We start from the raw sequence: 46,491 nt of genomic DNA on the forward strand, positions 1-46,491 counted from the left end.
TCATATCACTGAGCTGGGATTTTGGCTGGACTTACGGCAGGCTGACTAGGGGGAGGGGTGGCGCTGAGGGGGCGCGTGCGGGTCGGCTTCACTCCCGCCGGATTGGTCTAGTCCACGGTCTAGACCACTGTTTCGGCCTCACGGCGGGTCGGGGTGCGCTACCCTCGGAGGGTGAGCAACGGTCTCCAGTGTATCAGTCTTCGGACGTCAGGTGATCCCGCCGGAAGTGGGGTCCTGACCCGTGCTTTTCGGGCGTTCACCGGAATTCGCGGCCGGGGACTGATATCCTGCCGGATAGTCGCTTCTGTCGCGCGCTATATCCGGTCGCCTCGATTCTCGGGCCGTCCGTCGAATGTATCAGTAGGGCACTGTCAGCATTTCCCGCGTGGTCCCTGGTGTGGGTCCGGGAATGGGTGAGGGGAGACACGTCTTCGTGAATGTCGTAAAGCCTGGCTTGAAGGCCGCTCAGGCAGCCGCCGGCATCTCGCTGCGCGGGCACCAGGAGGAGGCGCTGGAGGCCATCGTGCGGGGCCTGACGCCCCGTCCGGGGCACCCGGCTCCGAACGGGCTGCGGGTGACGGTGCAGATGGCCACCGGCTCCGGCAAGAGCTACGTCGGTGCTGCGGCCGGCCAGAAGCTCGTCCCGCGCGGGACGGTGCTGGTGGTCGTGCCCACGCTGGACCTGCTGGTGCAGATGGTCGGCGCCTGGCGGGCGGCCGGGCGCTCCGGGGACATGCACGCCATCTGCTCGCTGGTCGACTCGGAGCTGCCGTTCGGGGTGATGGCGAGCACCAGTCCGCTGATGATCGGCATGTGGCTGGCGAACGCCGCGAAGCACCGCCGGCCGACCACCCTGTTCGCCACCTACACGTCCGTGGGCGCGGTCGCCGACGCCTACGAGTACTGGGCCGAGCGCCAAGGCGAGCTGCTGCCCCCGCTGGGCCTGATGGTCTGTGACGAGGCACACCGGTCCTCCGGCAGTGTCGAGAAGACCTGGACGGTGGTGCACGACCAGGCCGCCATCCCCGCGGACCGCCGGCTCTACATGACGGCGACTCCGCGGATCTGGGCGCCGCCCAAGCGCCCCGTGAAGGGCCGCGAGGGCGCCTTGCAGCCGCTTCCGGAGGAGCTGGCGGTGTCGATGGACGACCAGCGGATCTACGGCCCGCACGTCTACTCCCTGGGCCTCGCGGAGGCCATCGACAGGAAGTTGCTCGCCCCGTTCGAGATCGTGGTCCTGGAGCTGCGGGATCCGCTCGGCGACCGGGCCGCGGCCGAGGCACAGGGCGTGCCGTGGGGGCCCGGTGTCGGCGAGGCGGAGGACGGCAGCGAGGACGAGGTGCCGGCCGCGCGGATCGCCGCGATCCAGGCCGGGCTGCTCAAGACCGTGGTGGAGCGCGACCTCCGGCGGTGCATCACGTTCCACAGCCGCACGATCGAGGTGCGGTATTTCTCGGAGACGCTGAATCAGACGGTCGAGAAGCTGCACTTCGAGAACCCGCAGAAATACCCGCCCGAGGTCTGGGCGCAGTGGCTTTCCGGTGAGCACGAGGTCGACTACCGGAAGGAGCTGATCGGCGACTTCGGAAAGGGCGAGGAGGACGACGGGCTCAGGTACCGGATTTTCAGCAACTGCAAAGTATTGGGCGAGGGCGTCGATATGCCGAATGCAGATTCGGTGCTTCTCCAGGGCCGGGGCAGCATGGTGGATATCGTCCAGGCCATCGGCCGGGCCCTGCGCATGCAGCCGGGCGAAGGAAAGACGGCCAGCCTGATCGTACCGGTCTTCCTCAAGCCCGGAGAGGAGCCCGGGGACATTCTGGAGTCGGATTCCTACGGTCCCCTGGTCAAGATTCTGACCGCGCTGCGCAGCCACGACGCCAAGGTGGTCGAGGCCCTCGCGGTGCCGCAGAAGTCCGGCAAGCGGACCAAGGGGCGCAGCGCCGAGGCTGCTTCCGGCCCTGGTGAGAGCATGGTTGGTGCGGGTGGCGGGTCGGGGGCGTTCACGCTGCCGGTGCGGTTCCAGACGCCGGTGGACGAGAACGTGCTCGCCCTGTTCATCGCCTCCAGGGTCCTGGTCGGCGAGACGCAGTTGTGGCGTGAGGGGATCGGTCACGCGCGGAAATGGTTCGAGGAGACCGGCGGTCTGGACGTTCCCTATTCCGCGCTCGTCGGGGAGAACGGGAATTACCCCCTCGGAAAGTGGCTGTCGGACCGGCGCAGCGAGAATGCGAACGGTGAACTGGCGTCATACCGAGTGGAGATGCTGGACGCGCTCGGCATGATCTGGTCCGTGAGCGATGCTCGGTTCGAGGCCGGGTTGGACTGGGCGCGGGTCTGGGCGAAGGGCCACGGCGGGAGCCTGGCGGCGCCGGCGCGGGCCTCGGTCGGCGGGTACGCCATCGGCACCTGGTTGTCGGAGCTGCGGGCCGCGGCGCAGGTGCCGGCGGGCGAGCAGGGGGCGCTGGTGCCGGAGCGGCGGCGGGCGCTGGAGGAGATCGACCCGTGGTGGTGCCCCACCTGGCCCATCACCTGGCAGCGCGCCTACGCGACCGCCCGGCTGTGGTGGCTGGACACCGACGGCCTGGTCGACTGGACCCGGCTGCCTGCGGACACGGTGTTCGAGGGCGAGCAGCTCGGCCGCTGGGTGCAGGCGCAGCGGGCCGGCTGGCCGGACCTGGAGGAGGACCAGCGGGACCTGCTGACGGCGATCGGCATCGAGGCCGACCAGGAGCTGGTGGCCGCGAAGGCCGCCGCCGAGGCGAAGCCGAAGGTGTCCCGCGGCGACAGGTTCGCCCAGGGCGTCGCCGCGCTCGCCCAGTTCGTCGAGCGGGAGCGGCATCCCCGGGTGCCCCGCCCGCACAAGGAGCCGGTGGAGGCCGTGGAGGCCGGCCCCGGTGGCGAGGAGCAGGTGGTGGTGTCGCACTTCGCGCTGGGCACCTGGCTCAACAACCAGAAGGCACGCCGGGCGAAGCTGACCGCGGGCCAGCTCGCGCAGCTCGCCGAGCACGGCGTGGAGTGGGCGTAGCGGGCCGTCCCGGCCGGGCTTGCGTCGTTGGTCGGCGGTAGGCTGCCGGGGCCCTGAGAAAGCACTGGAGGCCGTCACCTGCGGGTGACGGCCTTCGGGCTTCTCTACCCTGTCGCGCGCTCCGTGGCGGTGAATTCTGCTGCTTCGGGCACGCGGTGCGGCGCCGTCCTGGAGACTGCCCGGTATGGACGACAGGACCGTGGGCCAGGATCCGAATACCGTGGAGAAGAGCCTGGAGGGCACGTTGCCGTGGCTGGTGCCGTCCGGCCTGGCCGCCGAGGCACTCGCGCAGCTGGACCGGCCGCTGCTGGCCTGGATCCAGGACCCGGAGTACAACGAGTTCGACTCCGCAGACTTCTACGCCGAGCACCGCGAGGCCGGCGACAAGCTGTCGAAGCTGGAGAAGCGGATCGCCAAGCTGCCAGTGCGCCAGTCCTGGCGGATGGAACGGGTCTGGACCCCGGACGAGGAGAGCAGCGAGGCGTACGAGGCGGCGTACGAGAAGGCGTCGGTGACGATCGGCGACCGCCGGCTGCACCCCAGGGACCTGGACGCCTACGCCACGATCGCCTACGAGGTGGCCGGCCTCCACCAGGAGGAGGACGAGGACGGCTTCGACGACGAGGACGACCAGGGCGAGGTACCCGGCGAGCTGGACGCCGCGCTGGAGTGGGCCCGCGCCGGGGTGTGCGTCCTCCAGCAGTCGCTGCCCTGGCCGTTCACCGATGTCCTGCTCTACAGCGAGCTCGACAACCGGCCCGCCCACCGCATCCTCTACTGCTACGCCGACCTGCTGCGCCGAAGCGACCCGAAGGCGGCGGCGACGTGGTTCACCGCGCTGGTCTACCTCAACCCGAACGACAACCTGGGCGCCCGCTTCATCGCCCCGGACGGCCCCCAGGACCCCGGCTTCTGAGCAGTGCGGAGGCCGTCACCCTGCGCGTGGGGTGACGGCCTCCGGCGTGTTCGGGGCTCGGATCGGGGCGGCCGGTGTGTACGGCCGGCCGCCCCGGGCGGCGGTGCTGGCCGGCGTCCGGGCGCCGCGGGGGTGTACGTGCCGGGCGGTGAGAGCAGAGCATCGCCGCGCGCCCTGGTCGGAACGCTCGGTGCGCTCAACGAGTGGGCGCGGGTTGGGGTACGTGGTCCCCGGATTCCCATCCGCAGCGTCGGCACCACGGCAGGCCGGGGATTCCCGGGTCGTACTGGCCGCAGGGCACTTCCTGCTTGGACAGCGGGGTCGGGGTATGGAAGTCCCACAGCGGCAATGCCGCGGGGTCCAGTCCTCGGGCCACCAGCCGGTGGTAGAGCGCTGCGTGGGCGTTGTACTCGGCGACGTCGGTCCCGAGCTGTCTGCCGGCCTCGATCACGTCGGCGGCGTACAACGTCCTCAGCCCGGCCGTTCCGCTCTTCTCCAGGGCGTGGACAATCGCACGGTCGGCAGCGACCAGGGCCGCCTGAAAGGCGCGCCAGCGCTCGAGTTCCTGCGGCGTCGGGCGGAAGGTCATCCGCAGCCGGCGGCGAATGGCCCTGGCCCTGTCGGCCGCCTTCTTCATCATGGCTCGCACACTACCGACCACAGTGGACGACGGTGGCGGGAACGGCCTGAGCGGTCAGCTCTTCTCGGGCTCGCCGAGGGTCCAGCCGCTGACCGCCGCGACCGGGCCGCGCCAGGTCGGCAAGGTGTGGCTGGCCCGGCCGTCGCGGTAGGTGACGTCGCGCAGGTGGAGGAAGCGGGAGTCCGGCTGCAACCGCCGGCCCTTGTCGCCGTTCTCCTCGATCCGGTCGCGGGCCGTCCCGACGGCCCGGCGCAGGTCGTAGTCGTCCAGCTCGCGGGTGAACTTCTCCTCCCAGACCGCGGCCGGGACGATCGTGCCGGTGACGAGCCCGCCGGGCACGATCAGGGTGACCACCACCTCGGAGTCGATGTGCTCGCTCGCGGCGCCCAGGCGCAGCAGCTCCAGGTAGGGGTCGTGGTGGGAGTCCTGGCCGAGCAGGACTTTCAGGACCTGCTGCGCCGCTTCCTTCGCCCCCACCGGGTCCTCCTCGTGCTGCTGGGCCTGCGGGGAACGTACCCGTAGATGGTGAGCGTGAGTCACCACAGAGTGTGCCACTGTGGCACGGTTTCGATGGCCGCCTGGTCGGGATTCCTGGCGATCCTGCGAGCCGGGTTCGGTGCCGATCCGATCATCTGGAATGCTTGGCTCACATTTGCTCCGAGTACCAGCAGAGACTGGGAAGTCGCGGAGGTCTATATGACCGTGCTTGCAGAGGCAGGCACCGCCGTCGCGCAGTCGCGTGGCGCGCGTGTGTTTGCCGTCATCGCCCGTAAGGGTGGGGTGGGTAAGACCACTATCACCGTGAATCTGGCCGCCGTCGCCGGCCAGAACAACCCGGCAGGTGACCCCGAGGCCCCGGCGCCCGTCGTCGCCGCCGGGATCGACCCACAGGGGTCGCTGGAGGAGTGGGCCGAGCGGGTTCCGGAGAAGGGGCTGAGCTTCGACTACGTCACCACCCGCGGCAAGGCCGGGGTGTTGGCGGAGCTCAAGAAGGATCCCGGGCTCTCGCGGATCTACGTCGACTCGCCTGGCTTCATGGACACCGACGCCGACAACGACATGGCGGTCGACCCGCTGGGCAAGGGGAACGCGGCCAACGCGCTGCGGGACCTGCTCGACATCACGGACGTGGCGATCGTCCCGATCACCACCGACTGGATGAGCCACTCACCGGCCGAGTTCACCATCGAGCGTGTGCTTAAGCCGAGGCAGATCCCCTTCATCGTGGTCATCAACATGTGGGAGTCGCGCGACGGCAAGGCCGACCTGGAGGACGCAATCAAGTGGGCGGACGAGCGTGGCTACCGGCGTGCTCCCGAGCCGATAAGGAAGCTCACGCTGCACTCCCGGGCGGCCAAGCGCGGTGAGGTCGTCACCAACTACGCGCCGTCCGGCACCTCGCTGCGGGCCAGGGAAGACTTCTACAAGCTGAGCCTCGCAGTGGAGCAGGTGATCTGATGGGTAGGCAGCGAAACGTCACGCCGGAGGGGCCGCGCAAGCCCAAGGGCATCGTGGACCTGGTGCAGGAGATCGTGCTGCCTGGCCGGCCTCTGTCGGACACCGACGTGCTGATGGTGGACGAGCAGCGGAATCTGCTCGCGTGTGAGGCCGCGATCGAGGCAGTGAAGCTCGCGTTCTGGGCGGCCGGGAAGGCGCTCCAGGCGGTCCGGGACGGCCGGCTCTATCGCGCCGACTACAGCAGCTTCGATGCCTACTGCCTCGAGCGGTGGGATATCCAGCGCGACTACGCGGACAAGCTGATCCGGTCCTGGTCGCTCGCCGAGCAGCTGCACAAGCTGGCGGAGCGCAAGCTCAACGAGGCGCAGGTCCGCCCACTGGTGGGGTTGGCGAAGGCGAAGGGCTCGGATGCCGCCGAGACGGTCTTCGTGGCGGTACAGAACGGGCCGGTGCCGGTCACCGGTGCGGTGATCGCTGGAGCGGTGAAGGCTCTGCCGAACGGTGAGTTCGTCGCCGAGGAAGCGGTCGGACACGTCCAGAAGTACCTGGAGACCGTGGCAGCCGGCCAGAAGAGCCAGAACGGCAAGAAGCGGCCGCCCTCCGCCGAGAACACCTTCGAGGCCAGGGTCGAGCACGCGGTTCCGATCGACTGGCTGCGGAAGCTCGCGAAGACCGATCCGGGCAAGGTCGTGGAGTTCTTGGACGCTGTGCAGCAGCAGCTGGACAAGGCGCGGGGAGAGCTCGTGCCCGGTCCGGTCGCCGACCAGTAGCGTTCGAATAGATTCGAACAAAGTCCAGACAATTGTCTGGGCTTCAAATGCCGAAGGCCCGCACCCCGTCGTCTCGGGGTGCGGGCCTTCGGCATTGCCGGACCGATCAGGCAGCAGTGAGGAGCGCCGCTCCGGCGAGAGCAGCCAGGGCGAGGATCGTGATGTCCGCCGACCAGCGGAGCAGCAGCATCTTGCGGTGGCAGAGCACGGAGAGAACGCCGAGGCGGTCGAGGCGCCGGTCGGGGGCGAGTTCGGCGCGCAGCTGGCTGGGGGTGCGGGTGGCCCAGTGGGCGTAGGAACTGCGGTCGTCAGGGGCGATGCGGGGACGGACGACGAGCACGGCGAGGACGGTGGCGGCGAGCAGGACGGCTGCCACGGGGGCGATGACGAGCAGGCTGGCTCCCTTCGCCTGGGCGAGGATCGCGACGGCGGCCGCGAGGACCCCATCGAGGCCGAGGAGTAAGCCGGCCTTCTGGTCGGTCCTGGCTACCTCTCCAATCACGTGGGTCAGCGCCTCGGCGAGGTTCTGCTCGGCGCGGTCGGTGCCCTCGGCCGCCGGGGCGGGGTCCTGGGTGGTGGTCACGATTCTCCTCGGGGTGGTCACTGGTAGGTCCACGGCTGGCTGGTGTCGATGAGGTCGATGTCGAGGGTGACGGCCAGGCCGTGGTGGTCGCTGGCGTCGGCCGGGGTGTCGAGCAGGGTGTAGGAGACGATGGCCGGGGCGAGCGGGACGGAGACCCAGAGCTGGTCAATGCGGTCGTCGTTGCCGGTGCGCCGCAGCAGGGCCTCGTCGCCGGTCTGCTCGTGCAGGTGCCAGGCGGTGTCGATGAGGCCGTTGGCGGCGAGCTTCCAGGCGACTCGGCGGTCCGGCACTGGGGCGGCCTGCTGGCGGAGTGCCGGGTCGGTGAGCAGGGTGCGGGCGCCGCGGTTGTAGGGGCGCATGCGGTCCCAGGCCGGGTCGGGGCCGGCGGCAGGCGGGTAGTTGATGTCGCCGCCGAGGATGCAGTACGGGCCGTACCGGTAGCTTCGGGACGCGGCGAAGTCGGCCTCCGCGACCGCGCGGTCCGCACTGTAGGGCGTCAGGTGGACGCTGGTGACGGCGAGCGGCGCGGGCAGCCCCATGATGGCGAACGCGGCGGTGCCGAACCCGTGGTGCGTTTCGTCGGCGGCGTAGTCGGTGTTCCAGTTCGTTCGGCGGCCCAGGGTCTCGCGGCGGTATAGCAGGGCGGTGCCACGGCCGCTGCGCGCGGGAGCAAGGAGTCCGTCGAGACCGAGGTCCTGTTCCGCGCGGATGAGCTGGCGGTGGCCGGCGTCGGCCCACCCCTCGGCTTCCTGGAGCAGGACCAGGTCCGGGTCGACGGCGGCGAGGCGCTTGGCGAGGAGCGGCCATCGGTCTTCGCGGCTGCCGTCCGCGTCGAACAGGCCGCCTCGCTTCAGGTTCTGGACGGCGATGGTCAGGATCACGGTTTCCCTTTCGTCGTGCGGTGCGGTGGCCAGGTAGAGGGCACCCGCCCGGCGTTGGCCGGGCGGGTGTACGGCCAACGCCGGGCGGATCAGCGAGAGGCGAGGACGGGCAGGACGGCGACCTGGTGGCGGTGGAGCAGGGCGTGCTGGCCGGGGTCGAGTCGCCAGAGGCCGAGGCGGCCGGCGGCGGGGATGGGGTCGGCGAGGGCCTGGACATCGGTGAGGGTCCAGTGCCAGAGGCCAGGCAGGCCCCAGGGGCGGCAACAGCCGGTGTCGCGGTGGCAGTCGGTGATGCGGGCGGTGGCGACGAGGGCGCCGGTCGTCAGCGCGGGGGCGCCGGGGCGGGCGAGGGCGGCCCGGACAAGCGGGTCGGCCTGGCCGTCGCGGGCGAGGGCGCGGGCGGCGTGCAGGACGACCGGGCCGCGGTGGCGGGTCGGCCAGGACCGGTTCTCCACCTGCTTGTCTCCGGCGAGGATCGCGGCCAGCCAGGGCTGGCGGATCGTCAGTGCGGGGACGTCGGCGGCGGGCTGCGCCGCCGGGTCGGTGCCCTCGCCGATGCGGCGCAGCGCTTCGGGAAGGGCGGCGCCCCAGTCGCCGGTGAAGGCGAGCGCGCGGTCGTCGATGTAGAGGGCCGCGCCCAACTTCTTGTTGGTGACGAGGAGCCGGCCGCCGTCGCTGGTCCAGTAGGCGCGGTCGGGGTCCTGGTCGACGACCGCGGGGATGCCATGGCGGTTGAACCAGGCCGCCACGGCGGGGTGGTAACGACGGTGGCGGGCGGTGACGCAGAAAACGGACCGGCACGCCATCAGCCGCCGGACGGCTTCGAGGGCACCGGGGATCGGGTCGCCGTAGATGCGCCCGTCCTGCCAGCCGTTTTGGTGCGCGACGACCGTGAGGTCGAAGTCCACGCCCACGGCGTGGCTGGCAGGGGAGTCGGGGCTGAGCGGGACGACGGTCAACAAGGTCTCCTAGGTGTAGGGGCGGATGGTGATCGGGATGCGCCGGTCGCTGGGGTCGGGGCGGTGGGCGGTTCGACGGTGGGCACGCAGTCCGAGCGGGCCGCCCTGGATCGGGGAGCGGCAGTCAGGGCAGGAGCTCCACCAGGCGGTGCCGGGCGGCAGGTCGGCCGGGGTGAGCGGGTGCGGGCCGGGTGCGGCGCGGGTCATCGGGACCTCCGGGATGCGGGGGCCCGGCCTACCGGGTGTCGGCGGGCCGGGCCCGGGGCGGCGGGTCGGTCAGGCGGTGGGCGGGGTGCGGCGGGCGATCTCGCGCATGCCGTCGATGCGGTGGGCCTGCCGGGAGAGGCGGGCGGCGAGGGAGGCCAGGCGGTCAGCGTCCTCGGTGCGCGCCCCGCGGTTCAGGGCGTCGACGTAGTGCCGGGCGGCGTCGGCGAGCTGCTGCGCGTCCAGGTCGTGGCCCTGGAGCTCTCGGTCGATCGCCGGGTCCGGGTCGTGGGTCACGAGCTGCTCCGGTCGGTGGGCGGTTCGGGGGACCAGGCGCCGGTGGGGTCGTCGCCCCAGTCGTCCGGGTCCGGGGTGGTCGGCTCCGGTCGGCCGGGCCGCCCGGTGAGCAGGTCGCGCAGGGCGGCGAGCAGGCCGCGGCGCGGGTAGGAGGGCGGGACGGTCACGGCGGGTCAGCTCGCGTCGGGCAGCGGCGGCAGGAAGGGGCACTTGGCCGCGTGGTCGGCGACCTCCTGGCGGACCGCGTAGACGTACATGGCCTCGGCCTGGCCGCGGTTCTCGCGGCAGCCGGTGCAGTGCCACCAGGCCGGCGCCTCGTGGTGGGCGTCAGTGCCGAGGGGCCAGGGCTGGGCACCGATCAGCTCGACCGCGGCGCCACCCTTGGTGAGCTGGCGCATCCAGATGTGGCCGGGTCCGCCGCCGGTCGGGGCGTCGCCGATGTGGACCTGGCCGTGGTCGAGGCGGATGCGGCCGTGGTCGGCGGCCTGCTCCAGGAGCGCCATCAAGCGGTCGTGGCCGCCGAGCATCTCGCCGCCGGGGATGACGCGCGACCAGATGTACAGCTCGCCGACGGTGGTGCGGCGCTGGCCGAGGGCCTCGAGGTGGTCGAGGGCGGCGAGGACGACGGTGTAGGCGTCGTCGCGGCGCAGCCGGCCGTCGAGGGGGTCGGGGGCGAGGTCGGCGAGGAGCTTCTCCAGGGCGGCGTTGACGGCGGGGAGGCGGGGGTTGTCGACGGACACGGGTGGTGCCTTTCGGTGGGTGCGGGGTCTGCGGGGTCGGGGTGACCGGGCAGCCGCGCCGGTCCCGGCGGGGTCGGCCGCTGGGTGCGGTCGGGGTCCGGGGCCGGCGGCGGCGGTCCGCTCGGCGGGTCAGGCCGGGACGGCGGCGCGGGCGAGGGCCAGGAGCTGTTCGAGCTCGGCCAGGGCGAGGCCGTCTGCGCACTCGAGGCAGCAGCCGAGCGAGGTCGGGATGCAGTGCTCGGCGACGGCGCGGCACAGCGGGCAGGTGCGGCGGGCGAGCATCATGCGCTGGTGGGCCTGCCAACGGGCCGGGGTCATCGGGCGGACCGGCAGGGAGAGGGAGCGGCGGTACAGGTATCCGTAGCGAAGGCCGCCGCGGCAGACGACCTGAGCGGCCGGCTCCTGTCCGCCGGGCCGAAGGCCGACGGCGCGCAGCTGGCGGCGGGTCATCAGGTCGGGGGAGGGGGACCAGCGCCAGGGGTAGGTGGGCAGGCCGCCGTGGTGCTCGCCGGTCGGGTCGAGGTCGATCGCGCGCACGGGCTCCTCCGGGGGTCAGCGGATGCGGGCCGGTTCGAGGTAGGCCGGGCCGGTGGCCCGGACGTGGTCGACGTGGACGAAGCCCTCGGCGAGCAGCTGCTCGGCGGTGGGCACCAGGCGCTCCTGGTCGACCAGAACGTGGTCCGGGACGACGCGCTCGCGGCCGGCGTTCTGGGCGCGGCGGCGTTCCAGGGAGACGTCGAACAGGACGGCCGAGCAGGGGCGCTGCCAGTAGCGGGCTCGGGCGAGAAGGCCGGCCCTGACGTGGGGCAGGAGGGCGGTCGAGTCGATCACGGTCGTGAGGGAGCGGGAGAGCCGGGCGTCCAGCAGCAGCGTCTGGACCTGGTCGGCGACCGGGGTCGCGGACTGGTCGGCCATGTCGTCGGTCGCCATCGCCCGGTAGTCGTCCAGGCTCAGGCGCCAGGTGGTCGGCCAGCGGCGGAGGGCGAACGTGGTCTTCCCAGCCCCGGAACCGCCGACCAGGACGACGACGGAGCCGGGGGTGAAGGTGAGGTTCACGGGCGGTGCCTTTCGGTTCGGGGGTAGCGGGGCAGGGCTGGCTGCTGCGCTGAAGCGGTTCGGCGCAGCAGCCGGGCGGGGTGTCAGCTGCGGCCGGGCGGGAGTGCCTTGGCGGTCGGCTCGGTGGCGGCCTGGCGGTGCTGGAGGGCGAGCCAGGCCCCGGCCGCGGTCATCAGCCGGCCGTCGCCGAGGGCGTCCAGCGGGGCGGTGTCGATGTCGTGCATCAGCTCGGCCGGGTCGAGCGGGCGCATGAAGACGACCGGCGCGTAGCGGATCACCTCGTCGGTGGCCAGGACCTGCACGGTGGCCTTGTCCTTGAGGTAGTGGCTGTCGCACAGGACCTTGCAGACCTGGGTGTGGTCGGGGTGGCCGGCGAGGTAGCGGTCGGCGTCGCGGAAGAGCACGTAGGTGCCGGGGAGCGGCTTGTCCGGGGCCTGGGTGGTCTGGGGCTGGGTGGTGGGCTGCATCGCGGTGTCCCCTTCGTCGGGTCGGTGCCGGCCGGGCGGCCGGTCCCGTCCCCGGATGCGCGCCGCCCGCCGGGCTGGGTGCCGGGCGGGCGGTGCGGTCCGGGGGCGAGACCGGCGGCCGGGTCAGCTGATGAGCGCGAGGACCAGGACGAAGAGGAGCACGGGCACGGCCATGGCGACGGAGCGCGGGATGTCGATGCAGCCCTTGAGCCGTTCGATCTCGTCGCTGATCGCCTCGCACTCGGCGAGGGTCCGGGCATGGGCGCGGGAGCCGGCGGGGACGTTGGCGAGGGTCTGGCTGCGCTCGTGGAGGAGCTCGCGGTGGGCAGCGATGCGGGCGTCACGGTCTATGGCGAACAGGGCGGTGTCCCCTTCCGGGATCGGTTCGGTGAGCGGGTTGGTGGTGCGGGAGGATGGGGGCGGGCCGGTGGCGAGACCGACCCGCCGGCGCTCTCGGGCGCCTTGGCCTCCGGGGTGCTTCGTTCATCCCGGAGGCCGCTCGCGTTGAGCGCTCGGTTACGCAGCGCGAGCGGCGGGCTTGAGCGTGGGCTCGTCGGCCTCGACCGCGTCGCGCACCCGCTGGCAGGTGCTGCGCGTCTGCTCGGGCGTGCCGGTGAGCAGTCCGCGCTCGGTGAGCGCGGCGTGGATCTCGGCTGCGCGCGGGCGGCGGCCGAGAGCGTCGAACAGCGCGCGGGTGGTCGCCTTGCGGGCGTACATGAGCGCGGCGTCGCTCATCGGCGTTCCCTGGTGAGCGTCGCCGCCCTGCGGGGCGCCGGGCGGGAGCGCGCGCTGAGCGCCACTGGTCCCGCCACCTGCGACGATCTCGCGCTCACGTGAGCGCTCGCCGTGGGTGCCCGGCGTGAGAGTGGCCGTGCCGTGAGCGGAGGGCAGCGGCTGGCCGCCGTGCGGCGGGCGCGGGGCAGGGACCTCGTGAGCGCCGACCGGGACGGCGGTGGGCGCGGCCGGAGCCGGAGCGGGCGCGCCCTGCTCGGCGTGAGCGTCCTTGCCGTGGTCGATGAGCTCGTGGACGCGCCAGATCGCGATGGGGACGACCATGGCGAGCGGGATCGCCAGGCCCCACTGGATCTTCCACTCTCCGTGAGCGTCCTGGGCGACGCCGAGCAGGTGGAGGTCGGTGAGGATCGCAGCGATCTGGCACAGCATCATCACGCCGAGCGCGATGCGGGTCTCCTTGTGCATCTTGCTGCGGGTCGCGGCGATCACCCAGCCGTCCAGGCAGACGGCGAGGAACCACGCCAGGCTGGTGTCCATGCCGGCCACCACCGCGAGCTGGTGCTCGCGCGTGCTGGTGAAGATGATGCCCGCCCACAGGACGGCGCGGGTGAGCAGCCAGGGAATGCGGCCGAGGTACCAGCGGTGGGCCCGCCGGTACCAGCGGTGGTGGCGGGCGGCCATGGCCTCCTCCAGGCGCTGCTGCTCCTCGGTCAGTTCCGTGACCCGGGCTTCGGCCTCGGCGACCTGCGCCAGGGCTTCGGCGACGACCTTGTCCGCGTCGCGCCGGGCGGTGTTGCGGATCCGCTCGGCGTCGGCGTCGGCCTTGCCGCGCTTCGAGCTGGCCTGGCGCAGCTCCTCGCCGGTGGCCGCCTTGGCCTCGTCGATGGCGGCCTGGGCGTCCTCGCGCAGGCGCTGGACGGCGGCCTGGCCGCGCTCGCGCAGGTCGGCGGCCTGGCGGGCGCCCTCCTCGCGGAGCTCCTGCGCGTCGGCCTCGGCCTCCTCCCGCAGCCGGCGGGCCTCGGCGTCGGCGTCCTCGCGAACCGTGTCGGCGTCCGTGCGGGCGGCCTCGGTGACGCGCGCGGCCGTCGCTTCGGCCTCCTGGCGGGTCTCCTCGGCCTGCTCCTCGGCCGCCGCGATGATCTGGCGGGCGGTCTCGGCGGCCCGGGTGCGGATCGCCTCCGCCTCGGTGGCGGCCTCGGTCAGGGTCCGGTCGGCCGCCGCGGCCGCATCCCGCTGCACCGTGGCCGCCAGCTCCCGCGCGCCGGTCAGGTCCTGCTCGGCCTGGGCCCGGTCGGCGGCGGCCTTCTCCCGGGTGCGCTCCAGCTGGTGGCGGGCGTCGTCGACCTGGTCCTGGACGTCGGCGAGGTCGCCGGCGGCCCGGCGCAGCGTCGCCTCCGCCTCGCGGTCGGCCTCGCCGAGCACCTTCGCGGCCTGCTCCTCGGCGGTGGCGGTGATGCCGGCCGCCACGGCCTGGGCCCGCTCCTCGGCGTCGGCGACGATCCGCTCCGCCTCCTGCTCGGCCTGGGCGCGGACGTCGGCGGCGCGCTGCTCGGCGTCGGCCAGCAGCGCCGCTGCCCGCTCGGTGGCCTCCTCCAGCAGCCGGTCGGCCGCCGCGTGGGCGTCGGCGTCGGCCTCCTCGCGCTGCTCCCGGGCGTACTGGAGGATCAGGTCGGCCTGGTCGTTGGCCATGTCGAGGATCTGCCGGACCGTCTGATCGGCACGCTGCGTGACCGCCTCGGCTTCGGCGGCGGCGTCCGCGCGCAGCTGCTCGGCCTCCTCGGCCCACTGCCCGGCGGTGGCCAGCTCGCGGCCGGCCTGCTCGGCAGCGCGCTCCAGGACGGCGAGCGCCTGGTCCTCCGCCAGGGCCAGGACGTCGGCAGCGCGGTCGGCGGCATCCGCCAGGACCGGGTCGGCGGCCGGCCGGACGGTGAAGGTCGCGGGAGGCTCGGCTGGGGGGTTCGGCTGGACGTCGGCCAGGGTGGCCGGGCGGGCCGCAGGGGATTTGGCGGCGGTCTTCTTGGCGGCGCGGGTGCGGCGCGAGGTGGTGGTGCGGGCCGGGGTCATGGCGGGAGACTCCTGTCTCTCGTGGTGACGTTGCGTGGCGGCCTGGGTGGCCGGGAAGGGGTCGCGGCACGCGGAGGCGGCCGGGGTATGGAAACGGCCCCGATGGGGGGTGTCGGGGCCGTTTCCGGGGGGTGCGCGGATCTGATCCGTCTGATCTGTTTTCGCAGGTCACGATCCGTTTCCTGATCTGTCGCCGATCCGTCGCTGATCTGTCCCGGAGACGGATCGGGACGGATCGGCGACAGATCACGGACAGATCAGGTGACGGATCGCGGGACGCCGCCGACGGTGACGCTGGGTGTCACTCCGGCTGGCCGCCGAAGGCGGCTTCGACGTCGCGCAGCCAGTACCCGGAGGGCGGGTTGTCCTTGTTGAGATCGGTCCGGCGGTCCGTCTTGAGGGACGGGAAGCCGGCCTTCTTGAGCTCCCGGCCGATCGCCTTGACGGCCTCGCGGCGGCGGTCGGCCGCCTCCTGGCCGTCCCACTTGCGCCACTCGGGCCCGGTGGTGGCGAGGTGCTCCAGCACCTGGTCGGTCAGGAGGAACTCCGGGTCGCCGTGGTTCTCGAACGCGGCCCGGATCCCCATCAGAACCGACGGGATGTCCTCGTCGTCGCCTCCGTCGGCGGGCTCCGGGGTGATGGTGACGGTGCCCGCGGCGAGCCGCTCCTGTGTACGGAGCGTGGCGGTGGCGGCATTGAGGAAGGTCGACTTCCGCAGGATCGGATCGCGCAGGCCGGGGGCCACGATGTAGAAGGCCCCGGCGTCGGCCAAGTCCCAGTCACCGGGGCTGGGCACCAGGCGGTGCGGCATCCAGCCCTCGGAGATCGCGGTGTCCGAACCGACGACCAGCGGGACGTCCGCCTTGCGGCACGGCAGCATGATCCGGATTCCGAAGACATCGGCGATGGCGTCGCCGACGACGTCGCTGGTCGCGTCCTGGGAGAGCAGGACCACCGTGACGCGGGCCTTGCGGCCGATCCGGCCCAGCTTGATGACCTTGGCCTTCTGCGTCTTGGTCAGCTGCGGGTGCTCGTCCACGATGGCGAACACCGCCGGAGAGTCATCCGTCACCTGCCAGTTGTCGACGTCGTCGCCCATCTGCTCGGTGCGGATCTCCGCCTCGCGGATCGCCCAGTCCAGGACGTCGTCGATCCGCTGCTCGTCGTAAGCGGTCATCGCCGCCAGGCGGCGCAGCGGGCCCAGTCCCCGGCCGGTGGGGTCGATGTCGAGGACGATCGCGTCGGTGCAGCTGGTGATGTAGTCGGCGAGCGAGCGCACGATCGCGGACTTACCCCCGCCGGGCACGGCGATGACCATGATGTTCTGCCCGGCGATGGTGACCTGGGTGGGGCTTCCGTCCATGGACGGGCCGAGCGAGAGCGGCTTGAGGATGCTGTTCGAGCGCGGGGCGTAGACCGGGTGCGGCGGCATCGGGTCGAACGGGTCACCGAGCAGGATCCGCAGCACCACCGATCCGGCGGCGGCCATCTGCGGCTGCGCCATCACGCCGCCGCTGCGCACGCCGAGGGCGACGTCCAGCTGCGGCAGGCGCAGGACGAGATCGGCGGGCTTGCCCTTGATGAGGTGGGCGGTCGCCTTCCAGCCCCACTTCTCGCGGGAGACATCGGTGACCGATCCGATCGCCAAGCCCTCCCCGATCAGGGCCCGCAGGACGGCGGTGCCGGCCTCCTCCTCGGTGGCGGCCTGGCTGATCCGCAGGGGCTGCGCCCCGGGCTCGGACTGCCCGACCTGCTCGGTGCCGGCCTTCTCGGCCTTCTCCGTCTTCTCCATCTTGTCCTTCTCCTTCTTGTCCTTGGTGGGCTTGCCGCTCTCGATCTCGTACGCGAGAGCGGGGACGTCCGGGAGCTCGCGGCGCCAGTTCGGGAAGCGCCCCTTGGCCCAGGCGGTGAGAGTGAGAGCGATGGCGGTGCACGCGGGCAGGACCAGGGCGCCGACGGCGATCTCGAACCCGCCGACGGCCAAGACCATGGCCGCGAGTCCGACCCGGCGGCGGTTGGCCGTACGGCGGCGGTGGCGCTCCAGCTCCCCGTCGCTGGGCGTGGTGTGGCCGGTGTAGGTCTGGCCCTGGATCTCGCGGGCCCGCTCTCGCCAGGCCGCGGCCTCCTCCCGCAGGGCCGCGGCGGCCGCGGCGGCCTGCTTGTGGTCGGCCGGGGTGGCCTCGTCGCCCTGGCCGCTGGCGGCGGCCCGGCGGGCTTCCTTCTCCAGCTCGGCGGCCTTCTCCTCGAGGCGCTCCACCTCGGAGCTCTGCCGGGCGATCCACGTGCCATAGCGGCGGTTCAGCAGGTCGACCCGCAGATGGTCGGCGGTCTCCTCGGAGGCGTTCAGCCAGGCGGCGCGCTCGGCCTTGAGCACGGTGACGCCGGTGCGCAGCGCGGTGTACTCGCGGCGGGCGAGGCCCAGGGTGCCGGTGGCGAGGCGGCCCCCGAGGCCGGGGCCGGTGCGGTCTGCGGTGGCTTCGGTGGTGCTGTCGGCCGGGCCGCTGGCGGTGTTCGGGGTGGGCTGGTCGTCGGTGAGGAACTCGCCCTCGGTTTCGACGTCGATGATGATGCGTTCGGGCGGGTAGGTGGTCACGGGTGCCTCCAGGCGGCGGTTCGGGTGGGGGCTTGGGGTCGGGCGGTGACGGCCGCCCGCGCACCGCGGCCGCGCCGGGGGCGCGGTGCGGGGCGTGGGCGACCGATGGCGTCCGGCTCCGGGGTCAGGCGATGGCGCCGACCAGGGCGGCGCCCCAGGAGTTGACGGTCGGGATGACGAGCGCGGCGAACCAGCCGCCGAGAGTCGCGGACAGGCCGAGAAGGACGCCGGCGATGATGCCCTGGCGCATGTGCGGCTTGGCCTTCTTCGGGATCTTCTTCCAGGCGCCGAGGATCGCCACGGTGACGAGCAGCAGCACGAGGTTGCCCATGCCGGTCAGCTCGGCGATGTTGCTGCGGGCGTTGAGGGTGGTCTCGCCTCCGGTGGCGCCCCACATCGCCAAGCTGCCGGCGCCGTTGCCGAACATGGTGATCGCGCCGGTGGTGAAGCCGATCAGGCCGGACGTGGTGGCGGTGGCCAGCCCGCCGTAGACGACGCCGGCGGCCAGCGGCACGAGCTCCTTGGAGTCCTGCAGGATGGCCTCGCGGTTCTTGATGTGGGCGACCGCGAACCTGGACGTGTGCCAGAGCGGGATCGCCAGGCCGACGAACAGGCCGCCGATGGTCAGCGAGCCGGCGGGGATGTTCATGGGGTGACCTCCGGTCAGGGTTACTTGAAGGGCAGGGCGGTGAGGATCGAGTCGCCGAGGTGATTCACGGCGGGGATGAGCGTGAGAGCGGCCAGGCCCGAGACGCCGCCGATCACTCCGGCGGCGGAGCCGACCAGGGCGCCGGCGCCGAGCTGGCGGCGCAGCTGGTTGTCGCAGCAGCGCCAGGCGAGCAGGACGACGACCAGGAGCAGGGTGGTGGCGACGCCTCCGCCGGCGGTCATGCCGGACGGAGCGGCGGCGGGCAGCAGCCAGCTGCTGCCCTTGCCGGAGAGCTTGTTGCCGAGCGGGTTGGTGACGCTGGTGACCAGGCGCCGGGCGGCCCAGCCGAGCAGGCCGCCCGCGCACAGGGCGCCGAGCAGGCCGATCAGCAGGCCGCCCGCGATGGCGGCCGCCGAGGGCGCCGGGTGGCCGTGTCGCCACCAGCGGACCAGCGTGAACACCAGGACCGCGAAGGCGAGGGCCAGGCCGCCGAGGGAGAGCTGAGCGGGCGTCACCGTCACACCCCCGTGACGATGTAGCCGTACATGTGCAGTCCGGCCGCCGTGACCGCGCTGGAGGCGATCAGGTTGCAGGTCAGCACCCGGACCAGCCAGGACCGGCCGCGGTGCTTGAGCTCCAGGAGCCCGGTGGCGACCAGGGCGGCCATCACCACGCCGTACTCGTCGCCGAAGACGTGCAGCACCTTGCCGGTGGCCGGCACCAGCATCAGACCGGCGACCAGCGCCGAGGCGTTCCACGCCGGGCGCAGTCGGGCGACGCTGAACCGCGCCGGGACGGCGGCTGCGGAAGCGGCCGGGTAGTAGTGGTGGTTCGTGACGTAGGTGATCGGCGCAGGCGCCGGAGGCGCCGGGGGCGCCATCGTCGCCACGCCCCCGCCACCACCGCCGCCGCCCGGCCTGCGCCACCACTCGTGCGGCTCGGGCAGGTCCGGCCCACCGGAAGTCGGCGGGGGCGGCGGGGGAGCAGCCGGCGGTTGAGCCGGAGGCGGCGGGGTCTCGCGGCGCGGCGGCGGCACGAAGTCCGGCGCAGCCGCGGACGGCGGGTTGGGCGGCTTCGGCGGCGGGGTGGCACCGTCGGTGCGCTCGCCGGACAGCTGGACGGTGGTCGGCTCGATCGGGTCGCTCACCGGGACCCCCGGCCGATCAGCAGGCGCACGCCCACGATCAGGAGCACGGCGTCGCCGATGAAGAACAGGACGGACAGGAACGTCAGGACGTCGTCCAGGTCGAGGTCGAACATGGTGGGTCACCTTCTTCCGAAGCGGATGGAACGGCCCGAGTGCGGGCGACGGGTGGAGCTGGCGGTGCGGCGGGCGGTTAGTCCCGGACGGCGGCGGGGCCGGAGAGGGCCCGCGGGGTCTCGCTCCAGCGGCGGCCGTTGCGGAACGGCGACCACTTCTTGACCTGCTCGCGCTCGTGGCGGCTCCAGGCGTCCAGCGGGTCGTCGCCGAAGGCGGCGAGCTCGGCCTCGCTGTACTCCTCCAGGGCGAGCTCGCGGATCCGCTCCCGGCGGGCGGCCCGCTCGGTGGCCCGGGTCCGGGCGTCGGCAGCGGCCTCGAGGGCGGCGTCGGCAGCGGCCTCGTTGGCGATCTCCGCCTCCAGCTCCGCCCAGTCGTCGCCGACCTCGGCCGGCAAGACCAGCTCGATCGAGGCGTCGGTGGCCACGATCGCGTCGGCACCCTGGGCCAGCAGGCGGCGGTAGGTCGCGCTGCTGTCCAGGGCGGTGGCCAGCCACAGCTGCGGGTCGGTGCCGGTCAGGGCCGCGACCTGGGCGGCGAATTCCTGGTCCTCGCCCAGGGGCGTCTCAGCGGTGGCGGCCGCCGGGGCGGCCCATCCCTGCGGGGCCGCCTGGCGGGTGAGGCGAACGATGTGCTGGGCGTGAGCGGCGGCGCCAGCGGTCGGGCGGGTGCGGGTCGCGGTGAGCACGGGTGCCTCCTGGATCGGGATGGGGCGGAACGGGGTTGGTGGTGGGCCCGGTGGGGCCCGCCGCGCCACTCCCGGCGCCGTTCCGGCATGGGCATGCCAGGACGGTGCCGGTGGCAGGCGGCGGGAAGCCGTACTGCAGAGAGGGGAGGGGGAGGGCGAGCCGGCTACTTGCCGGAACCGCCGCCGGGCTTCGGGGCGGGCTTCGACGGCGCGGGGACCGGCGTGCCGCCCCCGGCGTAGCTGCGGCAGGAGTGGGCGATCGTCACTCCGCGCCCCCGTCGTCGTGCAGGTCGCAGGAGCGCCCGAAGTTCCGAACCGCGCCGTACGTGGTGCGGGGAGCGACGACCTGGCGGCCGTTGGCGCGGGCCTCGTCGTAATCCGGGCCGCTCCAGGGACGGCCATCGGCGGCGACGTGGTCGGGCGTGTCCGTACGGGTGGAGGGTCGAGACTCGGACCGGCGGAAGAGGGCCATCAGGACGCACCTCCCGCAGCGCCCTGGCCGGCGGTCGGCTGCGGGGCCGGCTGGGGGCTGGGGATCTGGGCGTCGGCCGGGGGCTGGCCGGTCATGCCGTGGGCGATGGTGTGCGCGGTGATCTGGCCGTTGAGGTTCGCAACGGCGGAGTGCAGCTGCTCGCCGGTCACTTTCCACCGCCCTTGCGGCCGAGCAGGCCGGCGAGCAGGCGGCCGGCGGCCTTGGCGGCGTCGGCAATCTGCTTGGAGTCGATGGGCGGGATGGGGGCCGGCGCGGCGGCGGACGTGATGTCGATCATCGTCAGCACCCCGCCATCTGCGGCCGCAGGCCCTCGATGAACTCGGTGACGGCGTTCTGGACGAACCAGCTGATGTGGGTCCAGGTCGTGGCGGCCCACTCGACGTGCTCCGCGGCCTGCTCCCAGACCTTGGCGACGACGGCGTTCACGGCGCCCACGCTGGCGGCCGGGTTGGCGGACGTCAGGTCTCGGATCACGAGCGCGATGACCTGGTCCTCGTACTGGTCCTGGAGGACGACGCCGTACTCGTCCGTGTTCGGCGAGTCGGCGACGACCGCGGGGCGGCCCTCGAGGTGGTGGCTGGCAACCTGATCGACGATGTCGGCGGCGGTCAGCCGCTGGGGGTGGAGCTTGAGGACATGCGAGATGCTGTTCACGGATCACTCCCGTAACGAGTTGGTCCGAGCGGCTCTGGGGCGTCTGGACCACGCACCAGAGCCGCGCCAACTAGATAGCTACGTGCTAACCAGTTAGCTCCCGGCGATGTAGAGAGCATTGCATGCGACGGCCCGTCAGCGCAACACCTAACTAGTTATGTCTTGCGTTCCTAGTTGGGAGCTGAAAGAGTGCTCCCATGAGCAAGTACGAGCGGAAGAGTCCGCGCATCGTCGCGGAGCTGCTGGATGAGATCTCGTCAGGCAAGAGAAGGCCAGGCGAGCAGTTCCTGACGATCGCGCAGCTAGCGGAGAAGTACGACGTCAGCCCGAACACCGCATCCGGTGTCATCAAGCAGCTCAAGACCCTCGGCGCTCTGTCCGGCAAGACCGGTGGCAAGACATGGGTCCGAGTTCCTCCGGTCCCCGCAAAGCGGGACACCCGGCGGTACTTGGAGGAGAAGGCCCGCGCAGCTCTGGTCGACGCTGGCGAGCGTGGCGCCTTCGGTGTGAGCGAGTACGACACCGGCGTCACCATCGGATCGCTGCACCACAACGGTGTCCGCGTGGACGTCGTGGAGCCATCCGAGGATGTCGCCGTCGTCCTACGCCTCGGCCCTGGAGAAAGGGTCCGCCGGGTGATCTACGAGCGCCGCCACCAGGAGCACGCTGGCCTGAGCCGCTCGACGAGCTACGTCCCGTACGAGCTCATCAAGGACAACCCCGACTTGCTCAACTCCGAGCTGCTCGCCAACTGGCCAGGCGGCATGATGCACGAGCTCCGGACGGTAGGAATCGAGGCTGGAGAGATCGTCGACCACGTGTCGGTCACCGTCCCCACCGCCGAAGAGAGCCACGACTACGACATCCCGCCGGGGGTGCCGTTGATCCACATCCGCAAGGTGACCTTCGACATCACTGGCCGACCGGTCGAAGTGGCCGACATCCCGCTGCCGGGCGACCGTGTGGAGCTGATCTTCCGCACTCCCTTGCCCAGGTGGTCGGAGTGACGGTCATCAGCGTCATCACGCCTGTCTACAACGGCGGTCACCACTTCCTGGACGAGGCGTACGAGTCGCTGCTCGACCAGGACATGCCTGCTGGCTGGACGTGGCAGTGGGTCGTACAGGAAGACGGAGAGACCGGCGTTCCGGCCACCGCTCTGCCTGCCGACGACCCGCGAATCTCGTACGGCACGGGCCGTCGCGGCGGCGCGGCAATGGCGCGCACCATGGCGCTGGCTAGAGTGACAGGCTCGCTGGTGCGCGCACTCGATGCCGACGACATGCTGCCCGTGGGTGCGCTGCGCCGAGGCATCGAGGCTCTGACCGAACACCCTGAGGTCGGCTGGGCCGTCTCGTCGGCGCTTGATCTGCTGCCAGACGGCTCCCTGCGTGGCTCGACCATCGACCCGCCGGCCGGACTCTTGGCTCCTGGGCTGCTCGCCGGCAGCTACCAAGCCGGCCAGTTCGCTGTGATGGGTACGACGCTGACCGTACACACCGATCTGCTGCACGCCGTCGGTGGCTGGCCCGCCGTCCCCGCCTCCGAGGACGTGGCCCTGCTCGTCCTGCTGGAGGCCGTCGCCCCCGGCTGGATGATCGCCGAGCCCGGCGAGATCTACCGCAAGCACGACGGCCAGGTGACCGCCCAGGCCGCGCACTGGGAAGACGCCGAGCGCGACGCGCTCGCGGCCGTCCTGCTCACCCGACTCGACGTCTTGCGCCGCACTGGCTGGCGCTGGACTCCCACCACCCAACCGAAGGCATGCCTGTGACCGAGCGTCTGATCTCCATCGTCACCCCCGTCTACGGACCGAGCGCCCGATTCCTGCCGGAGGCGTACAAGTCGCTGCTCGACCAGGAGCTGCCGGATGGCTGGACCTGGGAGTGGCTCGTCCAGGAAGACGGCGACGATGTCGGAGCAGCTGGCTATCTCCCGGCCGACGACCCGCGCATCCGGATCTCGGCCTCGCGGAGGGGTGGTCCGCAGGTTGCTCGCACCATGGCCTTCGGCCGCTCGCGCGGCTCCTTGATCAAGGTGGCCGACGCGGACGACCTGCTCCCGACCGGCACCCTGCACCGCGACATCACGGTCCTGACGAATCACTCGGAAGTCGGCTGGACCACTTCCCGGGTGCTCGACCTGTTGGAGGACGGCAGCACCCGCGGCTTCGACATGGACCCGCCCGAGGGCGTCATCGCCAGTGGCGCCGTCCTGGAGCACTGGAAGCAGCACCGCCGCGCCCAGGTCCACCCCGCAAGCCTCTGCGCTCGCCGGGAGCTGGTCGCGCTGCTCGGCGGCTGGCTCGCCCTCCCAGCCTCCGGTGACACCGGCCTCCTGCTCGGTCTGGATGCTGTAAGCGACGGGTGGTTCATCCCGGAGGTCGGCATGATGTACCGCCTGCACGAGCACCAGATCACCCGTCACCCTCACCACTCGACCGGTGAGGAGTGGGAGGCCCGGATGAACGTGATGCGAGAGCGCGCCGAAGCGCTTCACGCCTGGATCAAGCGCAGCTGAGAACATCCTCTGCTGCCGGACACGCCCGGCGGTACTTGACAGAGGGAACCTCAGCTCCGCAGGACTAGGCTCTGCCCGGTGCCCGCGCTGCGGGTGCCACCAAGGTCCAGAAACAGCAAAAGCAGCCCAAGATTGGCGTCTTCGGGGCTGCTCCGCTGTGCATTCAGTCGTCCCCGACGGTACCAGGGGTACCCCGGCTTCGGCGAGAGACACCCGTCTCTCGCCCGCTCGGGCTACCCCTGGAGTCCGGCCGGTGGCGGCGCCCCTTAGAGAGGTAGCGCCCCCCGTTGCTCCACCCCGTCACCCTGCGGCGGAACCGTGTCTCCCCGGCCCGCCCCTCCCGTTCCCCCCAGTCGCTCGGCCGTCCTGCTACCCGCAGGCTCCCGCCCGCAGCGGGCGAACTCTGTCCACAGGCTCGCACTGTCATGACTGGTTGCATGTTCACCCAGCCCACCCGGTCGAGTGATGCACGCCACTCGATCCCGCGTCACACCGAGTCCGATTCTTCGGCCTCTATGCGCGTGACCCGAAATCTCTCTCGCCCCTGCCCGGCCGCCCAGGCCAGGTTCACCATCAACACCGGATCGGAGGTGCCCCAGTGAAGATGTCCGACTCCGAGTTCACCGGCTCCTCGATCGTGCGGGCCTGGGAGCCGCCCGAGGAAGTTGTCGTCCCCTACGCCCTGGCGTACTCGCCCGGCCTCCAGCCCGAGGACTACGGCGTGCTGATCCGGCTGTTGCTGCGGGACCCGGGCCAGCCGTCCGGCATGCCCGCGCTGGCCGCGGAGTTCCAGGCGACCGGCTGGAAGATGGGCGAGAGCCGTCTGCGCGGAGTGATGAGTCGCCTCCAGAAGGCCGGCCACGTCAGCCACGTGCGGGACGGCTACGACGAGGTGGCCCGGCGCCCGAAGTGGAAGTTCATGGTCTACCGGAACCCGGCGAACAACTCCGCCTACGTCACCAGGGGCGCCCAGAGCGCCGAGGCATCATCCCAGGTCAATCCGATGATGCGGAATCCAACGCATGAGTCTGGGCGGCCCGGCACTCACCCTGCGATTTCCAACGTCTGTGCAGGTCAGGCCGACACTGCGATTTCCAACGCATCGGAGACTCACCCGTTGGATTCCAACGCGTTGGAATCCAACGTCTGTGCAGGTCAGGCCGACACTGCGATTTCCAACGTGGTTCCACACCTCCAGGAGGAGGTAACTACCTCCTCCCCCAACCCCCTCACGGACACCTCCGGTCTCAGGCCGGCTTCGCCGGGGGAGGAGGAGGTGGTGGTCTTCGACCCCGAGGAAACCGCGGCCGCCGTCCGGCTGCTCCAGCTGCTCCCGTCTCCGTGGTCGGTGGGCAGGGCGAAGGCGAAGACCCTCGCCCCGGCGCTCCTGGAGGCGATGGCCGATCAGGGCTGGCCGAGGGTGACCGAGCTGGACGACCGCACGCGGCGGCTGCTGATGGAACAGCTGACCAAGAACCCGGGCGGCATCAAGAACCACGGCTCGATCCTGGAGCGGGACCGGATCCCGAACCTGCCGCTGGCGGAGATCGTGCTGGGCACGTCGGGCATCCCGTCGCAGAGCGGTGGGGAGTCCCGGCCGCCGCGGCTGCCGAAGGCGGACCCGGACTTCAAGCCTGTCCCGGCTCCGGCCGAGGTGGCCAACCTGCTGGCCTCGCTTCGCAAGCCGAACATCTGACCCTGCCCGACCCTCGACAGCACGACGCGGCCGCCGGAAGAACCTCGCCAGGCCCCGGCGGCCGCGTCCGAACCCCAGGAGTGAACCGTGGAATCCACCGCGAGCGTACCCACCCAGCACACCCCGGACGAGATCGACTGGGCCGACACCGAACCGCCGGCCGAGGAGACGTCGCCGAAGGCCCGGCGTCGCAAGGCGAAGCCTGAGCAGACCGAGACCGGCTTCGAGCGGGTACCGCCGGGCGGCCGGGAGAAAGACCTGGTCGCGGAGCAGTCCGTCCTCGGCGGCATGCTGCTGGCGGCGTCGGCCATCATCGACGTCTCCAACGTGCTCAGCCCGGACGACTACTACCGCCCGGCGCACCAGACGATCCACCGCGCGATCCTCGACCTGCACAAGCGCAAGGAGCCCGCCGACCCGATCACCGTCGCCCGTGAGCTCGGCAAGCTCGGCGAGTTGGAGCGCGTGGGCGGCGCCTCGTACCTGCACACCCTGGTCAACTCGGTGCCCACCGCAGCGAACGCCGAGTACTACGCCGAGGGCGTGCGCGAGCAGGCCGTGCTGCGCCGCCTGGTGGAGGCCGGCACCCGCATCGTCGGCATGGGCTACGCCGGTGAGGGCGAGATCGACGAGATCGCCGCCGCCGCCGCGGCCGAGATCGCCGCCGTGGTGGAGACCCGCGGCCGTGAGGACGACTTCGTGCTGCCGCGCGACACCGTCGGCACCACCCTCGACAACATCGAGGCCGCCGGCACCCGCGAGGGCATCACCGGCGTGCCGACCGGCTTCGCCGACCTGGACGCGCTCACCCAGGGCTGGCAGCCCGGCCAGGTGATCATCGTCGCGGGACGGCCGGGCCACGGGAAGTCGACGGTGGCCATGGACTTCGCGCGGGCCTGCACCATGCCGCGCAACGCCGCTGACCAGCTGATCGAGGGCGCCGGGCTGCCAGCCGCGTTCATCACGCTGGAGATGTCGGTCGACGAACTGAACATGCGGGCCCTGTCGGCGGAGGGCAAGGTCGGACTGCACCACCTGCGGGCCGGAACCCTGGACGACGCCGCCTGGCAGCGCCTGGCCGTCGCGGCCCCGCGCTACAGCGAGGCCCCGCTCTACATCAACGAGTCCGCGCAGTCGCTGCCCGAGATCCAGGCCAAGTGCCGCCGGCTCAAGCACCGCGTGCCGGCGCTGTCGCTGATCATCATCGACTACGTCCAGCTCATCACCGCCGGCACCAAGCGGCGCGGCGACGACAATCGCCAGCAGGAGGTCTCCGACATCAGCCGCTCGATCAAGCTGCTGGCCAAGGAGCTCGGCATCCCGATCATCATCCTGGCCCAGCTCAACCGCGGCCCCGAGATGCGCACCGACAAGACCCCGATGGTCGCCGACCTGCGCGAATCCGGTTCGCTGGAACAGGACGCCGACATCATCATCCTGCTGCACCGCCCCGACGCCTACGAGAAGGAGCACCCCCGCGCGGGCGAGGTCGACCTGATCGTCGGCAAGCACCGCAACGGCCCGACCGCGACGATCACGCTGGCCGCGCAGCTCCACTACAGCCGCTTCGTCGACATGACCCGCGACGTGGCCTGATCACCAGATGGCCCCGGGAAGGGGCCTGACGGCCCCTCTGGCGGCCCGAACCCCCTCCCCGGCTCCGCCGCTCCGTCCGGGGCCAAGATCGGCCGCCAGAAGACGATCTAGAGCCTCGCCCGGGACGGCTGTTCGAAAACGGCCGCCCCGGGCCCCGCGCGTGCCCGCGCGCGAAGCCACCCGTCAGGGGCCTACGGCCGTCCGGGAGAAGCGCAGCGACCGGGTTCTGGACAGGGTTCTGGATATAGAGCAGCACCCACGCTGCCAGGGTGGCAGCACCGGTGCTGCCACCCCCCTCCGTTCGGCGGGGGTGTTCGAAGGGGTCCGCGGCGGCTGCCTCGCCCGGTCCGCGGCGAGGCCGGCCGGGCTCGCGCGTCGCGCGCGAAGCCACCTGTGGTGGCCTTCGGCGTCCGGGAGGGCGCGTCTACTTCTCTGGCTACTGCTCTTAAAGAGGTCCGCGTGGTGCGGCCACCCCCGTCCGCGTGGTGCGGCCACCCCTGCCGCCGGGACGAGCCGGCCGCGGCGCTGGCGGCCTCGCGCGCGAAGACCACCTGTAGGTGGCCTTCGGCGTCCGGGAGGGGCTCGGCGCGTTCTCTCTCTACTTCTCTTAAGGGTGTCCGGCTCATGGGGAGACCCCCGTCCGCGTGGTGGGGAGACCCCCGTCCGGCTGGTGGGCAGACCCCCGGTCAATCCGAGCGGTTCGGAACCATCCTTGCGGGTTAGCAAAACATTAGATCCAGACTTAGAAACTGCACTACGATGGACGGCAGGAGGTACGTCATGACCGAGGGGATCGACCCGATCGACGCGCTGCTCGCGGAGATCGACGAAGAGGAGCTCCCGCCGCCGGCCGAGCGCAAGCGGCTGCGCCTGGCGGCGAAGCTGACCCGGGGCCGGGTGGCCGAGCGGGTCGGGGTGAGGGAGGAGACGATCTGGGCCTGGGAGACCGGGCGCAGCGACCCGCGGCCGCCGCAGCGCGGTGACTACGCCCGGCTGCTGCGCGGCCTGGCCGCCCGCTTCCCCGCGCCCCAGCCGCCGGTGGCGGCCGTGGTGCCGGAGGCGTTCGCCGCCGCCCCGGTGGCCGAACAGCCGGCCCCGTCCGCGCAGCCGGTGATGCTGGACCAGAACCCGGACGGCTCGCTGCTGATGGCCGCGCCCGCGCCGTGTGTCCAGTGCGGGCAGCCGGCGGTCTACCGCGCCCAGGGCCACCCGATGCACCTGGGCGGATTCTGCCGCCCGGTCGCCGCCCCGGCCGTCCAGCAGCAGCCCGCCCCCGTCGCCCCGGCCGCCGCAGTGGCGCCGGAGCCGGCTGCCTCGGTCGCTCCGGTCGCTGCGCCCCGCCAGGCCGCTCCCGGGGCCGCCCCTGCGGCTGCGCCGCGCCGTCCCGGGTCGTCCCGTCCGGCGGCGTCGTCGCGGGCGCGCAAGGCCCCGGCGAAGAAGCCGGCCGCGGCCGAGGGCCCGGCCGACTGGGAGCAGGCCGCATCGGCCCGCTTCCCGGCCGGTCCCCTCGCGGTGCTGGACGTCGCCCCGTCCGGCCGGGCCCTGGTGGCCTACCTCGCCGACGGCACGGTGGCGCCGACCGCGCCGTCCGGCCGTACGCTCGCCGACGTCGTGGAGTGGGCACTGGAGGTGAAGCTCGGCTCGCCCCGGCTCCACCGGCACGGCAAGGACGGCGACGCCCTGGTCGTCCTCACCGATGCCGCGCTCGCCGAGCTGGGCCTGCCGCCGATGGGCCGCGACGAGAAGAAGGAGTTCGTCCAGCGCCTGGGCCAGCTGCCGAAGACCCACAAGGCCGTGAAGCAGGTCGAGAAGGCCGGCTGGCTGCTCACCCAGCGGGGACTTGGCCCGTGGGCGCGGGTCTACCGCACGCCCGAGGACGGCAAGCGGCAGTGCGTGCAGCTGTGCATCCCGGGCTGGGGCGCGCTTGCCACCGGGGGCTGGTCCATCCCGGACGGCCTCGCCGCCTCGGACCTGGCCCGCCTGCTCGGCACCTACGCGAAGCGCGTCCTGACCCCGCGCGGCTCCACCGCCGTCTCCGGCCTCGAGCTCGTCACCGCGCTGCGCCCGCCGACCCGCGCGGTGCGCACCGAGGCCGGCTGGACGTCCGGGGCGGTGGAGGGCTCCCGCCCGAAGGACGCCTTCGACCCGGCGCCGCCGGAGGTCCTGGACGTGCACCCGCTCGCGCAGGGCCGGGAGCCGGGCGGCGAGCTGGTGACCGAAGCCTGGGACTGGCACCGCGAGCTCACCGACACCGAGAAGCGCTCCGCCTGGGCGGTGGGTCTGGACGTCAACATGGCCTTCCTCGCCGCCGCCGGCCGCCTCACCCTGCCGCTGGGCCCGCCCGTGCACGTGGTCAACCCGGTCTTCGACCCGAAGATCCCCGGCTCGTGGCTGGTCGACCTGTCCGGCCTCGACACGAACCCGCTGCTCCCCAGCCCGTTCACTGCGGACGGCTCCCGCCCGACCGGGCCGGCCTGGTACTCCACGGTGAAGGTCGCCTACGCCATGGAGCTCGGCGCCCGGGTACAGCCCACCGAGGCGTACCTGCGCTACGAGCACGGTCCCTACCTCGACCCCTGGCACAAGCACCTGCGCGCCGCGTACCTGGAGACGATGGCCGCCCTCGGTGTCCCGCTCACCCTCGCCGATACCGACCCGGTCGCCTTCCTCGACGCCATGTCCGCCCTCAAGGTCACCGGCGACCCGGCGGAGCTGGCGGTGCTCACCGCGATCAAGCAGACCGCCAAGGGCACCATCGGCAAGATGCGCGAGCGCCCCCGCGGCCACGGCTACAAGCCCGGCGAGCGCTGGGCCGCCCTGGAGCGGTCGACCTGGGACCCGCTGATGCGCGCCCTGGTCATCGACACCGCCACCGTCAACCTCCACCGCAAGCTCCGCAAGATGGCCGGCGACACCGGCCTGCACGCCTTCGCGGTGCTCTCCGACTGCGCGGTGTTCGCCGCCCCCGGCCCCGGCGCCCTGGACATCCTCACCAAGCCGGACGGCACCCTCACCACCTCGCTGCGCCTGGGCGTCAGCCCCGGGATGGTGAAGTTCGAGGGCTCCCGGCCGATGTCGGAGGTCGCCGAGCTGATCGCCGACGACACGAACCCGGCCCGGCACATCAAGACCGGCGGCGTCGTCTCCGCCGACGAGTAGTCACCCCGTGGCCCGCCGAACCCGTTCGGCGGGCCGCCTACCGATGACCACCAGCAGTGGCCGCCGCTCTCGGCGGCCGGGAAGGAGAGCAGTGTGAGCCGGGAGATCGACGAGGGCCTGGAGCGGGCCGAGCGCACCAAGCCGATCCCGCAGTCCGTTCCCGCCCGGATGCGCTTCCTGCTCAAGGGCGCCAAGGGCTCCACCAAGAAGCTCGCCCAGGACCTCGGCGTCTCCCAGCGCACCGTGCAGCGCTGGCTCAAGGGCCAGGGCACCCCGAAGCCGGCCGCCGCGAAGGCCATTGAGCAGAAGGTCCGCGCCGGCTGGCAGCCGCGGGTGAAGCAGCGGGTGCGCCGCGACGCCGAGAAGAACGGCTTCATGCTCCACATCCAGGCGACCTTCGGCTACAGCGCGGCCGGCGGCTCCACCGACGACCCGCGCCAGCGCACGATCACCCAGAAGATGCCCGGCTCGGTGGCCCAGCAGCTCTACGCGGCCCGTGACGCCGGAGCCAGCCAGGACGAGCAGGAGCGGATCCTCGCCGAGGGCCTGCGCGAGCACTACTTCAAGGACACCGGGCGCCGCGCCCGCGGCCTCGACGTCGAGCTGAACGACATCGCGTGGATGGACGTCGAGCTCTGACACCCCTCTCACAGCGGCCTCGTGTCGCCAGAAAATACCGTCCCGGCCGCCAAGCGCGGCCGGGACTTTCTATTTTCACCACCCCGATGTGAATTCACCGGCGAAATATAGAAGGGGCAGCCCTGTCGGCCCGGCCGGCCCTCGCCCCGGTGCCCGGGGTGAAGGCCGCTCGTTGACCCGGGCGGACCGCCCGCGCGGCCGGCCGGACTCTGTCCACAGGCGAGCCGCCCGACGATCCACCAGCGGGGCCAAAACCGGCTCCGCGACCACCACGACGGAGGGGAAGACCACCATGCCGAAGATCCTGGAGGAACGCGGCAGCCACCTGCCGCACCGCGACTACATCGCCCAGGTCGTCACCGAACTGGAGGCCATCGGCCGCGGTCCCAACGGCTGGTGGCTGGAGGAGCAGGCCCCCGCCGGCGCTCCCACGCTGCAAGCCGTCCTGGCCTGGGGCGCGGGCAACCACAACCCCTTCGGCGACCCCGACGCCTCCGACGCCGACTGCCTGCTCACCGTGAACTGGGACAGCACCGCCGGCTGGTCATACATCTGGGACCGCGAATCCGACCCCGACCGCTACCCGCCGATGGAACTGGACATCCCCGTAACGTCCGACCCGGCCGGCCTCGCCCGCGCCCTCGAGCACGTGATGAACGACGAAACCCGCGGACGGATGCCCCACCCGGCCCGCTGGAAGGACGCCGAGCGCCTGCACGAAGCCGTCCGGGCGTGGCGAGACGACCGCTGAACATCAGCGGTGCGGGCACCGGCCTCCGACGCCCGCACCGCCACCACAGATGGCATGTTCGCGGCCGAAAGATTGCAGGTCAAAGCCCTGGCCACCATCGGCAGAGCGGGTCTAGCATTCCCGCCACGGCGGCCCCACCACAGCACCACCGGGCCGCCGAGCAGAGCAGCCGCGCCGTGACCCCGGCGCAGCTGGCCTCCCACCGGCCGGGCCCCGCGGAACACCCCCTGCTTCCCGGGACCCGGCCGTACTGCGCTCCGTCCCTGGACGCTCGGACACAGGGCTGGGCCTACGGGGCGGTGTGCCTGCGGCGGCGGGCTCGGGCGGCCTGCTGCATTTCGGCCTCGGCCAGGTGCCGGCGGCCAGCGGCGAGGTCTTGGCGGACCTGCTCTTCGACGGCGGTGAACACCTTGTAGTAGGTACGGTCGTACGCCTCGATCAGCTGGTAGGTCCACATCCCCGGGACGACGTCCCGTCCGAGGAGCTCCTGCTCGACCAGGCCGGCCTGCTTCTCGTGCCCGGCCTGGCGCAGCATCCGCACCGCCTCGGCGAGCATCCGGTCGGCGCCGCCGGTCATGTGGTGCACCGCGTACAGGTGGCCGCGGGCCCGCTCGGTGTACTCCAGCGCCTTCGTCAGCATCCCCAGCGCCTCGACGGTCGCGTCGTCCACCCCGGAAGGCCGGCGGTGCGCCTCGTCCGGCTCCTCGGCCCCGACGTCATCTGCCACCGATACCTCCCGACGTGCTCGCCCGACCCCCCTTCACCGTCGTCCGGCCTGGGAGCAGGCGCATGCGCAGGAGGGCCGACCGGCGGTCAGGCCGCCGGTTCCTGCGCGGTGTCCGGGCGGGCGGCCTGCTTGAGCTTCATCACGGCCTTGTGCCGGTTCTCGGCGCCGGCCCAGTACGAGTGGGAGTACAGCTCGGCGCCGACCGCAGCGAAGGCGCTGCGCTTGTCCTCGGTCGGGTCGGCAGCCCAGTCGGCCTCGGCGGTGTACCAGCGGCGCTGGAGTTCGAGCAGGTCAGCGGGGAAATCGGTGTCGGACACCGGCCCATCGTAGGTCGCACACCCGTGCGGCTGACGGCACGGCACCCCTGGGTCGGGACGAAGCGGCGATACGGTGCCGCTAGAACGGCCCCACGGCCCGGCCCGGGGCGGCTACCGTCGACACCACAGGGCCCGGCCCGGCGCCGGGAGATGCCGACAGGGAGAGGGGTTGGTGGGTATGAGCGCCCAGCCCGCCGAACGAGGGGGCGGCCGTCTCGGACTGCCGCCGATGGATACCGTGCAGGAACTGCGCGCCGCGCTGCGCGCCGGCCACGGCTTCCCCGGCGACGCCGAGCGCCTGGACGCCGAGCTCGCCGAGCAACTGCTGCGTCGGGTGCCGGTGGACCGGCTCGATCAGGTCGACCAGGTCCCCGCCGTCGTGGACCTGGTCGCGGTCGCCGAGATCGTCGCCGCCTACCGCGGCCGCGTGCTGCTCGCCGCCGACCCGGAGACGTCCGACGCCGTCGACCAGGCCGTCGCCGACCTGCTGGCGCGGCAGGGCGCCGAGTGACCGACCAGCACCAGCAGCCGGACCACCCGGCGGTCGCCGTGGTCACCGACCGCGCCGCCCAGCGCGCCAAGGAGCTCGGCGCCACCGAGGCCCTGGAAGCACTGCGCGCCGAACTCGAACAACACCCGCGGCTCGGCCGCCCGATCCGCACGGTCACCGAGGGCGGCCAGCAGGTCGAGCTGTACTCCACCCGGATCGAGGGCGACCCCGCCGAAGGTCGGCCCGCGCTCAACGTCGTGCACGCCTACGCTCCCGCCCCGCCCTGGCCGCCGACTGTACGGATCGCCGCCGTCGTCCCCGAAGACCCACCGCACCCCGCGCCGTAGAGCCGGGCCGGCGGGCCGCGCCCGCTACGCTGCTGCCGGTGCCCGCCGGACCCGAGACGCACAATCCGGGCCATCACCGGCGGGCGCCGTCGGCCTAGGACAAGGCTGAGACACACCCTGTCCCAGCACGCCCGGTATGCCCGATTCGCTAGGACGGTCCCACCCTAAAACCCCAGGTCACGCTGTTCTGCGTCCGGATCTGGGACAAAGTGGGGACAGCCGACCGCAACCGGCCGCCGGCCTTCGTCAGGGCTCCCGGAACCGGACCAGCGGCGGTTGCTCCACGGCGTCCGGGTCGGCCCGCGGGTCGTAGACGGCGAGCCCGGCCGCCCGCACCCGCTCGGCGATCCGCAGCCACTCCCGGTGGTCCGCCTCGGAGGTGAGCACCGAATGGTCGACGTTCGGGTCCTCCAGCGCCAGGCCCCGGACGTGCTGGAGCTGCTCCAGCGCTTTCTCCGCCGCCCGGTCGATCTCCGGCGGCGTCATCCCGTCCGCGTCCCGGCACACCAGCGCCCGGTGGAAGAGGTCCGTGTCCGGGTGGAGCACCAGGCGCTCGCCGGGCGGGCGCAGCCAGCGGGCCGGGATGGTGTGGGCGACCGTGCCGGGGAACGCGATGGCCTGCCCGTCCTCGTCGGTCACGATGCCGGTGATCTCGTACTCCTGGCCTTCGGCGAGGTCGAGGGCCTCGGCCTGTTCGGCGGTCAGACGCAGCGTGACGCGCCCGGCCGGGACGTCCCGGCTGACCACCACCATGTTGGGTTCCTCGCCGAATCCGGTCACCGTTACCGTGATGCGCCGGCCGCGGACCAGGTGCAGCTGCATGTTCGCCCGCCACTGCTCGGGCGTGTCTCCCGGACGGCGCAGCTCCTCCGGGAGCCGCTGAGGGATGCTCGCGATGTAGGTCTCGCCGACCACGACGTCCCCGGTGCGCATCGCTGTCTCCTCGCCCGTGCCCTGTCTCCATCGTGCCCGGACCGGGGCCGTGCACCGCACCCGCAAAGCCGGTGAGTTTCGACCCGGCCCTGGTGAGTTCCGCCCCGCAGAAACTCCCCGCCGCAGGTCACAGCAGTGGCCCGCCGCCCCGGGCAGGGAGCGACGGGCCACCGGTCGCACGGCTACGCCTGGAACTCGGCACTCTTCACGCCGTAGAACGTGGCGTTCGCCGGCCGGTTCTTCTCCAGCTCGTCGGCCAGCTGCGTCCACCCGTCACTGCGCCGCACCACGCCGAGGAACTTCCCCAGCGCCCCCTTGTCGTCCCACAGCTCCTGCGCCACGCTGATGATCAGCGACTTGAGCCGCTCGTTCTCGCTCACTGCGTTCCCTCCCGGTCGTTGGACAGGCACAGCCCTACCCGCTGGTGATCGCCAATGAACACGGAGTCAGCGCGGGCTGCGGCCGGCCGACTCCAGACCGAGCACGCGGGCGGCCTCCATCACGGCGGCCAGCACCGGCAGCTCGCTCTCGAAGTCGCCCAGCACCGACGAGGGCATCGCCGCGGCCACCGAGCACACGGTGACCAGCGCGATCCGCTCGCCCATCACCAAGACGGGCAGACCGTCAGCGACCACGCTGCCGGCGACGACGTCGGCGCCGAGGTCGTACGCCAGCTCCTCGTTGAGCTGCCCCTCGCCACCCGGGACGACCTCCCGCCCGGAGGCCCGCTCCACAGCGTCGGCCGCGCGCCCCAGCACCGCGCGGTGCCCGGCCACCGGCTGCCGGGCCGCGAGCTCCCGCACCCACTCGGCCGCCCGGCGCCCCGCCTCCGACGCTTCGGCGAGCACCTCGTTCACCGCCTGCTGCTCCCGCTGCTCCTGGTCCTCGTCCTCGGCGGCGGGCTCGGCGGCCACCGGCAGGACGGTGAGTTTCGCCCCGCAAGGGCGGTGAGTTCCGCCCCGCCAACCTTTCCACCACAGGTCAGCCCGTACGCGGCTGCGCCCCGCGCCACCGCACCATGCGCATGGCGCCGGCCGCCATCCGCACGACGCTGCGCCGCACCCCGCAAAGGGCCGGTGAGTTCTCCTGCGCACTGGTTAGTTCCGCCCCACAAGGCGGTGAGTTTCGCCCCGCCCAAACTCCCCAGCGCAGGTCAGAGCATGTGCGAGGCCGCCCGCACTCCGGCCCGCTCCTGCGCATCGCCCGGCCGGAGGCTGGACCCGGCACCCGCGCCAGGCGACCGCCCGCACCGCATGCGCAGCCGTCCCGCACCCGCGTTGCACATGCGCGACGGTGCCCACCCGCACCGCAAGCAGTCCTTGCGGGACGCGCAGACCCAAGGCGAGCCCGGCCTTGCGGGGCGGCCCGCGGCGAAGACCGGCGCCGTGCTGCACCGGCCGGTTCCGCGCCGCACGGTGCAGCGCCCGCTGCCGGGCTCCAGCCACGTGCAGCACCGGACCGCGCTGCACCTGCTGCACCCCCACCTCGGTGTGCAGCACCGCCCGGGACAACCGCCCCAGCCGCGCTGCAGAACCCCTTGTCCTCGCCCGCCCCGCGCTCGGGTTTCGCCCCGCGCGGGGCGAAACCCGACCTGGGCGCTGACCTCGGCGGCTACCATCCCGGACATGGACAGCGCCCCGCCGACCGCCGCCACCGACCAGCCGGCCGACAGCGCGGCACCGGCCCGGCAGTGCGCCCGCCCCGGCTGCTCGAACCCGGCGCCCAAGGGTCCCACCGGCCGGCCACGCACCTACTGCTCCCGCTCCTGCCGTAGCAAGGTCGACCGGGCCAAGGCCAAGGCCCGCGAAGCAGCAGCCGGGACCGCCGCACCGCTGCCCGCTCCGGCCGCTGCACCCGTCCCTGCTGCTGCACCGGACCACGCTGCACCTGCTGCACCTGCTGCACCACCCGGCGCTGCCCCTGCTGCACCCGCGGCCGCCGTCCCGGCCGGGGACGACCGCTGGGGCGAGGACGGCCAACACCTCCTCGGCCTCGCCGACGCGCTGCGCCGCAAGCTCACCTGGTTCCTGGAGGAGACCGAGACCGGCGACCCGGTCGCCGCCTTCAAGGAACTGGCCCTGCGCCTGCCCGGCTACAGCCACCGCGTCTACTCCGCCGCCCAGGAGATCCGGGACAAGACCCGCTGGCCCGACCTCACCGAGCGCGAACGAGTCAACCGCCGCATGCGCGAGCGGATCGACATCTGGGACAACGACACCGCCCAGGTCGACGACGACCAGCCCGACAGTTCCGCCCCGCGAGGCGAAACCCCGACCGACGGCGACGACCAGGAGCAGCCCGCCGCGGCGCCGGCCGCCGCCGCCCCGGCCCCGCCCGCCGCGCCGGTTGCCCTGCCCCGCCAGCAGACGGACAACCCGCCGAGCGTCCCGCCGGAGCCGTACCTGCGCGGCCTCGGCCGGTTCGACCTCATCCAGAACATCAGCACGCTGATGCAGCAGCCGGGCTGGGACCTGGCCGGATGGACCCGGGCCCCCGGCCTGTTCTACGTCCGCAAGGCCGGCCGGGCGCTCGCCTGGATCGAGCACGGCGCGGCCCGCCTGGACGGCTGGGCCCTGGTGATCGACGGCCGCTTCGTCGCCGGCCCCGCCGACCGGAGCCGCCCGCTGGTCGCCAGCACCGCCGAGCTGGCCGCCCTGCTGGTGCGCCAGGCCCTGGAGGAGGGGCTGATCGACGCCGACGCAGCCCCGGCCCTTGGCTGACCGGCTGTGCACCTTGTGAGGCGTCTTCTCGGACACCTTGTCAGGCGCCTTGTGGAGCGCCTACCCGGGTGTCTTGTGAGCACCTGACGATTCGCCCCGGCACGGTATAGATCCAGGTCAGAACCTGTGTGGGGCGGTCCGGAAATGCCGACAACCCCTTCTCCTTCTTGGTCTTGGTGGGTGTGGTCGGTTGGTCGGTTCGGGGTTCGCGCCTGCGGCGGGCTGTTGGTCATTTCGCGTCCGGCGGTGCCGGCCGCGGCCTGCGGGGCCGGGCGACGGCCGTCGACCAGCCCCGCGCCGGGTGCAACGTAGGTACCACCGCAGGTACCACCGGGCACACCACCGCAGGTGGCACCGCACCTACCACCGTAGGTACCCCGCCGTCTTCGCGTACTGCCGAGCGTTTCCGCAGCTCAGAGTCGGTTTCAGGCGCGCCGGAAAATCAGACAACCCCCTCTGTCTGGCCCTCTCCCCGGTTGCTGGTGGTGTGGTGGGTGCGGTTTGGGTGACGGTCCGGACGGCGGGGCTTCTGCCCTGCCGGGGGCTGTTGGGTGTTGATGCGTCCGGCGGTGCCGGCCGCGCCGCCCGGCGAGCAGCTGCCCGACACCGGGCCGCCCCCGGACTCGTTGAACCGCCGTGAGCAACCCGTCGTCCACCCGGCGAGCCCTCGGCCCCGGCGCCGCCCGCGCCCTCGGCCCCCAACGCCCCCCAGGCCACCCACAGCCGCCCTGGGCGGGCCCGGCCGCCGTCCCGGACCCACCAGCCCGCCCGGACGCCCCGCAGCCCGCCCCACGGCCCGCCGAGCAAGCCGTCGACGCCATCGCCGCGCTGCGCCACGTCCGCACCCCGGCCGCCGTCCTCGAGTCCGCGCTCCACCTCGCCCAAGCCCTCCTCGCCCGGCCCGGCGAAGACCCGCTCCTCCTGGAAGCCGCCGAGGGCCTGGCCGCCGTCATCCCGCAGTACCTCCCCGCCGCCCGTACCCCGGCACCGACACCGCCGGCCCCGCCCGTCCGGCTGCGCCCGGCACCGGAGCCGACCGTCTCCGTCCTCGGCACCCTGCGGGCCTGAGCCCCGGTTCGGACCGCCGGCCGCCGCGTACGGCGTGCCCGCGGCGGGTAGTGTTCCGGGCAGTGCCCAAGGCGCCGTCACGGCGCGCATACGGGCCCCGGCGAGGCGAAACCGCCCGCCGCGCATCCCCGGGTGTTTCCCCGGGGCCGTCCCCGGGTGGTGCCCCGGGGGGATCCTCCCGCCAGGGTTTCGACATCTGCCCAGGTCATCCCAACAATTTGGGCCTCCGCAGGTTGCCGACAACCCTCTCCCTTCCCTCTCCTTGGCTGTTGGTGTTGGTGGTTGGCGGCTGGGTGGGGCGGTACGGGCTCGGGTTCGCTCCGGGTCCGGCGGGCCCCTGCTGCCGCTCCCGGGCCGCTGTGGCCCTCCCTCCCGGCCGGGCGGCCGGGCGCCTCCCGGTGGTCGGCGCGCGGCGGGGGGTGGGGCGGGCGGTGGCGGTGGGCGGCCCGGTGTCGGTGGTGTGCGGTAGAGCAGAGAAGATCAGCACTACGAACGATCAGCCGGGGGCAGGGCATGAACCACGACCAGGACGACGGCCAGTACGAGCAGCACGACGGCGAACAGCCGGCGCCCCGGCCCGGCCGGATCAACTTCCGCCGCTCCGCTCGCAACCCGAACGGCTCCGGCGCCGCGCTGCGCGCCGACGTCCTCGCCGTCCTGGGCGTGCTCAAGGTCGTCACCTACAAGCAGCTGCACGCCCTCATCGCCAACGACGAGTACCGCGACCACCACCGCACCGAGCACGTTGCCGAAGCCGTCCGCGACCTGATCAAGCACAAGCTCGTCGAAGAACGCGGCCGCACCAGCACCATCGGCGCCCTCCAGCCCGGCGCCAGGCCGCAGCCCACCACCCGCTCCGCCCTCGGCGCCAGGAGCAGCGGACCCGGCGAGAAGATCTTCGGCCTCACCCCGGCCGGACTGCTCGCCGCCGCCGAGGCCCTGGGCGACGACCGCGAGATGGGCGGCCACGCCCGGGGCGCCGGAGAGACCGGCGCACCCCACGCCATGCTCGTCAACGAGTTCATCATCAGCGCCGTCACCGGCACCACCACCCACGGCGCACCACCCCGTACCGACGACCGCCAGGCCCCGCCCCGCCGCGCCCTGCCCGAGGGCCCGCTGCCCGGCGGCCTGGATGCCTGGGCCACCGAGGTCGCCCACCCCATCACCGGCAAGCAGACCGTCATCCCCGACGCCGTCGTACGCCTGCCGGAGTTCGGCCACCCCGTGCTCTTCGTGGAAGTCGACCGGGGCACCATGACCGACATCAACAAGGTCGCCGGCAAGCTCGACAACTACCACCGGTGGTTCAGCAAGCTGGTCAAGGAAGGCCACCACGAACGCCCGAAGTTCGAGATCGACTACGGCTCCCTCACCGCCCCCGGCTACGGCTACCACCACAGCGACGTGCCGCGTCCGCCCGTCCTGTTCGTCTTCGACCGCGGCCTCAAGGGCGGCCGGCCCCGCTTCACCGAGAAGGGGCTGTACGCCCGCATCGACGCCTTCGGCGCCGCCACCCGCCACCACTGGGAAGGCCGCCACCACGAAGAGGAGGGAGTGGAGTACCAGACCTTCAAGGGCAAGATCCCCGTCCTGGCCACCACCACCGACCGCCTCCTGGAACGCGGCTTCCTCGGCCCCGACACCTGGTGGCGCTACGGCCTGGGCACCTGGACCGACCTCGCCCACGCCCTCGACCCCAAGCCCGACCGCGACCTGATCCGCAAGCGCCGCAAGGCCCGCCAGGACCAGGAGCGCGCCGACGCCCAGGCGGCGGCCAAGGCCGAGCAGGACGCCCTGGACGCCGAGCAGCGCGCCAAGCTGCTCGCCGCCCGCGCCCACAACGACGCCCTGCACCCCTGCTACACCTGCCACGGCCCGCTCGGCGGCGCCCACGACTCCAGCCACGAACTGGACGAGAACAGCCACCCGGACCGCCTGGAATGCCCCTCCTGCGAGCTCGGCCGCCGCGCCGCGATGGGCCGCCCCATCATCCTGGAGCTGCCCACCGCCCGCGCCCTCCGCCGCGCTGAGAAGAGCGGCCCGCCCGACGACGACCCGTGGTGGCAGGTGCGCCTCCTCCACGCAAAGCGCTGGCCGAAGCAGGCCAGAAGCAGCGGAGAAACTCCCCGCGATATCACACAGATTCCACGCGGCCGATCAGTGCCAGACAAGCGCTGAAAGCGGAGAACGTAAACGCGTGCATTATGAACCCGCCCACCCAATTGAGGATGGGCGGGTTCGCACCTTTCCACAGGCACCCCAGGGCCACACTGAGCCATGCCAACAAAAAGCGCCCCGGTCACCTGCCAATTCCACGAACCCTTCGCGCAACGCTGCACAATCGACCAACCCCGCACCACGAGAGAAAATCTCCTCGCCCTCCTCCAGCACTACACCCACGGCCCACTCGACCTTGGCCACCTCCACCGCCCGGACACCGCCACTCACACCGCCCTGAACCTCCTCGCCCACCTCCTCAACACGCGACCCACCACGCTGCGCCGCCACCTGCGAGGCACCCGCCGACCGGCGGGCCGCAAGCTGCGCGCCGCCGTCACCGATCTGTTCCGGAGGGAGTTCTGCGTACAGAACCAGCTCGACACCGAGGTCCGGCGGGTCCGTGAGGAGTCAGGCCGGGCCCGCCGCCGCGCCGTCCTCGCAGCCCGCGAGGAAGAGGACCAGTGGCTGCGGCAAGCGGTCCTCAAGCGCTACCTGGAGAGCTGACCGAGGACCCGGTCGGGCGGGGCCGGCACTGCAACGCGGGGTGCAACGCGGGGTGCAACACGGGTGCAACGCGGGGTGCAACACAACGACAGCGTTGCACCCCTGACCTGCGGAAATACATGCGCAGAGGGCTCCACGGCCCGTGTTGCACCCCCCGCGTTGCACCTGCCGCTGGCCTCCGGGCAGCGACCTGCCAGCAGCTGTCTTTGACCTGTGACAGCGATCCTTGAGCGAGTGTCATCGAAGATTGAGTGACGCTGGTTTGTGTCAGCGAAGGTTGAGCACTTGGCTTGCAGTGCCAGTGAAGATTGATCTCTGCAGGTCAGCTGGCCCGGCGTTCACGCAGTTCTGCTCGCCTGCGGGTTGCCCGCTGTCGGCAGGCTGACGAGCACCAGCGCCGGTTCGGCCGGCTGGTCTGGAATGCGGTGCCGCACTGGCCGCAGTAGCCCTCGCGGCTGACGGGTTCGCGTTGCCCTGTTCTCTCCTGGCGGGAGGCTTTGTGGCGGCAGGCTGACGAGCACCAGCGCCGGTTCGGCTGGCTGGTCTGGAATGCGGTGCCGCATTGGCCGCAGGTCCGCTCGGAGGGGGCGAAGGGTGTTCTCTCCCAGCGGGAGGCCTTGTTGCGGCAGGCTGCTGAGCAGGTGCGACGGCTGGGATGTGCTTGGGGTGGGAGGGCGCGTTCGCAGATGACGCATTGCCGGGGTTGCGGTTCGAGGCCGTTGTCGGTGGCTGCGGAGGTGCTGGTGTGTTGGCGTTGGAGGTAGGCGGTGCGGCGGCAGGGCGAGGAACACAGGAAGCGGCCTTGTTCCGGCTGGATGCGCATGGGCTTCGCGCAGATGCGGCAGGGGACGGTCCTTTGGACGACGCCTCGGCGGTACTTCTTCTGCCGACAGGCCTTCGAGCAGGTTCTCGGCTTGGTGCCGAAGCTCGACCGGGGGCGGATCGTGGTGCCGCACTCGGCGCATTCGATCGTCTCCAGGATCTGGCGGAGCCGGACCGGGTCGCGCCCAGTGACGGCGGCGATCCGGTCCCAGGCTGGAGCCCCGCGGTGATGTGGGGGTTCGGTCAGGTATTTCCGCAGGTAGGCAGGTGGGAGGTGGTTGGCGTCGGCGAGGCGCGTGATGAATGACGCGCCGCCTTCACCGCGGTCCGGCCGGACCTGGAAGGGGAGTTTGACGATCGGCTGATCACCGAGGAAGGGTGTGGTCACTGGTCGGCGTGCGGTGCCGGGGGACGGCCGGGGCGCTTGCGACGGGAGGCGATGTCCAGGTCGACAGCCAGCAGGCCCGCCTTGGTGATCTTCTCGGCCCCGGTGAGGATGGCGTCGACGGCGGCGCCGCGGATCTGGTGGGAGAGGGTGCCGATCATGCCGCCGGTGCGGGTGTGCAGGAAGCGGTCCAGCCGGGTGAGAGTCCCTGGCTTGTGCTGGTGCAGCAGCAGGTTGGCCTCCATCTGGGCGACCAAGGCCTTCCACTCCTGGTTGTAGGGGAACGAGTGAGTGGCGACCGAGGTGAACCGTGCGGCGATCTGGTCGCCTCGGAGCCCGGCGAGCAGGCCGCAGGCCTCGATGTCGATGCCCGCGTAGGCGAACGTCGCGGGGATGCGCTCGGAGAAGTACTTGAGCGTGTCCGACGCTTCGGCTCCGTTGCGGGTTGTCCCGGATATGTTGTGGATCTCGTCGACCAGGATCAGGCTGGTCCGGGCCTTGGTGCAGACGCCGACCACCGCCTCGGTGAGGTCGGTGGCGTTCGAACTGCGCAGGACGGGCAGGCCGAGGAACCGGGCGAGTTCCGCTGCGATCATCCGATGTGTCGCGGAGGGCGGGACGGTGATGTAGATGACCGGGATGCGCTCATCCTGTCCGGGATGGCGGCGGCGGTCCTGGAGCTCGTGCGTGAGGCCGAGCTGGGTGAGCGCGATGGTCTTGCCGGTGTTGGCTGGCCCGGTGACGATCAGGCCCCGGCGGGCGCTGATCGCTCCGCGGTTCAGGATCGTCAGCCGTCGGCCGCAGGTGACTGTGTTGCGGACGGTTGAGGTCGCGACCACCTGGAGGCGGGCGTGGTGGTCGAGACGGTCCTCGTCGTAGTCGTACTTCTCCTCCTTCGACAAGGCGTCGTACTCGTCCAGAGTGAGCCGGGTCATCGGTCTGTCAGTCGCGGACGCGACGAACTCGCGCCAACCCGGTAGGAGGGTCAGCTGCTGACCGAAGTCGCCCTCGGGGCTGCCAGCCCCGTCTGCCATCGTGATCACAAGCGCTTCCAGGGGTCCTCGAGCGGGTCGAAGAGCCCGAGCGGGATCACTTCGGCCAGCGTGTCCTCGCCCTCCACCAGGTCTTCCGGGGCGGGCTCGTGCTGGGTGGCCGCGGCCGGCGGGGCGGGTGCCGCCATGGTGGTGGCCTTGGTGCGGGCCGCGACGCGGCGATCGGCCTTGTCCGCTTTGCCCCTGCGAGGCTTCTTCGAGGGCGGCTGGTCGGGGCCGGCGTGGGCCCGGGTGAGCAGGTCGGCGACGGCCTGGGCGAGTTCCTCCTCGGTGGCCCTGGGAAGTTGGTGGCTGACGTGGTCCCAGGCCAGGTCTCCGAACGGGACCGGGGCCCGGTTCAAGTGCTTCCAGGTGGCACGGACCCATCCGCTGGCGCCGCGGTGGTCGCGGACCCAGACGTAGGAGACGTCATAGGGGTCGCGGTGGACCTCCCAGAGCCCGCGCTTGGCGGTGACGCCGGAGTCGCGCCGACGCATTGGGCCGAGCTCGGGGCTGTCGTAGGTGCGGTTATTGATCTTGATGCCGTAGGAGTTGACGGCCCGCCAGGCCGCGGGCAGGAGCTCGATGTAGTCGTCTCCGCTGAGTGCGACCGGGACGTAGCCGCTGGCCTCGACCAAGGCGGCGTACTTCTGGTTCGGCGTGAAGAGCCGGCCCGGGTGGTCGGGGTCGCGTAGGCCGTCGTGGGGGCGGTTTTGCCACTTCGCGACGATCCACTCGTCCAGCAGATCCTGCAACTCGGGCAGAGACCACAGGTTCTCCTCCTCGAGGTGCCTGCCCCGAAGGTCGGTATTGCGGCCGGTGTAGCCGGGCAGGAACTGCGCGAACATCCCGGCGACGGTGTCGAGCATCTTCTCGATGTGACCCTTCTGGAAGGGCGAACCCTTCAGGGTGGGCTGGAAGTCGATCTCCAGGAAACGGCAGGAGGAGCGGAAGTTGCGGGAGATGAACACCATCCCGTGGTCGCAGACGATCGTCTCGGGGACGATGACCGGCTTCGCGGCCGCGTGCTCCATCCGCTTGTCCAGGGACAGCAGGCGCCGGTGGGGCAGTACCGAACGGGACATCTTCAGCGCGTCCGCCCAGCCTGGCCGCATCAGTTCCGGGGTGACCGTGCGAGCCAGCAGGATGCTCGCGTCCACCGACTTCGTCGTCGGCCGCAGCACCGCCGCCGACAGGGTCCTGGTCGCGACGTCGATCATCCCGGTGATCTCGACCTTCCCGACGACCCCGTTGTCGAGGCGGACCAGCACGTCGAGCGGGCTGGAGTCGATCTGCATTACCTCGCCCGGAGCCGACACCGTCAACTCGCCGAACGGCGCGTTGGCGCCGTGCGCGACGGAACGACGGGTGCGGGCCGAGCCGGTCGCGTGGGTGCCCTTCGCGAGCTTCTCCAGCAACCGGTAGAGCGACCGTCGCGAAGGCGGCTCGACGGCCCCTTCCGTGGTCTGCCGCAAGATCTCCTGGGTCCGCCAGATGAGGTAGGCCCCGTTCCGGGTCGAGGCGTCGACCCCCTCCCTGATGGCCTGCCGCATCGCGTCGACGACCTCGTCGGGTGCCTCCCCGAACTCCTTCCGTTTCCGGACTGGTCGGTGATCAGCCAGTCCGACCAGTCCGTCCGCAAGGTAGCGGCGTCGCCGCCAGCCGACCGTGTTGGGCTTGACCGGGTGCCCGAGAGCGGTCAGCTCGGCCGCCTTCACCCTCTCGCGGGACGTCACCGACGACCCCGGTCCGTAGCCGGGCCGGGGCTCGGTGCCGGGCTCCGCATCCGGTGGCAGCCCGTGCAGGACCTCCAAGATGTGGCCCTCCCACCAAAGTGCCTGCTTCGCCACATCCGGAGGAAATCCGTCCATCAGCCCCACTGCGGGAATGGGCCGGCGCTCGGGCTGGAACAAGATCTCGAAGTCAGCTGCCTCGAACAGGTCGATCAACGCGACCACCCGGTGCGGGGTCTCCTCGTCCTCCAACGTCGCCACTTGGGCGGTGACCTCGAGAACCCCCCTCACCTGGCCGTCGAACCGGATCCGCTGGCCCACTGCGAGAACCGGCGGTCGCGTCAGCCCACTCATCCGCCTGCCTCCGTCCAGACAAGACTGTCGGTCTCCATTACCCCTGTGACCAGGTCCGTTGCCAGAACACCGGACCACAGCAGGTGGAACAGCACCGGCAGGACCTGCAGTCGATCGCCCACCAGACCGGCGCCCTCCCACATCCGATTCGGTTCGCGGAACACCTCCCGCAGCCGGTCCGCGATCCAGACGGGTCGGCCGCAGCGGACTCGCCGGTAGCGGGCGAGCCAACGGATGTTCGCCATGAACACCGGCTCGGGCCTGCCCACCCACTCGAACTCCCAGCCCACCGCGTTGCAGGCATCCGCGGTGGCTGCGAAAGCCTCCCGGGTTGCCTCGTCCATGTCGTCCTCGGCGCGGACGTCGACCACGCGGGCACGGCCGTCGGCCAGACGGACGAAGTAGTCCGGAGCGTGTCGGCGGGCACCAGAACGATCACGCCAATGGAGCCAGAACGGCTGCGAGGCAATGCCGATGACCTGCGGATCCCGGTCCAACAGCACCAGTCGGTCGCGCTCCAGCCACGACTCGTAGCCGACGTGTTCCCGGAGTGTCGTCGAGTAGTACCAGCCGGCGAACCCGGGGGCCTCTTTGCGCCAGCTGAACCCGCGGACCGGCTCGACATCCTCGAACCGGACGTTCCAACTCGATTCCAACGGCTCACGTCGACGCGCTCCGCCGTCGAGAAAGCCCAGTTCAAAGGCCGTCAGCGCTTCCAACTCAAGCGCTCGAGCCAACTCTCCCACCCGCCACCAACCATGACTGAGCGCCAACAACTCAAGATTCAGTGGCACAAACTAGCGTCGCTCAATCTTCGTTGGCAATCGCTCAAGGTTCGCTGTCACGGGTCAGTCTTGTCCGGCACCGCCGCCGACCAGGAAGCCGACGAGATCCGCCCACCCTGCGGTACCCGCCCCGGCCGCCGCCCGGGTACCACCAGCGGCCTCAAAACCCGCACCCGCCCAACGGCAGGAAACCCCGACAGTCGAATTCTGAAACACTCCATCGAATTGCAGGGGACGCGAAAGGTGGCCCATGCGAAGAGTCCGAATGCTACAATAGCGACAGGAATTCTGGCCGCTCTCCAAAATGCTGAGAAGCCGCAAAATCAGCCGGTACACACTCGCCCTGCGGCGGGATCTGCTGACAGTGCAGGACTGATACACCCCTGACGGACGGCCACCCTGCGGCCGGACCGGTTCGGTCGGCCAGAGTCCACCCGGGGCCACGGTCTAGACCAATCTGGCAGGAGTGAAGCCGACCCGCACGCGCCCCCTCAGCGCCACCCCTCCCCCTAGTCAGCCTGCCGTAAGTCCAGCCAAAATCCCAGCTCAGTGATATGA

The 46,491-nt window shown here is 71.9% G+C and carries 48 protein-coding genes; 18 read left to right on the plus strand and 30 right to left on the minus strand.

What is annotated here, in order from left to right; all coding sequences use genetic code 11:
- Positions 1-454 precede the first annotated feature (454 nt).
- On the plus strand, positions 455-3,028 hold the full coding sequence (locus tag ACFC1R_RS31060; protein WP_375944287.1) for a Helicase associated domain protein: 2,574 nt from the start codon (positions 455-457) through the stop codon (positions 3,026-3,028).
- A gap of 184 nt (positions 3,029-3,212) precedes the next feature.
- Positions 3,213-3,944, plus strand: coding sequence for a hypothetical protein (locus tag ACFC1R_RS31065; RefSeq protein ID WP_375944289.1), 732 nt, complete (start codon positions 3,213-3,215; stop codon positions 3,942-3,944).
- Between the two features lie 196 nt (positions 3,945-4,140).
- On the opposite strand, the gene ACFC1R_RS31070 is transcribed toward ACFC1R_RS31065, so the two are convergent.
- Together ACFC1R_RS31070 and ACFC1R_RS31075 are read right to left on the minus strand one after the other, a co-directional pair.
- Positions 4,141-4,584, minus strand: coding sequence for a hypothetical protein (locus ACFC1R_RS31070; protein ID WP_375944291.1), 444 nt, complete (start codon positions 4,582-4,584; stop codon positions 4,141-4,143).
- A gap of 54 nt (positions 4,585-4,638) precedes the next feature.
- Entirely contained in the window at positions 4,639-5,061 is a 423-nt protein-coding gene (locus ACFC1R_RS31075; RefSeq protein WP_375944292.1) for a hypothetical protein, read from the minus strand.
- Between the two features lie 273 nt (positions 5,062-5,334).
- Here ACFC1R_RS31075 and ACFC1R_RS31080 point away from each other — a divergent pair, with 273 nt between their 5' ends.
- Both ACFC1R_RS31080 and ACFC1R_RS31085 read left to right on the plus strand, forming a co-directional pair.
- Positions 5,335-6,042 carry a ParA family protein gene (locus ACFC1R_RS31080; protein WP_375944374.1) on the plus strand — a complete coding sequence of 236 codons (708 nt, stop codon included), beginning with the start codon at positions 5,335-5,337 and terminating at the stop codon, positions 6,040-6,042.
- On the plus strand, positions 6,042-6,812 hold the full coding sequence (locus ACFC1R_RS31085; protein ID WP_375944294.1) for a hypothetical protein: 771 nt from the start codon (positions 6,042-6,044) through the stop codon (positions 6,810-6,812). The genes ACFC1R_RS31080 and ACFC1R_RS31085 overlap by 1 nt, the downstream gene beginning before the upstream one ends.
- 106 nt (positions 6,813-6,918) lie before the next feature.
- Here ACFC1R_RS31085 and ACFC1R_RS31090 read toward each other — a convergent pair whose 3' ends face one another.
- The 20 genes from ACFC1R_RS31090 to ACFC1R_RS31185 form a co-directional block, all read right to left on the minus strand.
- Entirely contained in the window at positions 6,919-7,395 is a 477-nt protein-coding gene (locus ACFC1R_RS31090; protein ID WP_375944296.1) for a Pycsar system effector family protein, read from the minus strand.
- A gap of 17 nt (positions 7,396-7,412) precedes the next feature.
- Positions 7,413-8,354: an endonuclease/exonuclease/phosphatase family protein gene (locus ACFC1R_RS31095; protein ID WP_375944298.1), complete on the minus strand. Its 942-nt coding sequence runs from the start codon at positions 8,352-8,354 to the stop codon at positions 7,413-7,415.
- An 11-nt stretch (positions 8,355-8,365) separates the two neighbouring features.
- Entirely contained in the window at positions 8,366-9,235 is an 870-nt protein-coding gene (locus ACFC1R_RS31100; RefSeq protein ID WP_375944300.1) for a hypothetical protein, read from the minus strand.
- A 9-nt stretch (positions 9,236-9,244) separates the two neighbouring features.
- Positions 9,245-9,442: a hypothetical protein gene (locus ACFC1R_RS31105; protein WP_375944302.1), complete on the minus strand. Its 198-nt coding sequence runs from the start codon at positions 9,440-9,442 to the stop codon at positions 9,245-9,247.
- Between the two features lie 69 nt (positions 9,443-9,511).
- The gene (locus ACFC1R_RS31110) at positions 9,512-9,736 is read right to left on the minus strand and encodes a hypothetical protein (RefSeq protein WP_375944304.1); all 225 of its coding nucleotides are present in this window, start codon (positions 9,734-9,736) and stop codon (positions 9,512-9,514) included.
- A complete protein-coding gene (locus ACFC1R_RS31115) occupies positions 9,733-9,903 on the minus strand; it encodes a hypothetical protein (RefSeq protein ID WP_375944306.1) in 171 nt (56 codons plus the stop codon). The genes ACFC1R_RS31110 and ACFC1R_RS31115 overlap by 4 nt, the downstream gene beginning before the upstream one ends.
- 6 nt (positions 9,904-9,909) lie before the next feature.
- The gene (locus ACFC1R_RS31120; RefSeq protein WP_375944308.1) at positions 9,910-10,476 is read right to left on the minus strand and encodes a hypothetical protein; all 567 of its coding nucleotides are present in this window, start codon (positions 10,474-10,476) and stop codon (positions 9,910-9,912) included.
- 129 nt (positions 10,477-10,605) lie between these two features.
- On the minus strand, positions 10,606-11,013 hold the full coding sequence (locus ACFC1R_RS31125; protein WP_375944310.1) for an RRQRL motif-containing zinc-binding protein: 408 nt from the start codon (positions 11,011-11,013) through the stop codon (positions 10,606-10,608).
- Positions 11,014-11,028: 15 nt separating this feature from the next.
- The gene (locus ACFC1R_RS31130; RefSeq protein ID WP_375944312.1) at positions 11,029-11,532 is read right to left on the minus strand and encodes an AAA family ATPase; all 504 of its coding nucleotides are present in this window, start codon (positions 11,530-11,532) and stop codon (positions 11,029-11,031) included.
- A gap of 83 nt (positions 11,533-11,615) precedes the next feature.
- Complete coding sequence (locus tag ACFC1R_RS31135) at positions 11,616-11,999, minus strand: hypothetical protein (RefSeq protein ID WP_375944314.1); 384 nt, start codon at positions 11,997-11,999, stop codon at positions 11,616-11,618.
- Positions 12,000-12,515: 516 nt separating this feature from the next.
- Positions 12,516-14,798, minus strand: coding sequence for a hypothetical protein (locus tag ACFC1R_RS31140; RefSeq protein ID WP_375944315.1), 2,283 nt, complete (start codon positions 14,796-14,798; stop codon positions 12,516-12,518).
- Positions 14,799-15,099: 301 nt separating this feature from the next.
- Positions 15,100-17,391 carry a hypothetical protein gene (locus tag ACFC1R_RS31145; RefSeq protein WP_375944317.1) on the minus strand — a complete coding sequence of 764 codons (2,292 nt, stop codon included), beginning with the start codon at positions 17,389-17,391 and terminating at the stop codon, positions 15,100-15,102.
- A gap of 124 nt (positions 17,392-17,515) precedes the next feature.
- Positions 17,516-18,040: a hypothetical protein gene (locus ACFC1R_RS31150; RefSeq protein WP_375944319.1), complete on the minus strand. Its 525-nt coding sequence runs from the start codon at positions 18,038-18,040 to the stop codon at positions 17,516-17,518.
- 20 nt (positions 18,041-18,060) lie between these two features.
- The gene (locus tag ACFC1R_RS31155) at positions 18,061-18,555 is read right to left on the minus strand and encodes a hypothetical protein (protein ID WP_375944320.1); all 495 of its coding nucleotides are present in this window, start codon (positions 18,553-18,555) and stop codon (positions 18,061-18,063) included.
- 2 nt (positions 18,556-18,557) lie between these two features.
- A complete protein-coding gene (locus ACFC1R_RS31160) occupies positions 18,558-19,187 on the minus strand; it encodes a hypothetical protein (RefSeq protein WP_375944322.1) in 630 nt (209 codons plus the stop codon).
- A gap of 190 nt (positions 19,188-19,377) precedes the next feature.
- Positions 19,378-19,986 (minus strand): hypothetical protein, encoded by a 609-nt coding sequence (locus ACFC1R_RS31165; protein WP_375944324.1) that lies wholly within the window; start codon positions 19,984-19,986, stop codon positions 19,378-19,380.
- A gap of 262 nt (positions 19,987-20,248) precedes the next feature.
- Positions 20,249-20,458, minus strand: a complete 210-nt coding sequence (locus ACFC1R_RS31170; RefSeq protein ID WP_375944326.1) for a hypothetical protein — start codon at positions 20,456-20,458, stop codon at positions 20,249-20,251.
- A complete protein-coding gene (locus tag ACFC1R_RS31175) occupies positions 20,458-20,628 on the minus strand; it encodes a hypothetical protein (RefSeq protein ID WP_375944328.1) in 171 nt (56 codons plus the stop codon). Before ACFC1R_RS31175 ends, ACFC1R_RS31170 begins: the two co-directional genes overlap by 1 nt.
- Positions 20,625-20,756 (minus strand): hypothetical protein, encoded by a 132-nt coding sequence (locus ACFC1R_RS31180; RefSeq protein ID WP_375944330.1) that lies wholly within the window; start codon positions 20,754-20,756, stop codon positions 20,625-20,627. The genes ACFC1R_RS31175 and ACFC1R_RS31180 overlap by 4 nt, the downstream gene beginning before the upstream one ends.
- 2 nt (positions 20,757-20,758) lie before the next feature.
- A complete protein-coding gene (locus tag ACFC1R_RS31185; protein WP_375944332.1) occupies positions 20,759-21,133 on the minus strand; it encodes a hypothetical protein in 375 nt (124 codons plus the stop codon).
- A gap of 197 nt (positions 21,134-21,330) precedes the next feature.
- Between ACFC1R_RS31185 and ACFC1R_RS31190 the strand changes: the two genes are divergently transcribed.
- The 8 genes from ACFC1R_RS31190 to ACFC1R_RS31225 all read left to right on the plus strand — a co-directional run bounded on the left by ACFC1R_RS31190 (position 21,331) and on the right by ACFC1R_RS31225 (position 31,494).
- A complete protein-coding gene (locus ACFC1R_RS31190) occupies positions 21,331-22,140 on the plus strand; it encodes a GntR family transcriptional regulator (RefSeq protein WP_375944334.1) in 810 nt (269 codons plus the stop codon).
- Entirely contained in the window at positions 22,137-22,907 is a 771-nt protein-coding gene (locus tag ACFC1R_RS31195) for a glycosyltransferase family 2 protein (protein ID WP_375944336.1), read from the plus strand. The genes ACFC1R_RS31190 and ACFC1R_RS31195 overlap by 4 nt, the downstream gene beginning before the upstream one ends.
- Positions 22,898-23,653, plus strand: coding sequence for a glycosyltransferase family 2 protein (locus ACFC1R_RS31200; protein WP_375944337.1), 756 nt, complete (start codon positions 22,898-22,900; stop codon positions 23,651-23,653). The genes ACFC1R_RS31195 and ACFC1R_RS31200 overlap by 10 nt, the downstream gene beginning before the upstream one ends.
- Before the next feature lie 604 nt (positions 23,654-24,257).
- Entirely contained in the window at positions 24,258-25,349 is a 1,092-nt protein-coding gene (locus ACFC1R_RS31205) for a hypothetical protein (RefSeq protein ID WP_375944339.1), read from the plus strand.
- A gap of 87 nt (positions 25,350-25,436) precedes the next feature.
- Complete coding sequence (dnaB, locus tag ACFC1R_RS31210) at positions 25,437-26,945, plus strand: replicative DNA helicase (protein ID WP_375944341.1); 1,509 nt, start codon at positions 25,437-25,439, stop codon at positions 26,943-26,945.
- 780 nt (positions 26,946-27,725) lie between these two features.
- Entirely contained in the window at positions 27,726-30,104 is a 2,379-nt protein-coding gene (gene tap / locus ACFC1R_RS31215) for a telomere-associated protein Tap (protein WP_375944343.1), read from the plus strand.
- A gap of 93 nt (positions 30,105-30,197) precedes the next feature.
- Positions 30,198-30,743: a telomere-protecting terminal protein Tpg gene (gene tpg, locus ACFC1R_RS31220; RefSeq protein WP_375944345.1), complete on the plus strand. Its 546-nt coding sequence runs from the start codon at positions 30,198-30,200 to the stop codon at positions 30,741-30,743.
- A 292-nt stretch (positions 30,744-31,035) separates the two neighbouring features.
- Positions 31,036-31,494: a hypothetical protein gene (locus ACFC1R_RS31225; protein ID WP_375944347.1), complete on the plus strand. Its 459-nt coding sequence runs from the start codon at positions 31,036-31,038 to the stop codon at positions 31,492-31,494.
- Between the two features lie 289 nt (positions 31,495-31,783).
- Here the strand turns inward: ACFC1R_RS31225 and ACFC1R_RS31230 are convergent, their stop codons facing one another.
- Together ACFC1R_RS31230 and ACFC1R_RS31235 are read right to left on the minus strand one after the other, a co-directional pair.
- Positions 31,784-32,221 (minus strand): hypothetical protein, encoded by a 438-nt coding sequence (locus ACFC1R_RS31230; protein WP_375944349.1) that lies wholly within the window; start codon positions 32,219-32,221, stop codon positions 31,784-31,786.
- Between the two features lie 86 nt (positions 32,222-32,307).
- On the minus strand, positions 32,308-32,538 hold the full coding sequence (locus tag ACFC1R_RS31235) for a hypothetical protein (RefSeq protein WP_375944351.1): 231 nt from the start codon (positions 32,536-32,538) through the stop codon (positions 32,308-32,310).
- 178 nt (positions 32,539-32,716) lie between these two features.
- Between ACFC1R_RS31235 and ACFC1R_RS31240 the strand changes: the two genes are divergently transcribed.
- Together ACFC1R_RS31240 and ACFC1R_RS31245 are read left to right on the plus strand one after the other, a co-directional pair.
- The gene (locus ACFC1R_RS31240) at positions 32,717-33,049 is read left to right on the plus strand and encodes a hypothetical protein (RefSeq protein ID WP_375944353.1); all 333 of its coding nucleotides are present in this window, start codon (positions 32,717-32,719) and stop codon (positions 33,047-33,049) included.
- Complete coding sequence (locus ACFC1R_RS31245; protein WP_375944355.1) at positions 33,046-33,375, plus strand: hypothetical protein; 330 nt, start codon at positions 33,046-33,048, stop codon at positions 33,373-33,375. Before ACFC1R_RS31240 ends, ACFC1R_RS31245 begins: the two co-directional genes overlap by 4 nt.
- 246 nt (positions 33,376-33,621) lie before the next feature.
- On the opposite strand, the gene ACFC1R_RS31250 is transcribed toward ACFC1R_RS31245, so the two are convergent.
- The 3 genes from ACFC1R_RS31250 to ACFC1R_RS31260 form a co-directional block, all read right to left on the minus strand.
- Positions 33,622-34,308 carry a hypothetical protein gene (locus tag ACFC1R_RS31250; RefSeq protein ID WP_375944357.1) on the minus strand — a complete coding sequence of 229 codons (687 nt, stop codon included), beginning with the start codon at positions 34,306-34,308 and terminating at the stop codon, positions 33,622-33,624.
- Between the two features lie 182 nt (positions 34,309-34,490).
- Positions 34,491-34,688: a hypothetical protein gene (locus ACFC1R_RS31255; RefSeq protein ID WP_375944359.1), complete on the minus strand. Its 198-nt coding sequence runs from the start codon at positions 34,686-34,688 to the stop codon at positions 34,491-34,493.
- Between the two features lie 66 nt (positions 34,689-34,754).
- Positions 34,755-35,222 carry a hypothetical protein gene (locus ACFC1R_RS31260; protein ID WP_375944361.1) on the minus strand — a complete coding sequence of 156 codons (468 nt, stop codon included), beginning with the start codon at positions 35,220-35,222 and terminating at the stop codon, positions 34,755-34,757.
- A 711-nt stretch (positions 35,223-35,933) separates the two neighbouring features.
- On the opposite strand from ACFC1R_RS31260, the gene ACFC1R_RS31265 reads away from it, so the two are divergent.
- The 4 genes from ACFC1R_RS31265 to ACFC1R_RS31280 all read left to right on the plus strand — a co-directional run bounded on the left by ACFC1R_RS31265 (position 35,934) and on the right by ACFC1R_RS31280 (position 40,823).
- Positions 35,934-37,028, plus strand: a complete 1,095-nt coding sequence (locus ACFC1R_RS31265; RefSeq protein ID WP_375944363.1) for a hypothetical protein — start codon at positions 35,934-35,936, stop codon at positions 37,026-37,028.
- A 636-nt stretch (positions 37,029-37,664) separates the two neighbouring features.
- Entirely contained in the window at positions 37,665-38,096 is a 432-nt protein-coding gene (locus ACFC1R_RS31270) for a hypothetical protein (protein ID WP_375944365.1), read from the plus strand.
- A gap of 513 nt (positions 38,097-38,609) precedes the next feature.
- A complete protein-coding gene (locus ACFC1R_RS31275) occupies positions 38,610-40,277 on the plus strand; it encodes a replication-relaxation family protein (protein WP_375944367.1) in 1,668 nt (555 codons plus the stop codon).
- Positions 40,278-40,376: 99 nt separating this feature from the next.
- Complete coding sequence (locus ACFC1R_RS31280) at positions 40,377-40,823, plus strand: hypothetical protein (RefSeq protein ID WP_375944369.1); 447 nt, start codon at positions 40,377-40,379, stop codon at positions 40,821-40,823.
- Between the two features lie 1,206 nt (positions 40,824-42,029).
- Here the strand turns inward: ACFC1R_RS31280 and ACFC1R_RS31285 are convergent.
- From ACFC1R_RS31285 to ACFC1R_RS31295, 3 genes are read right to left on the minus strand one after another with little or no spacing between them, the layout of a single operon-like run.
- The gene (locus ACFC1R_RS31285) at positions 42,030-43,064 is read right to left on the minus strand and encodes a TniB family NTP-binding protein (protein ID WP_375944376.1); all 1,035 of its coding nucleotides are present in this window, start codon (positions 43,062-43,064) and stop codon (positions 42,030-42,032) included.
- 5 nt (positions 43,065-43,069) lie between these two features.
- Entirely contained in the window at positions 43,070-45,148 is a 2,079-nt protein-coding gene (locus ACFC1R_RS31290; protein ID WP_375944370.1) for a Mu transposase C-terminal domain-containing protein, read from the minus strand.
- Positions 45,145-45,921: a TnsA-like heteromeric transposase endonuclease subunit gene (locus tag ACFC1R_RS31295; RefSeq protein ID WP_375944372.1), complete on the minus strand. Its 777-nt coding sequence runs from the start codon at positions 45,919-45,921 to the stop codon at positions 45,145-45,147. Before ACFC1R_RS31295 ends, ACFC1R_RS31290 begins: the two co-directional genes overlap by 4 nt.
- Positions 45,922-46,491 lie beyond the last annotated feature (570 nt).

It is taken from the genome of Kitasatospora sp. NPDC056138 (assembly GCF_042264695.1).
In the GTDB taxonomy this organism is placed as follows: Bacteria; Actinomycetota; Actinomycetes; order Streptomycetales; family Streptomycetaceae; genus Kitasatospora.

Excerpts from the sequence above, each read along its gene's own strand:
- ACFC1R_RS31065 (WP_375944289.1), top strand. The coding sequence starts at position 3,213 with ATGGACGACAGGACCGTGGGCCAGGATCCGAATACCGTGGAGAAGAGC.
- ACFC1R_RS31070 (WP_375944291.1), bottom strand. The coding sequence starts at position 4,584 with ATGATGAAGAAGGCGGCCGACAGGGCCAGGGCCATTCGCCGCCGGCTG.
- ACFC1R_RS31085 (WP_375944294.1), top strand. The coding sequence starts at position 6,042 with ATGGGTAGGCAGCGAAACGTCACGCCGGAGGGGCCGCGCAAGCCCAAG.
- ACFC1R_RS31105 (WP_375944302.1), bottom strand. The coding sequence starts at position 9,442 with ATGACCCGCGCCGCACCCGGCCCGCACCCGCTCACCCCGGCCGACCTG.
- ACFC1R_RS31135 (WP_375944314.1), bottom strand. The coding sequence starts at position 11,999 with ATGCAGCCCACCACCCAGCCCCAGACCACCCAGGCCCCGGACAAGCCG.
- ACFC1R_RS31140 (WP_375944315.1), bottom strand. The coding sequence starts at position 14,798 with ATGACCCCGGCCCGCACCACCACCTCGCGCCGCACCCGCGCCGCCAAG.
- ACFC1R_RS31150 (WP_375944319.1), bottom strand. The coding sequence starts at position 18,040 with ATGAACATCCCCGCCGGCTCGCTGACCATCGGCGGCCTGTTCGTCGGC.
- ACFC1R_RS31170 (WP_375944326.1), bottom strand. The coding sequence starts at position 20,458 with ATGGCCCTCTTCCGCCGGTCCGAGTCTCGACCCTCCACCCGTACGGAC.
- ACFC1R_RS31180 (WP_375944330.1), bottom strand. The coding sequence starts at position 20,756 with ATGATCGACATCACGTCCGCCGCCGCGCCGGCCCCCATCCCGCCCATC.
- ACFC1R_RS31190 (WP_375944334.1), top strand. The coding sequence starts at position 21,331 with ATGAGCAAGTACGAGCGGAAGAGTCCGCGCATCGTCGCGGAGCTGCTG.
- ACFC1R_RS31200 (WP_375944337.1), top strand. The coding sequence starts at position 22,898 with ATGCCTGTGACCGAGCGTCTGATCTCCATCGTCACCCCCGTCTACGGA.
- ACFC1R_RS31205 (WP_375944339.1), top strand. The coding sequence starts at position 24,258 with ATGTCCGACTCCGAGTTCACCGGCTCCTCGATCGTGCGGGCCTGGGAG.
- tap (WP_375944343.1), top strand. The coding sequence starts at position 27,726 with ATGACCGAGGGGATCGACCCGATCGACGCGCTGCTCGCGGAGATCGAC.
- ACFC1R_RS31225 (WP_375944347.1), top strand. The coding sequence starts at position 31,036 with ATGCCGAAGATCCTGGAGGAACGCGGCAGCCACCTGCCGCACCGCGAC.
- ACFC1R_RS31240 (WP_375944353.1), top strand. The coding sequence starts at position 32,717 with ATGAGCGCCCAGCCCGCCGAACGAGGGGGCGGCCGTCTCGGACTGCCG.
- ACFC1R_RS31250 (WP_375944357.1), bottom strand. The coding sequence starts at position 34,308 with ATGCGCACCGGGGACGTCGTGGTCGGCGAGACCTACATCGCGAGCATC.
- ACFC1R_RS31265 (WP_375944363.1), top strand. The coding sequence starts at position 35,934 with ATGGACAGCGCCCCGCCGACCGCCGCCACCGACCAGCCGGCCGACAGC.
- ACFC1R_RS31275 (WP_375944367.1), top strand. The coding sequence starts at position 38,610 with ATGAACCACGACCAGGACGACGGCCAGTACGAGCAGCACGACGGCGAA.
- ACFC1R_RS31280 (WP_375944369.1), top strand. The coding sequence starts at position 40,377 with ATGCCAACAAAAAGCGCCCCGGTCACCTGCCAATTCCACGAACCCTTC.
- ACFC1R_RS31285 (WP_375944376.1), bottom strand. The coding sequence starts at position 43,064 with ATGGCAGACGGGGCTGGCAGCCCCGAGGGCGACTTCGGTCAGCAGCTG.
- ACFC1R_RS31290 (WP_375944370.1), bottom strand. The coding sequence starts at position 45,148 with ATGAGTGGGCTGACGCGACCGCCGGTTCTCGCAGTGGGCCAGCGGATC.